Origin of the sequence: Paraburkholderia sp. BL6665CI2N2 (assembly GCF_004366535.1) — a bacterium.
Classification (GTDB): domain Bacteria; phylum Pseudomonadota; class Gammaproteobacteria; order Burkholderiales; family Burkholderiaceae; genus Paraburkholderia.
In genome coordinates, this window is sequence record NZ_SORC01000001.1 from 5108910 (window position 1) to 5165673 (window position 56764).

At 61.7% G+C, this 56764-nt stretch carries 52 protein-coding genes, 1 tRNA gene and 1 pseudogene (2 of these 54 only partly in view); 24 read left to right on the forward strand and 30 right to left on the reverse strand.

The features are described 5' to 3' along the window. From araG to B0G81_RS22855, 6 genes are all read right to left on the reverse strand, one after another. Positions 1–1057, reverse strand: the 5' portion of a protein-coding gene (gene araG / locus B0G81_RS22830; RefSeq protein WP_106285244.1) for an L-arabinose ABC transporter ATP-binding protein AraG. 482 nt of this gene lie to the left of the window's left edge; the window shows 1057 of its 1539 coding nt (coding positions 1–1057); it begins with the start codon at positions 1055–1057; the stop codon falls past the left edge of the window. A gap of 175 nt (positions 1058–1232) precedes the next feature. Beyond that, positions 1233–2231 carry an arabinose ABC transporter substrate-binding protein gene (locus B0G81_RS22835; RefSeq protein WP_106311003.1) on the reverse strand — a complete coding sequence of 333 codons (999 nt, stop codon included), beginning with the start codon at positions 2229–2231 and terminating at the stop codon, positions 1233–1235. A gap of 132 nt (positions 2232–2363) precedes the next feature. Then, the gene (locus B0G81_RS22840; RefSeq protein ID WP_116139093.1) at positions 2364–3140 is read right to left on the reverse strand and encodes an SDR family oxidoreductase; all 777 of its coding nucleotides are present in this window, start codon (positions 3138–3140) and stop codon (positions 2364–2366) included. After that, complete coding sequence (locus B0G81_RS22845) at positions 3137–3817, reverse strand: 2-dehydro-3-deoxy-6-phosphogalactonate aldolase (protein ID WP_116118308.1); 681 nt, start codon at positions 3815–3817, stop codon at positions 3137–3139. The genes B0G81_RS22840 and B0G81_RS22845 overlap by 4 nt, the downstream gene beginning before the upstream one ends. A 36-nt stretch (positions 3818–3853) precedes the next feature. Beyond that, entirely contained in the window at positions 3854–4906 is a 1053-nt protein-coding gene (locus B0G81_RS22850) for a 2-dehydro-3-deoxygalactonokinase (protein WP_134138424.1), read from the reverse strand. Continuing rightward, positions 4903–5889 carry an IclR family transcriptional regulator gene (locus tag B0G81_RS22855; RefSeq protein ID WP_134138425.1) on the reverse strand — a complete coding sequence of 329 codons (987 nt, stop codon included), beginning with the start codon at positions 5887–5889 and terminating at the stop codon, positions 4903–4905. The genes B0G81_RS22850 and B0G81_RS22855 overlap by 4 nt, the downstream gene beginning before the upstream one ends. A 474-nt stretch (positions 5890–6363) precedes the next feature. Between B0G81_RS22855 and B0G81_RS22860 the strand changes: the two genes are divergently transcribed. Then, positions 6364–7503 (forward strand): IS481 family transposase, encoded by a 1140-nt coding sequence (locus tag B0G81_RS22860; RefSeq protein WP_134138426.1) that lies wholly within the window; start codon positions 6364–6366, stop codon positions 7501–7503. A gap of 401 nt (positions 7504–7904) precedes the next feature. Here the strand turns inward: B0G81_RS22860 and B0G81_RS22865 are convergent. Further along, positions 7905–9349: pseudogene (locus tag B0G81_RS22865) on the reverse strand (IS1182 family transposase). A 599-nt stretch (positions 9350–9948) separates the two neighbouring features. Here B0G81_RS22865 and B0G81_RS22870 point away from each other — a divergent pair. Then, positions 9949–10401 (forward strand): hypothetical protein, encoded by a 453-nt coding sequence (locus tag B0G81_RS22870; protein WP_134138427.1) that lies wholly within the window; start codon positions 9949–9951, stop codon positions 10399–10401. 373 nt (positions 10402–10774) lie between these two features. On the opposite strand, the gene B0G81_RS22875 is transcribed toward B0G81_RS22870, so the two are convergent. The 6 genes from B0G81_RS22875 to mpl form a co-directional block, all read right to left on the reverse strand. Next, positions 10775–11914, reverse strand: coding sequence for an IS481 family transposase (locus B0G81_RS22875; protein ID WP_134138426.1), 1140 nt, complete (start codon positions 11912–11914; stop codon positions 10775–10777). Between the two features lie 202 nt (positions 11915–12116). After that, a complete protein-coding gene (gene mtgA / locus B0G81_RS22880; RefSeq protein ID WP_121307153.1) occupies positions 12117–12839 on the reverse strand; it encodes a monofunctional biosynthetic peptidoglycan transglycosylase in 723 nt (240 codons plus the stop codon). A 48-nt stretch (positions 12840–12887) separates the two neighbouring features. Next, positions 12888–13751, reverse strand: coding sequence for a shikimate dehydrogenase (gene aroE / locus B0G81_RS22885; protein ID WP_134138428.1), 864 nt, complete (start codon positions 13749–13751; stop codon positions 12888–12890). After that, entirely contained in the window at positions 13748–15865 is a 2118-nt protein-coding gene (locus B0G81_RS22890; protein ID WP_134138429.1) for an RNB domain-containing ribonuclease, read from the reverse strand. The genes aroE and B0G81_RS22890 overlap by 4 nt, the downstream gene beginning before the upstream one ends. 196 nt (positions 15866–16061) lie before the next feature. After that, a complete protein-coding gene (locus B0G81_RS22895) occupies positions 16062–16664 on the reverse strand; it encodes a YqiA/YcfP family alpha/beta fold hydrolase (protein WP_134138430.1) in 603 nt (200 codons plus the stop codon). Then, positions 16661–18055, reverse strand: coding sequence for a UDP-N-acetylmuramate:L-alanyl-gamma-D-glutamyl-meso-diaminopimelate ligase (gene mpl / locus B0G81_RS22900; RefSeq protein WP_106285204.1), 1395 nt, complete (start codon positions 18053–18055; stop codon positions 16661–16663). Before mpl ends, B0G81_RS22895 begins: the two co-directional genes overlap by 4 nt. A 278-nt stretch (positions 18056–18333) precedes the next feature. Between mpl and B0G81_RS22905 the strand changes: the two genes are divergently transcribed. The 10 genes from B0G81_RS22905 (at position 18334) to B0G81_RS22950 (ending at position 26637) form a co-directional block, all read left to right on the forward strand. Beyond that, the gene (locus tag B0G81_RS22905) at positions 18334–18987 is read left to right on the forward strand and encodes a UDP-N-acetylmuramate--alanine ligase (RefSeq protein ID WP_106285203.1); all 654 of its coding nucleotides are present in this window, start codon (positions 18334–18336) and stop codon (positions 18985–18987) included. A gap of 10 nt (positions 18988–18997) precedes the next feature. Continuing rightward, the gene (locus B0G81_RS22910) at positions 18998–19549 is read left to right on the forward strand and encodes a TlpA disulfide reductase family protein (RefSeq protein WP_166679048.1); all 552 of its coding nucleotides are present in this window, start codon (positions 18998–19000) and stop codon (positions 19547–19549) included. A gap of 193 nt (positions 19550–19742) precedes the next feature. Then, a complete protein-coding gene (gene aroQ / locus B0G81_RS22915; RefSeq protein WP_030100935.1) occupies positions 19743–20198 on the forward strand; it encodes a type II 3-dehydroquinate dehydratase in 456 nt (151 codons plus the stop codon). A gap of 68 nt (positions 20199–20266) precedes the next feature. Beyond that, positions 20267–20734 carry an acetyl-CoA carboxylase biotin carboxyl carrier protein gene (gene accB, locus B0G81_RS22920; protein ID WP_106285201.1) on the forward strand — a complete coding sequence of 156 codons (468 nt, stop codon included), beginning with the start codon at positions 20267–20269 and terminating at the stop codon, positions 20732–20734. Positions 20735–20852: 118 nt separating this feature from the next. Continuing rightward, a complete protein-coding gene (gene accC, locus B0G81_RS22925) occupies positions 20853–22220 on the forward strand; it encodes an acetyl-CoA carboxylase biotin carboxylase subunit (RefSeq protein WP_106285200.1) in 1368 nt (455 codons plus the stop codon). Between the two features lie 3 nt (positions 22221–22223). Continuing rightward, entirely contained in the window at positions 22224–23126 is a 903-nt protein-coding gene (gene prmA, locus B0G81_RS22930; RefSeq protein ID WP_134138432.1) for a 50S ribosomal protein L11 methyltransferase, read from the forward strand. A gap of 48 nt (positions 23127–23174) precedes the next feature. Next, positions 23175–24527 carry a zinc-ribbon and DUF3426 domain-containing protein gene (locus tag B0G81_RS22935; RefSeq protein WP_134138433.1) on the forward strand — a complete coding sequence of 451 codons (1353 nt, stop codon included), beginning with the start codon at positions 23175–23177 and terminating at the stop codon, positions 24525–24527. A gap of 73 nt (positions 24528–24600) precedes the next feature. Beyond that, on the forward strand, positions 24601–25101 hold the full coding sequence (tpx, locus tag B0G81_RS22940; protein ID WP_106285197.1) for a thiol peroxidase: 501 nt from the start codon (positions 24601–24603) through the stop codon (positions 25099–25101). 94 nt (positions 25102–25195) lie between these two features. Next, on the forward strand, positions 25196–26134 hold the full coding sequence (locus B0G81_RS22945; RefSeq protein ID WP_116118319.1) for a carbohydrate kinase family protein: 939 nt from the start codon (positions 25196–25198) through the stop codon (positions 26132–26134). 26 nt (positions 26135–26160) lie between these two features. Beyond that, complete coding sequence (locus tag B0G81_RS22950) at positions 26161–26637, forward strand: glycine zipper 2TM domain-containing protein (protein ID WP_106285195.1); 477 nt, start codon at positions 26161–26163, stop codon at positions 26635–26637. 269 nt (positions 26638–26906) lie between these two features. Here the strand turns inward: B0G81_RS22950 and B0G81_RS22955 are convergent, their stop codons facing one another. The 7 genes from B0G81_RS22955 to ccsA all read right to left on the reverse strand — a co-directional run bounded on the left by B0G81_RS22955 (position 26907) and on the right by ccsA (position 35290). Further along, positions 26907–27509: a histone H1-like DNA-binding protein gene (locus B0G81_RS22955; protein ID WP_134143190.1), complete on the reverse strand. Its 603-nt coding sequence runs from the start codon at positions 27507–27509 to the stop codon at positions 26907–26909. Between the two features lie 30 nt (positions 27510–27539). Further along, positions 27540–27866, reverse strand: a complete 327-nt coding sequence (locus tag B0G81_RS22960) for a hypothetical protein (protein ID WP_116118320.1) — start codon at positions 27864–27866, stop codon at positions 27540–27542. Positions 27867–27952: 86 nt separating this feature from the next. Next, entirely contained in the window at positions 27953–29179 is a 1227-nt protein-coding gene (locus B0G81_RS22965) for a ribonucleotide-diphosphate reductase subunit beta (protein ID WP_134138434.1), read from the reverse strand. 714 nt (positions 29180–29893) lie between these two features. After that, entirely contained in the window at positions 29894–32899 is a 3006-nt protein-coding gene (locus B0G81_RS22970) for a ribonucleoside-diphosphate reductase subunit alpha (RefSeq protein WP_106285190.1), read from the reverse strand. Between the two features lie 541 nt (positions 32900–33440). Further along, positions 33441–34037 (reverse strand): 1,6-anhydro-N-acetylmuramyl-L-alanine amidase AmpD, encoded by a 597-nt coding sequence (gene ampD / locus B0G81_RS22975; protein WP_134138435.1) that lies wholly within the window; start codon positions 34035–34037, stop codon positions 33441–33443. After that, the gene (locus B0G81_RS22980) at positions 34034–34351 is read right to left on the reverse strand and encodes a PP0621 family protein (RefSeq protein WP_116118323.1); all 318 of its coding nucleotides are present in this window, start codon (positions 34349–34351) and stop codon (positions 34034–34036) included. The genes ampD and B0G81_RS22980 overlap by 4 nt, the downstream gene beginning before the upstream one ends. Before the next feature lie 9 nt (positions 34352–34360). After that, positions 34361–35290, reverse strand: a complete 930-nt coding sequence (gene ccsA / locus B0G81_RS22985) for a cytochrome c biogenesis protein CcsA (RefSeq protein WP_116118324.1) — start codon at positions 35288–35290, stop codon at positions 34361–34363. Positions 35291–35371: 81 nt separating this feature from the next. Here ccsA and ffh point away from each other — a divergent pair, with 81 nt between their 5' ends. Both ffh and B0G81_RS22995 read left to right on the forward strand, forming a co-directional pair. Further along, on the forward strand, positions 35372–36739 hold the full coding sequence (gene ffh / locus B0G81_RS22990) for a signal recognition particle protein (RefSeq protein ID WP_012434393.1): 1368 nt from the start codon (positions 35372–35374) through the stop codon (positions 36737–36739). 154 nt (positions 36740–36893) lie between these two features. Continuing rightward, a complete protein-coding gene (locus B0G81_RS22995) occupies positions 36894–37445 on the forward strand; it encodes a hypoxanthine-guanine phosphoribosyltransferase (protein ID WP_012434394.1) in 552 nt (183 codons plus the stop codon). A gap of 126 nt (positions 37446–37571) precedes the next feature. Here the strand turns inward: B0G81_RS22995 and B0G81_RS23000 are convergent, their stop codons facing one another. Continuing rightward, positions 37572–38171, reverse strand: a complete 600-nt coding sequence (locus tag B0G81_RS23000) for a MarC family protein (RefSeq protein WP_106285185.1) — start codon at positions 38169–38171, stop codon at positions 37572–37574. 12 nt (positions 38172–38183) lie between these two features. After that, on the reverse strand, positions 38184–39920 hold the full coding sequence (locus B0G81_RS23005; RefSeq protein WP_134138436.1) for a proline--tRNA ligase: 1737 nt from the start codon (positions 39918–39920) through the stop codon (positions 38184–38186). A 314-nt stretch (positions 39921–40234) separates the two neighbouring features. Here B0G81_RS23005 and B0G81_RS23010 point away from each other — a divergent pair, with 314 nt between their 5' ends. Then, positions 40235–40975, forward strand: coding sequence for an RNA pyrophosphohydrolase (locus B0G81_RS23010; RefSeq protein WP_116118326.1), 741 nt, complete (start codon positions 40235–40237; stop codon positions 40973–40975). Between the two features lie 77 nt (positions 40976–41052). Beyond that, positions 41053–41610, forward strand: coding sequence for a CNP1-like family protein (locus B0G81_RS23015; RefSeq protein WP_134138437.1), 558 nt, complete (start codon positions 41053–41055; stop codon positions 41608–41610). Between the two features lie 105 nt (positions 41611–41715). On the opposite strand, the gene proB is transcribed toward B0G81_RS23015, so the two are convergent. The 4 genes from proB to rplU form a co-directional block, all read right to left on the reverse strand. After that, positions 41716–42834: a glutamate 5-kinase gene (proB, locus tag B0G81_RS23020; RefSeq protein WP_106285181.1), complete on the reverse strand. Its 1119-nt coding sequence runs from the start codon at positions 42832–42834 to the stop codon at positions 41716–41718. Positions 42835–42904: 70 nt separating this feature from the next. Then, the gene (gene cgtA / locus B0G81_RS23025) at positions 42905–44026 is read right to left on the reverse strand and encodes an Obg family GTPase CgtA (RefSeq protein WP_116139045.1); all 1122 of its coding nucleotides are present in this window, start codon (positions 44024–44026) and stop codon (positions 42905–42907) included. 233 nt (positions 44027–44259) lie between these two features. After that, positions 44260–44523, reverse strand: coding sequence for a 50S ribosomal protein L27 (rpmA, locus tag B0G81_RS23030; RefSeq protein WP_007180330.1), 264 nt, complete (start codon positions 44521–44523; stop codon positions 44260–44262). 25 nt (positions 44524–44548) lie between these two features. After that, positions 44549–44860: a 50S ribosomal protein L21 gene (rplU, locus tag B0G81_RS23035; protein ID WP_006051835.1), complete on the reverse strand. Its 312-nt coding sequence runs from the start codon at positions 44858–44860 to the stop codon at positions 44549–44551. A 239-nt stretch (positions 44861–45099) separates the two neighbouring features. Here rplU and B0G81_RS23040 point away from each other — a divergent pair, with 239 nt between their 5' ends. From B0G81_RS23040 to B0G81_RS23050, 3 genes are all read left to right on the forward strand, one after another. Next, positions 45100–46092 carry a polyprenyl synthetase family protein gene (locus B0G81_RS23040; RefSeq protein WP_106285179.1) on the forward strand — a complete coding sequence of 331 codons (993 nt, stop codon included), beginning with the start codon at positions 45100–45102 and terminating at the stop codon, positions 46090–46092. Between the two features lie 48 nt (positions 46093–46140). Then, positions 46141–46217: transfer RNA gene (locus tag B0G81_RS23045), tRNA-Pro, on the forward strand. 121 nt (positions 46218–46338) lie between these two features. Then, positions 46339–48054, forward strand: a complete 1716-nt coding sequence (locus B0G81_RS23050; protein WP_134138438.1) for a tyrosine-type recombinase/integrase — start codon at positions 46339–46341, stop codon at positions 48052–48054. A 25-nt stretch (positions 48055–48079) separates the two neighbouring features. Here B0G81_RS23050 and B0G81_RS23055 read toward each other — a convergent pair whose 3' ends face one another. Then, positions 48080–48892, reverse strand: coding sequence for a hypothetical protein (locus tag B0G81_RS23055; protein ID WP_134138439.1), 813 nt, complete (start codon positions 48890–48892; stop codon positions 48080–48082). A 406-nt stretch (positions 48893–49298) separates the two neighbouring features. Next, the gene (locus tag B0G81_RS23060) at positions 49299–49874 is read right to left on the reverse strand and encodes a recombinase family protein (protein ID WP_134138440.1); all 576 of its coding nucleotides are present in this window, start codon (positions 49872–49874) and stop codon (positions 49299–49301) included. 241 nt (positions 49875–50115) lie between these two features. Between B0G81_RS23060 and B0G81_RS23065 the strand changes: the two genes are divergently transcribed. After that, positions 50116–51009, forward strand: coding sequence for a hypothetical protein (locus B0G81_RS23065; protein ID WP_134138441.1), 894 nt, complete (start codon positions 50116–50118; stop codon positions 51007–51009). Positions 51010–51107: 98 nt separating this feature from the next. Further along, positions 51108–51521, forward strand: coding sequence for a hypothetical protein (locus B0G81_RS23070; protein WP_134138442.1), 414 nt, complete (start codon positions 51108–51110; stop codon positions 51519–51521). 212 nt (positions 51522–51733) lie between these two features. Here the strand turns inward: B0G81_RS23070 and B0G81_RS23075 are convergent, their stop codons facing one another. Beyond that, positions 51734–52948, reverse strand: coding sequence for a hypothetical protein (locus tag B0G81_RS23075; protein WP_166679049.1), 1215 nt, complete (start codon positions 52946–52948; stop codon positions 51734–51736). 22 nt (positions 52949–52970) lie between these two features. Here B0G81_RS23075 and B0G81_RS43775 point away from each other — a divergent pair, with 22 nt between their 5' ends. Further along, on the forward strand, positions 52971–53126 hold the full coding sequence (locus B0G81_RS43775; protein WP_166679050.1) for a hypothetical protein: 156 nt from the start codon (positions 52971–52973) through the stop codon (positions 53124–53126). Between the two features lie 11 nt (positions 53127–53137). Here B0G81_RS43775 and B0G81_RS23080 read toward each other — a convergent pair whose 3' ends face one another. Beyond that, on the reverse strand, positions 53138–53893 hold the full coding sequence (locus B0G81_RS23080) for a hypothetical protein (protein ID WP_134138444.1): 756 nt from the start codon (positions 53891–53893) through the stop codon (positions 53138–53140). A 758-nt stretch (positions 53894–54651) separates the two neighbouring features. On the opposite strand from B0G81_RS23080, the gene B0G81_RS23085 reads away from it, so the two are divergent. Together B0G81_RS23085 and B0G81_RS23090 are read left to right on the forward strand one after the other, a co-directional pair. Next, positions 54652–55950, forward strand: a complete 1299-nt coding sequence (locus B0G81_RS23085; protein WP_116118330.1) for an HlyC/CorC family transporter — start codon at positions 54652–54654, stop codon at positions 55948–55950. Between the two features lie 265 nt (positions 55951–56215). Further along, a protein-coding gene (locus B0G81_RS23090) for an ATPase, T2SS/T4P/T4SS family (protein WP_134138445.1) crosses the window boundary here: on the forward strand, positions 56216–56764 show its start. 747 nt of this gene lie beyond the right edge of the window; only the first 549 of its 1296 coding nucleotides appear in the window; its start codon is at positions 56216–56218; the stop codon falls past the right edge of the window.

Consider the following 56764-nt stretch of genomic DNA (forward strand, 5'->3'; position numbering starts at 1 on the left):
TGATGTTCTCCGACACGGTCGCCATCGCGACAATGCCCTCTTCCTTGCGGTCTTCCGGGCATAGCACGATGCCGTGCCTGATCGCTTCGCCCGCGCTGCGCACCTTGATCGGCTTGCCGTCGAGCATCAACTCGCCGCCCTTCTTGTGATCGGCCCCGTACACCAGATGCATCAGTTCGCTGCGGCCCGCGCCCACCAGGCCGAAGAAGCCGACGATCTCGCCGCGCCGCACTTCGAAGCTAGCCGGTTGCGCGAGCGCGTGGCCTTCGATCGCCTTCGCCGCGAAGCGTACTTCGCCGAGCGGGCGCGCCGAGTAGTTATAGATGTCCGAAATTTCCCGCCCCACCATCTCGCTGACGATGGTGTCGCGCGACACGCCTTCGAGCGTCGGATGCGAAGCGATCTTGCGGCCGTCGCGGAAAATCGTGCAGGCGTCGCACAGTTCGTAGATCTCGTCCATGCGGTGCGAGATGTAGATCATCGCGCGGTTGTCCGCGCGCAGATCGCGCACCAGCTTGAACAGCACTTCCGTCTCACGATGCGACAGCGAACTGGTCGGCTCGTCCAGCGCGATCACGCGCGCGTTGCGCAGCAGCGCCTTGCAGATTTCGACCATCTGCCGTTGCGCGATGGAGAGCTTGCGCAGCTTCGCGTTAGGGTCGAGCGCCACGCCCATCGCTTCGAGGCGTTCGCGCACGAAGCGTTTGGCTTCGCGCTTGTTGACCCAGCCGAGCGAGTTCGGCAGTTGTCCGAGCAGCAGGTTTTCCGCGACCGTCAGGTCAGGCACGTATTGCAGCTCCTGGTGAATCACCGCGATACCCGCCGCGATCGACGACGCCGCACTCGTGAAGCGCACCTCGTTGCCGTCGATCATCACGCGGCCCGAGTCGGGCTGGTATTCACCACCGAGAATCTTCAGCAGGGTCGATTTCCCTGCGCCGTTTTCGCCCATCAGGCCGTGCACCTGGCCGACGTTGACGTCGAAGGACACACCGTCGAGCGCGCGCACGCCTGGAAAGACTTTACCGATATTGTCAAAACGTAGCGTCGCTGACACTTCGCCTCCTGTTGCTTCGTGTGAACCGAGTTCGTCGATGTGCTTGGTGGGCAACATCGCAAAAGCACGGCCTGTCTCTACTGCTGATCTTTTATTGCTGCTGCCGGCGCGCCGATCTTTGGCAAAAGGCGCGCCGGCAGTTTCCTTCATTGCACAGCGTACTGAATCACGGAGCTTAATTCGCCGCGAGGCCCATCTTCTGACGCACATCGGCGACGTTGTCACGCGTGGCCAGCATGCCGGTCGTCAGCGTGAGCGGCGGCGGTGCCTTGCCTTGCGTGATCCAGTCGTACATCAGCGTGGAGGTTTCTTCGCCGTGACGCTTCGGGCTGATGATGACCGTGCCGTAGAAGCCCGTCGGCGACGGCTTCTTGAACTCGTTGAGTGCCGAGTCCGAACCGCCGATGCCGATACCGATCATGTTGTCCGCCTTGAAGCCGCGGCCTTCCGCGGCACGCACGGCGCCGAGCACGGCTTCGTCGTTCAGGCCGTAAGCGACCCAGTGCTTGAAGTTCGGATTCTTCGTCAGCGCGATGTTGGCGGCGTTGAACGCGTTTTCCGTGTCGGTCTTCGCTTGCGGCGCGGCGATGATGTTCGCCTTCGGGAAGCCGGCGGCGATCAGCGCGTCGGTTGCGCCGCTGGTGCGGTCATGCGCGGTCGGCAGCTGTTCGTAGGTCACGTCGATCGCGCCCACGTCCTTCATGTCCCAGCCGCGCTTCTTGATTTCCGCAGCCAGGCCGTCGCCGACCTGCTTGCCGATGTTGTACGCCGAGATGCCCATATGCGGCACCGACGCGATCGGCTTGCCCGCGCCGTCGACCAGGCGATCGTCCACCGTCATCATCTTCAGGCCGTCGGCCTTCGCTTTCGCGACGATGCCCGGTCCGAGCTTGACGTCAGGCGTGCAGATCACGAAGCCTTGGGCCTTTTGCGCCGACAGGTTGTCGATGGCGCTCATCACCTTCTCGCCCGACGGCGCGCCGATCTTCACCAGCGTGAAGCCCTTTTCCTTGGCGGCGATTTCGGCGAACTTCCACTCGTCCTGGAACCACGGTTCTTCCGGCTGCTTCACGAGGAAGCCGATCTTCACCGGATCGGCGGCTTGCGCGACCGGTGCGTTGAAGAGCACACCCGTCGCCGCTGCTGCCAGCGTGAGGAAAATTCTACGTTTCATGATGCGTGTCTCCTGACTAATTGATAACGAGAAGGTATCGGCCGCGTCTTCTTGTACCGGGTGTGACACACGCGGCCAGCGCGTCGTCCGGTGTACTCCATGCGCCCCTGCGCAATCCGAGTCCTGCAAAAATCAGTCGTGATACAGCGCCGAGCGCCCGCCATCCACCGTGATGCAGGTGGCGTTGATGAACGGCGCTTCGTCCGAAGCGAGAAACACCGCCGTCATCGCGACTTCTTCCGGGCGGCCAATGCGTTTCATCGGCTGCAGATCGAGCGTCGCTTGCTGGGCGGCGGCCGGATCGGCTTGTTCGTTCCACCAGTCATGCGTCAATTGCGTTTCGATGTAACCCGGCGCGATCGCGTTGACCCGCACATTGCGCGGCGCATATTCGATGCCGAGCGCGCGCGTCAGTCCAATCACGCCGTGCTTCGCCACCGGGTACGGAAAACAGCCCGGAATGATCTTGAACGAATGTGTCGAGGCGATGTTCACAATGCTGCCCGCGCCGCGTTCCACCATGCCCGGCAAGGCCGCGCGGCAACCATTCCACACGCCGTCGAGATCGACCGCGAAGCAGCGGCGCCAGTCGTCGTCGGTCATGGTGAGCGGGTCGCAGAACACGTTGATGCCGGCGTTGTTCACCAGCACGTCGAGCGCGCCGAATGCGCGTTCGGCTTCGCTCACCGCGTGCTGAACCGACGCGGATTGCGTCACGTCCGTATGCACCGCGAGCACGTGCGCGCCAGTCTGCGACTCGATGTGCTCCGCCGTCTGCTGCGCGGTCTCGATATCCAGTTCGGCCAGCACGACTGCCGCGCCTTCGCGCGCGAACGCATGCGCGATCGCCGCGCCGATGCCGCGGCCGGCGCCGGTGACAAGCGCGACTTTGCCGGCGAGCCGTTTCATTTCTTCGCACCCGCGCGAGCGATGCGCAAACCGTTGATGTACGCCTTCGCGTGCGAAGCCGTCACTGCCGCGCTCTGCCCCGGCTTATACAGCGCCGAGCCGAGGCCGAAGCCGTTCGCACCCGCGCTCAAAAACGGGCCCATGTTGTCGGGCGTGATGCCGCCGACCGGCACCAGCGGCACTTCCGCCGCGATGACCGCGCGCCACGCTTTCACGACCTGGCAGCCGAGTTGTTCGGCGGGGAACATCTTCAGCACGTCCGCGCCGTTCTTCAACGCAAGGAATGCTTCGTTGGGCGTCGCGACGCCCGGCGCGCAGGCCATGCCTTGCGCTTTCGCAGCACCGACGACTTCCGGATCGCTATGCGGCATGACGATCAGTTCGCCGCCCGCCGACTTCACGTCGTTGACGAAACTCGGATGCAGCACCGTTCCCGCACCGACGATCGCATCCGCCGGCAAAACCTTGCGGATCGCTGCGATGCTGTCGAAAGGCTGCGGCGAATTCAGCGGCACTTCGACAATCCGGAAGCCGGCTTCGTAGAGCGCCTGGCCGTGCTCGGCGGCATCGGCGGGCGTCACGCCGCGCATGATCGCGATCAGCGGACACGCCTCGAACGCCGCGATCAAACCCGCGTGCGGCATGTACGGAGCGGGCAGATTGATGTGAGGTTGCATGTCGGTTCCTTGTTTCGTGGGCGGCGGCGCTGATGGTCAGGCGCGCGCCGTCTTGGCGGCCGGTTTGACGAGCCCCGCCTGCGAGGCGACGCGCCACAGGCCGCGCTCGGTGGCGTGCTTGACCAGTTCCGCCTGGGTGCAGCCGAATTGCGCCAGCGCGAGCCGATAACGCTCGCACAGCGCTTCGTTGCCGATCAGGCGCAGGCTCTGCCCGGCGAGCGCGCTTTGCTGTTGCGCAAGCACGGCGTCGAGACCAGCCAGTTCGTGTCCGATCAGTAACCCCGACAGATAGTCCGGTTGCTGTTCGCGCGACAGTTGTCCGGTGAGGCCGAGCGTGCGCGAACTGAACACGGTCGCGAGCACCCCCGCCTGGCCTTTTTCCCGCGCGATGTTCACGCCATGCAGGAACGCGCCGGTGTCCGGAAGATCAGGCGTGAGCATCGTGCGGCCGAGAATCGTGTGTTCGCGCAGTGCCGCGAATACTTCGCCGGTCATGAAGGTGTGGAAACGCTCGATGCGGTCCGCTTGCACCACCGCCCATTTGGCGTGAGTGCCGGGGAGACCGATCAGCGAGCGCTTGCCGCTGTCAACAGTGTTTGTCTGTTCGCCGAGCGCGCCGAAGATCTGCGTTTCTTCGCCGCGCATCACGTTGGGCAGTTCGCCGCGTTGCAGGACGCCCGGCACGATATGCAGCGTCACGCCGCACGCCGCCTGCACGCGGACGATGCCCGCCACCAGCGCATCGGCGCTCGCCGGCGTGTCCACATACGGCGCTTCCAGCCAGCCCTGCGCGCTGCCGACCATGCCTGCCGCGATCACCGGCGCGCCGGGCGCGTGTTCGAGCCAGGCGCCGCAGGCGTCGTCGAAGGCCGCGTCGAAGCCGCCCTGCTCCGCGCTGCGCGGCAGATTCATGATGCCCGCCGTCGATGCGCGCGTCGCCAGCACGTTGCCGGACGCGTCGTACAGATAGGCGCGCAGCGACGTCGTGCCCCAGTCGAGCGCGATCAGCGCGGCGTGCTCGTTGCTCGCGTCGACCGAAACGGCTGCAGCGTGGCCGGCTGCCTGGGTGGGAGAACCCGCTCGCTTCATCGCTTGATCCTGCGGGTTGCCGGCTGCGGAGCGCGCCAGCCCAGTTCTTCCGAAATCGCGCGCGCTTCGCGCTGCACGACCGGAATCAGTTCGTCCATGCGTTCGAGCGACATGTATGGAATCGTGCTCGCCACCGACAGCGCCGCCACCACCGCGCCCGACGCATCGCGCACGGGAGCCGCGACGCAGCGGATCGACGCTTCGTTTTCTTCGAGATCGAAGGTGTAGCCGCCGGCGGCGTAGTTGGTCATGCGCTGCATGAAGGTCTGCGCGTCGGGACGGTTATCCGGCTTGAAACTGACGCCGGCAAGCGCGCGGCGCGAGGCATCAAACAGCGACTGCCAGACGTCCGGCGTGAGGTCGAGCATCATGGCCTTGCCGATCCCCGTCGATGCCAGCGGCATGCGGTGACCGACGCGCGAGCGCATTTCGAGGCCGCGAGTGCCGGGGATTTTGTCGATGTAGAGGACGTCGTCGCCGTCGCGCACGCCGAGGTGGATCGTGTCGAGGGTTTGTTCCGCGAGCGATTCGAGGTGCTGGCGAGCGACCGCGGTGAGCGGCATCTGTTCGAGCGCGATCGTGCCGAGTTCGATTAGCTTCGGGCCGAGCAGGTAGCCGCCTTGGACCTGGCGCAGATAGCGCGCTTGCACGAGACTGCTGACCAGACGATGCGTGGTGCTGCGGGTCGTGCCGAGCGCGGCGCCGAAGGTGCGGAGGTCGCGCACGCCCGCTGCTGCTGCTTCGAGGATCGCCAGGCCGCGCAGGAGGGTTTGCGTGCCGGCTTGCTGCGGGGTGATGTCGAGCAGCGTGCTGGGGAGCGCGATTCCGTCCACCGGGGCCGGGTGGATGCCGGCGTTCGCGCGCGGCGTCTTGGCGGTGGGCGCCGACGGACGTGGCGGCGTGCCGCTAGTCGCGTGGTCGACGGATGGCGATAGATCGGCTTCGGATTCGCTCGCGGCGTGAGTAGGCATCGCTTTGTTCATGGCGATTCGCTTTTCGGTGGTTTTTTTTGCGCTTACAGCGCGGGGCCGGAGAGAGGGCCTTGATTGCTCGCGGTATGGCTGGCGCGGCGGTGATGCCTTTGGGCTTTCGGCATGGTTTGGGCTTTGTCTCCGGTTTCTTCTTGCTGTCGCTTTTTCGGCGCCTGGCGGCGGGAGTTTCTCCGTGCCGTGCGGCGCTTTCTGCTTGTTGGGGTGGATTGTAGGGCGGTTTTTGAGAAAGCTCCAATATGTGAGTGTCGGATTCAGATAATGGGATTTTTTTGCCGTGGGCTGAGTTGTTGGGTTGTGGTGTGCGGGTGTTGGCCTTTCCTTGACGCGTTAGTGGTCTATTAGCGTCGCCCCTGTGCGGGGCAGGCACCTACTTTCTTTGCCGCGGTGTATGGACCGGAGACATGGGTAACAGGTGTGCGGAGACATGGGTAACACTCTGGGCGAGCGAATCGCCTGGAGCCGGTTATGCCCTGGAACCCGAGAGACACCATGAATCTGCGTCTGGAATTCGTTCAGCTGGCCTCGCAGGAAGGCGCCAACCGTCGTGAACTGTGCCGGCGCTTTGGCATCAGCCCGAAGACCGGCTACAAGTGGCTCGATCGCCACGCGCAGGGCGGAGCCACCGCGCTGACGGATCATTCGCGACGGCCCCGGCAGAGTCCGGCACGCACGACAGCGTCGGTCGAGCAGCGCGTGGTCGAACTGCGGCGGGCGCATCCGGCCTGGGGTGGACGCAAGATCAGCCGACGTCTGTGCGATCTGGGTCACACGGACGTGCCCGCTCCCAGCACTGTGACCGATATCCTGCATCGCCACGGGTTGATCGACCCGGCCGCTTCCGATGCCGCCACGGCCTGGCAGCGCTTCGAGCATGCGCAGCCCAACGATCTCTGGCAGATGGATTTCAAGGGCTGGTTCGACCTGCAGGACGGACGGCACTGTTCACCACTGACCATGCTGGACGATCATTCGCGCTACAACGTGACACTCGATGCCTGCATCTGCACCGACACCCGGATCGTCCAGCATCATCTGGAGCGCACGTTCCGCCGCTACGGGCTGCCGCTGCGCATCAACGCGGACAACGGTTCGCCGTGGGGCAGCCCCAGCCAGCCGGGCCAGTTGACCGAACTGGCCATCTGGCTCATCCGGCTGGGCGTGCGACTGTCGCACAGCCGCGTGGCGCATCCGCAGACCAACGGCAAGGAGGAGCGGTTTCACCGCACGCTGAAGGCCGAGGTGATCGCCGGGCGCCATTTCAGGGACCTGCCCAGCGCCCAGCAGGCGTTCGATGAGTGGCGCCCGGTCTACAACCATCAACGCCCGCATCAGGCACTGGACATGGCGACCCCGGGCACGCGCTATCGACCGAGTCCACGCGCCTACCCCGAAATCCTGCCGCCGATCGAGTACGGCGCAAACGACCACGTGCAGTGCGTGAAGTGGAACGGTGAACTACGCTTCAGGAACCGGCGATTCAAGGTATCGAACGCATTGCAGAACCTGCCCGTAGCCATCCGCGAGCGCGTCGATGAAGAGAGCTGCTACGACCTGTTTTTTGCGCATCACCGTTTCGGAACCATCAACCTGAACCAGCAGGAATGAGCGGATCATGTGTTACCCATGTCTCCGCACACCAGTTACCCATGTCTCCGGTCCATACACCGCGGCAAAGAAAGTAGGCAAAGAAAGCCGCTTCACACCGCTAACCCCTAAGCGGGGCCCTCGCGCAGCCGCGGTAGTGGTGCATCTGGAATCTGTGCTCTCGCACATTCGGCTCCAGTGACAAAGCCGTCATACCTCCCGACTCGCGCTGCGCGCTCGCCGGAAGGGTCCGCTTCTGACCCAGGCCGTGTGGAAACTCGACGGAGTTGCAATCCGACGGGGAAACCTGGCCGTCGGCGCGTTTGGCTGTCTTTGGGGGTGTCGCGGCGATGACGAGACGCTGAACGTCTCTAACGCGCTCCAAACAAGTTCAAGGGTCTAGTTTTAGGACCTACGGGTGCTCACGCACCCACCAGCCGCATCGCTTTCATCGTTTTCTTGAACCCCAGGATTCTCAGCACTCGCATGAGATTGTAGGCAAGTACGTTCAAGCTCATCTCGGTCCCCACGTTGGGCAGCCTGCGTGTCAGGAAATGTGTGTAGCCCATCCAGTGCTTGAACGTTCCAAAGACATGTTCGACGGTCCGCCTGCGCACTGTCATCGCCTCTGGCGTTTTGTCGAGTTGACGTTGAACACCTTCCAACACCGACTCGTGCTCCCATCGGGTGATTCGCCGATATGGACTTGGCGTGCATTGTGATTTTATTGGGAATGAGGACAGGCGCTGCTCCAGTAACGGCGCAATTGCATACCGTGTTCCTCCCCGGTGAAACGGTAGATTGCCCGTTCACCGGCTGGACACTGGTATTCGTCGTCCCGCGCAATGTAGATGAAGTCAGCCCTATCAAATCGACCATGGCATTTCGCGCTTGATGTCGTGGGTTTCGGCAGCATTACCGCGATCCCGGCATCCGCACACTCTTTGATCTGAGGCCCGCTGTAGTAGCCACGATCGGCGACTGCCCGCAGTCTGGTCTTGCCCATCGCATCGCGTGCAGCTTTCGCTATGGGGCTGAGTTGCGCCCGGTCGCTGCCAGAGTTTGTGACCTCGTGAGCAACGATGAGGTGGTGTTTGGCGTCTACTGCCACCCGTACGTTGTAGCCGACCATTCCCGAGCCTTTGCCGCTCGTCGCCATGGAGCGCGCGTCGGGATCAGTCATCGAGAGTTGGCCATCAGGCTGCGTCTTGAGTTGCTCCCTGATCTGATCAAGGCTTCGCATCTGCTCGCGCAAGCGTGCGATCTTGTCCTGCAACCGGGTCGTCTTCGCTTCCAGCTCAGCGGGTTGCGTACGATCGGCAGTCTCCAGCGCGTTCAGATACCGCTGGATGCTCTCCTCGATCTGCTTCTGACGCTTGTCGACCTTACCCTCTGTGAAGTTGCGATCGCGGGTGTTGACTGCCTTGAACTTGCTACCGTCGATGGCAACGAGCGCTTGCGAGAACAGCTTCAGTTCGCGGCATAAGACAACGAAGCGGCGACATACGTTGCGGATGCCTGTTCCACTGTCACGACGGAAGTCGGCGATGGTCTTGAAGTCCGGCGCCAGGCGGCCGGTGAGCCACATCAATTCAACATTGCGTTGGCATTCACGTTCCAGCCGACGGCTCGACTGGACCCGGTTCAGGTAACCGTAAATATAGATTTTCAACAGCACGGCTGGATGATAGGACGGGCGACCTGTAGTCGACGGCATCGCGCCATCGAAGCCCAGTGATGCAAGGTCAAGCTCTTCAACGAACGCGTCGATAATCCTGACCGGATTGTCCTCGGCAACGAAGTCATCGAGGCACTTTGGAAGCAGCGTCACCTGCTTGCGATCTTCACCTTCTATGAATCGCTTCATCCGGTCACCCACGCTGAATGAGTTAATCCAGTCTAGGCGATCAGCGTGTTTTCACACAAGCTCGACCCGTAGGTTTCTCTCTGTACTGTGGGGCCATCGGATTCGGCTCGGCGTCGCTGAAGTGCCGGTGTGTGAAAAGTGGTCGCTTGAAATGAAATGTCCAATGGGCATGGAAAGTGGTTGTCCTCACACCTCACGGCTGTTTCTCGGTGAGGAATGCCGCATTTCCTGAGGAATTTGCTTGGCGGGGTCACTCCGAATCGGAAGTAATGCCAGGGAAATTTCGGAAATGAAGGCTGTGCGCGCCTTTTAGCTCGTACAGGTGATCACTCTCGGCGTGACCTGTCTAAACTTGGTCTGCCGTCGCGTTCGCGATGGTTCAGGCTCGACAGCCTGCACGTAGAGTAGAACCCGCGCGTCTGTATCGCAGACGCGCGTTAGCTTTAGCACGCCTTCTTTCCATGGGCGGGCCTTGGCATGGAGACCTACGGGTCTGCCGGTTTTGGTTCTACGCCGGTCTGTCGACCTGTCACTGTGCCCGCTCACCACCTTGCAAGCGCGTGTCGGGCGATCCAGGTAAGTTTCAGGGAGATCGCGCCATGAGTAAATCCGTCAAGAATTCTCGAACCACATCGCGCCCACCCGTTGATGCACTTCAATACGAAAAGCTCGCCTTGTCCGCCTTTGGGCTGCTTGAGCGGCAGCTAAGCCAACTGGACAAGCTGGTGACACTTGCGGCCTCGATAGTCAGGGGTCCGGCGGTGACGCGAGAGGAGAGACATCGCCAGCGGAAATTGCTGGAGTTGCTGCTCGACACCTGCGAGGATTACCAACGCGAAGTCGAGATCGACCGCGAGTTGTACCAGGTGATCGCGCTTGATGCCAAGGGAATTCCGCAGAGCCGCATCACAGCGCGCCACGCAGCGGACCTTCTTGCAAAGGCCACGAAGACAGCGTCAGAAGACTGTGAGCGTATCGGCGCAAAAAGAACGATGCAGAACAGACAACCTCGCTTTAGAACCATTACGCGAGCAACGACAGCAGCGCATTGACAAAGCTCTGCGTCGATATACGTCGCTTCGAAGAAGCTCCGAACTGAAGCGCACCAAATACCGAAAGTCGTTACGGCCCAAAGCCGAGGCGAAGCCGACGGCCCCACAGCGCACAGAGAAACCCACTGGTTAGGATAGAAGCAGACCCTTCCGGCGAGCGCGTAGCGCGAGGCGGGAAGTATGACGGCCTTGTCACTAGCGCCGAATGTGCGAGAACACAGATTCCAGATGCACCACTATTGCGACTGCGCGAGGGGCCCGCTTACAGGCTGGCGGTGTGAAGCGGCTTTCTTTGCCTACTTTCTTTGCCGCGGTGTATGGACCGGAGACATGGGTAACAGGTGTGCGGAGACATGGGTAACACATGATCCGCTCATTCCTGCTGGTTCAGGTTGATGGTTCCGAAACGGTGATGCGCAAAAAACAGGTCGTAGCAGCTCTCTTCATCGACGCGCTCGCGGATGGCTACGGGCAGGTTCTGCAATGCGTTCGATACCTTGAATCGCCGGTTCCTGAAGCGTAGTTCACCGTTCCACTTCACGCACTGCACGTGGTCGTTTGCGCCGTACTCGATCGGCGGCAGGATTTCGGGGTAGGCGCGTGGACTCGGTCGATAGCGCGTGCCCGGGGTCGCCATGTCCAGTGCCTGATGCGGGCGTTGATGGTTGTAGACCGGGCGCCACTCATCGAACGCCTGCTGGGCGCTGGGCAGGTCCCTGAAATGGCGCCCGGCGATCACCTCGGCCTTCAGCGTGCGGTGAAACCGCTCCTCCTTGCCGTTGGTCTGCGGATGCGCCACGCGGCTGTGCGACAGTCGCACGCCCAGCCGGATGAGCCAGATGGCCAGTTCGGTCAACTGGCCCGGCTGGCTGGGGCTGCCCCACGGCGAACCGTTGTCCGCGTTGATGCGCAGCGGCAGCCCGTAGCGGCGGAACGTGCGCTCCAGATGATGCTGGACGATCCGGGTGTCGGTGCAGATGCAGGCATCGAGTGTCACGTTGTAGCGCGAATGATCGTCCAGCATGGTCAGTGGTGAACAGTGCCGTCCGTCCTGCAGGTCGAACCAGCCCTTGAAATCCATCTGCCAGAGATCGTTGGGCTGCGCATGCTCGAAGCGCTGCCAGGCCGTGGCGGCATCGGAAGCGGCCGGGTCGATCAACCCGTGGCGATGCAGGATATCGGTCACAGTGCTGGGAGCGGGCACGTCCGTGTGACCCAGATCGCACAGACGTCGGCTGATCTTGCGTCCACCCCAGGCCGGATGCGCCCGCCGCAGTTCGACCACGCGCTGCTCGACCGACGCTGTCGTGCGTGCCGGACTCTGCCGGGGCCGTCGCGAATGATCCGTCAGCGCGGTGGCTCCGCCCTGCGCGTGGCGATCGAGCCACTTGTAGCCGGTCTTCGGGCTGATGCCAAAGCGCCGGCACAGTTCACGACGGTTGGCGCCTTCCTGCGAGGCCAGCTGAACGAATTCCAGACGCAGATTCATGGTGTCTCTCGGGTTCCAGGGCATAACCGGCTCCAGGCGATTCGCTCGCCCAGAGTGTTACCCATGTCTCCGCACACCTGTTACCCATGTCTCCGGTCCATACACCGCGGCAAAGAAAGTAGGTGCCTGCCCCGCACAGGGGCGACGCTAATAGACCACTAACAATGCAAGGAAAGGCCAACCCCACGAAAACCCCCAACCAAACCACCGACCAGAGCAAAAAACCTCAATCGGGCAACTCAGCCGCCCCCATCCGCCTCGCAATAACCCGCGCCCGCTGCGCCAGATACTGCGACCCCCGATGCTCATCAAAATACTTAGGCTGCGGCAGCATGACCGCCAATCGCGCCGACTGCGCAGCAGTCAACCTACTCGCCGAAGTCTTGTAGTAGTAATGAGCCGCCGCCTCAGCCCCATAAACCCCATTCCCCCACTCAACGGAGTTGAGATAAATCTCAAAGATCCGTTCCTTGTCCATCAAGGTCTCAAGCATCCAGGTAATGATGAGTTCCTGCCCCTTCCGGATATAACTCTTCTCCCGAGACAAGAACAGATTCCGCGCCAACTGCTGAGTAATCGTCGACCCACCGCGCACAATCTTGCCCTTAGCCTTATTCCGCTCCCAGGCCTGCAAAATAGCGTCGGTCTCATAGCCGTTGTTATTAACAAAATTCGCATCCTCGGAAGCAATAATCGCGCGCTTCAGATTCCGCGAAATCTGGTCGTACGACACCCACGTATGCTGCACTGAAAGATCCGGCCGATCCTGCGACAACCGCCACGCGTCCGACCGCATAAACGACGTACTCCGCGGATTGACGTAGTTCCAAACCGCGATCTGCCCGAAGTAAAACGCCTGCGTCGCCAGCCACGCAATCGCCACCACGGCGCCCAGATAGACGATCCATCGCACCGGACCTGGCCGGCTCACGCGCCGCGTTGCTGTCATCGTGCGTCGAGTCCTCGTGTCCATGGCCGCTGCAAAGTAAACGCCGCCTTAGGCGTGCGAAGGCGCCGTCAACAGCGCGCGCAATTCGGCCAGCACCGGTGCGCCGTCAGGCCGCACACCACGCCACACGTAAAACGATTCAGCCGCCTGTTCGACCAGCATGCCGAGCCCATCCGCACCGTGCGCGCCCAGCTTCCGCGCATGTTCCATGAAGACCGTCGGATGCGCGCCGTACATCATGTCGTAGGCAAGCGTGCCGTTGCCGAACGCGCGGTCGTCGCACTCCGGCAGCGACGCGTCCAGACTGCCCGCCGTCGCGTTGACGATCACGTCGTAGGTGCCCGCCTCGATCGCCCGCGCGCTGCCGCCGCTCAATCGGCACGCGGCATCACGCGCGGCTTGCGCGAATTGATCCACCAGCGCCTCGGCCTTTTCCGCCGTGCGATTGACGATGGTCAACGTATGCGGCGTGCGGTCCAGCATCGGCAGCACCACGCCGCGCGCGGCGCCGCCCGCGCCGAGCAACAGAATGCGCGCGCCCTTCAACGACACGCCGAGATTCACCTCGATGTCACGCACGAGGCCGAAGCCGTCCGTGTTGTCGCCGTAAATACCATTCGCGTCGATGCGCAACGTATTCACCGCGCCCGCCGCCGCCGCGCGCGGCGACAACGTGTCCGCAAAGGCATGCGCGTGGAGCTTGAACGGCACGGTCACGTTCAGCCCGCGCCCGCCCGCATCGATGAAGGCCCGCACGTGCGGCACGAACGCATCCACCGGCGCGAGCAGGTGGCCATACTCGACGGGCTCGCCGGTCTGCGCGGCAAAGCGCCCATGAATGAACGGCGACTTGCTGTGGCCGACCGGGTTGCCGATGACCGCATAGCGGTCGCGTGAATCCTGGGTGCTCATCGCCCCGGCTCCGCAATGTGCTGATGGGTAACGGCACCGTCCGCGCCATCGCTGCTTTCGGCATCGTTCTTCACAGCGGCCGCGTCGTTGCCGTCGAGTTCGGCTTCGGCCTGCGCCTCGGCTTCGCCTTCGGCGCTCTCGTCCGGGGCGTCGATGATCTCCTCTTCGCCCTCGTCCGCTTCCTCAGCCTCGCTGCCGCTCGTCACGGTCGGCGCGTCGAGCACGTGCAACAGACGCACGGACGCTTCGACAGTCAACTCATCGATCGACATCACTTCCATCTGCAAACGCGTGCCGCGCGCGTGCACGCCGAGGCCAGGCACATGCAGCAGCAGCGGAATCTCTTCAAGGCGCACCAGATCGCCCTTCACCACCGACGCCACCACCTGCTTCCGGTTCTCCTGCTTCAGCCAGCGCAGACACCAGAAATATTCCATGCGGCGCTGGTGATCGGCATACGCGGTATACGTATCGTCGAAACCTTGCACGACAGCGAATAGATCGGCGTCTTTGGGCTTGAACGGCGCGGCCAGTTTCGCGGTCACGCCGTGCTGCACGCAGGCAATCAACTGCCACTGATTAACCAGGTCGACATAACGACGCAGCGGCGACGTGCTCCAGGCGTACTGCGTGACGCCGAGTCCTTCGTGCGGCGCGGCGTTAGTCTGCATGCGCGTACGCTTCGGACCGGTCGGCGCACCGAATGCGCGTTGCGTGCGATAAATGCCCGGCACGCCGTGGTCATGCAGGAACGCGCCCCACGACGAGTTCGCGAGAATCGCCAGCTCGGCGACGATCGTATCGAGCGGCGACCCACGCCGGCGCGGCGTGATCGTGATGTGCTCGCCTTCCACGTAGAAGTTGAAGTCGGTGTTGCGCTGCACTTCGCGACGCAAACCGTAACCGGCGCGCGCGGCCTGGCGCTTTTCGAACAGCGCCTGCGCGAACGGCCACAGCACGGCGATGTCGTCCTTGTGCGGATAGTCGCCGGTGCCGGCGGCGAGCGCCTCTTCGGTGACCAACTCGTCGAGCGTGTTGTGGCGCAGGTTGTTCTTCACGAACACGCGCTCGGCGCGCGTTTCGCTCGCGACGATTTCCTGCGTCTCGCGATTGACGATCACATACAGCGAGAGCGCCGGACGCAGGCCGCCTTCGGCCAGCGTGAACGCTTCGACGACGCTGTCGGGCAGCATGGTGATCTTGTCGCCAGGCATATACACGGTCGACAGACGCGTGCGAGCGATCGCATCGACCTCGTCGCCACGCTGAATGCCGAGCGCCGGTGCGGCAATATGCACGCCGATCCGCACGCGGCCATCGGCCAGATGCTCGACGGAGAAGGCGTCGTCGATTTCAGTCGTGGTGATGTCGTCGATCGAAAATGCCTGCACGTTTGCTTCGGGCAGATCTTCCGGCAAGCTGCCGACAGAAACGGGCGGAAAGCCCGTGCCGTGTGGGAAAAACTCGGAAAGGAATTTCGCTTCGTGCAACGCGCGCGCCGACGGAATGGCGCCGTTTTCCAGCATCAGACGCGCTTGCGAGATGCCGCGTGCCGCCGCAGCGCCTTCGAGCGCCTTGTACTCGATCGTGTTTTTGTCCGGCCTGGTCAACAGCGTTAGCGCCTTGCTGCCGGTGAAGGCTTCCGGCAGACGGCCGGCTTTCAGCTCGTCTTCATAGCCGGCCTGCACCAGCGCCTGCTGGCGCTTGCGCTCGAGGCCGGCGAGCGCCATTTTCAGTTGTTCCTGTGGCGCGCGCTGATACATGCCGCGGCCCTTGCGGCGGAAGTACACCGGCGAGCCGTGCATGCGCAACACCAGCGCGGCGCGCTCGATCGAGCCGAAACGCTCGCCGAAATACTCGGCGCCGAGGGTCGCGAACGGAAACTCGTCGTCAGGCGCACATTCCCACAGAAAATCCAGATCGATCTCCTGCGCGGCGGCGTCGGCTTGTTGCATCAGCTCGGCCGCGCTCGGCTTTTCGAATTCGATCAGCACGTCTTTCGCGCGCACCTTGGTGCGCCGGCCGCCCGGCAGCTCGACCTGAAAAGCATCGCCCTGGCGCGACAGCACGCTGCCGGCCTTGAAACTGCCCGATTCCTCGAAGAAAACGTTCACTCAATACTCTCGTTCTGACTTGCATCTGCCGGCGCGCCCGATCTGGTTCAGCGATCGGTCACTGCGTGCGCGGCACGGCAACGTGTTCGTGGTAGTGGATCCGCGGCGCGGTACGCGCGCGCCTGCGGCATGAATCATGATGCGCGGCAACTGCCGCGCTGCCGGAACACCCGGCATGACGTGACTGAATGCAACATCAAGCGGCTTCGCGCGGCGCCGGCGGCTCGACGTCTTCCGCGTCGCAAAAGGCCAGCACGTCGTCGACGTATTGCGCGAACTCGCTGATCGCGTGATCGCTCCCTTCGATCAGCGTAGTCCGTGCGCCGGGATAGTGCGCGAGCATTTCGCGGTAGTCGAGCACTTCGTCGCCGGTGGCGGCCATCAAATAATAGCGTTCGGGCCGCGTGATCGAGGCGACGCCGAGCGCGCGCAACTCATCCAGATGATGCGGCTCGACGACGATGCTGCCACCGCCGTGCCACAACGGCTGCTCGCCGAGATAGGCGCTCAGATCGCGCTGCGGCACGACCGCCGGGTTCAGCAGCACCGCCGGCCAACCGTGCTTTTCAGCCAGATACGTGGCGAAATAGCCGCCGAGCGAACTGCCGATCAGGGTGACGACTTTCGGCTGCGCCGCGGCCACCAGCGATTCGGCGAGCGCCACGGTCTCGAACGGCGAAACCGGCAACATCGGACAACACCATTCGTCGCTGCGGCCGAGCTCGACGAGCCGCGCCGCCAGCACGCGCGCCTTGAACGAATTGGGTGACGAGCGGAAACCATGCAGATAAAGGATCACGAAGCGCCTCGCGCGGAAAGGGCGTCGAGCAGTTTCTGATGCACGCCGCCGAAGCCGCCGTTGCTCATCACCAGAATCTGGTCGCCGGGGCGCGCTGCGTGGACTACCGCTTTGACCAGCGCGTCGAGATTGTCGAAAGCCTGCGCCTTGCCACCGAGCGGCGCGAGCGCCTCGCCGAGATTCCAGCCGAGCGCGTCGCGGCCGGTCGGCGCGCCGTAGCCGAACACGAGGTCGGCGTCGGCGAGACTGGCCGGCAATTGCGCCTTCATCACGCCGAGCTTCATGGTGTTCGAGCGCGGTTCCAGCACGGCGAGAATTCGCGTGTTGTCGCGGCCGACGCGGGCGCGCAAGCCGGCTACGGTCGTATCGATCGCGGTCGGGTGATGCGCGAAGTCGTCGTACACGGTCACGCCGTCGACGCTGCCGCGCACTTCCATGCGCCGCTTGACGTTGCGAAAGCTCGCCAGCGACCGTGCCGCCTGCGCCGGCGGCACGCCGACATGGCGTGCAGCGGCGATCGCGGCCAGCGCGTTCATGCGGTTGTGCTCGCCTTGCACCTCCCACTCGACCACGCCGACGCGCTTGCTGTTGTGATACACGGCGAAGCGCTCGTCGACCGGCACGCCGTCTTCCGCCGGCAAGGTTTGCCAGCCGCCCTGCACGCCGAAGCGCTCCACTTCGCTCCAGCAGCCGCGGGTCAGCACGCGCTCGAGCGCGTCTTCACGGCCATTCGTGACCACGCGGCCGATTCCCGGCACGGTGCGGATCAGATGATGGAACTGCGTTTCGATCGCGCCCAGATCCGGAAAGATGTCAGCGTGATCGAATTCGAGGTTGTTCAGCACCGCGGTCTTGGGCCGGTAGTGGACGAACTTGGAGCGCTTGTCGAAGAAGGCCGTGTCGTACTCGTCGGCTTCGATCACGAAGAAGCTGGAGTCGGTCAGCCGTGCCGACACGCCGAAATTCAGCGGCACGCCGCCGATCAGAAAGCCCGGGTTGAGGCCGGCGTCTTCGAGCAGCCAGGTCAGCATCGAGCTGGTGGTCGTCTTGCCGTGCGTGCCGGCCACCGCCAGCACCCATTTGCCGTTCAGGACATGTTCGCCGAGCCATTGCGGGCCGGAGGTGTACGGCAAGCCCCGGTCGAGAATGGCTTCCATCAGCGGGTTGCCGCGCGAGACCACATTGCCGATCACGAACAGGTCCGCGTTCAGGCCGTTCAACTGGTCCGCGTCGTAGCCTTCAATCAGGCCAATGCCTTGCGCCTCGAGCTGGGTGCTCATGGGCGGATAGACGCCAGCGTCGCAACCCGTCACGGTGTGGCCCGCGCCGCGCGCGAGGACCGCGAGACCGCCCATGAACGTGCCGCAGATACCGAGGATGTGGATGTGCATAAGCCTGTCGTGCCGCGCGGGCGTTTTTCCTGGAAGAGCCCCTACTAATCCGGCGCTTCGCGCCGGTCCCCCGAGGGGGCAAGAAAAGCGGGCGAGGCCCGGGGTTTTCCTGAGAGGGATGGGAGCGCAGAAGAGCGGCCGAAACGACCGTCTGCAAAGGACGCTATTGTAACCGACGCCTTTCGATCACCCTATGCGTGCGCGCCCGCGCCGCCGCGCCCCGCGCGCTGTGCGACCCGCCAGGAAAGGCCGTCGCCAATCTCTAGTATGATCGAGGGATGGTTCGCAAATCACACTTCGATCCGCAGCGCGTGCGCGAGGAAATCGCCATCGCGGCTGCCCGCCTGATCGCCGAAGACGGTCTGGACTACGCCACGGCGAAGCGCAAAGCCGCCCGCCAAGTGATCGGCGAGAGCCGTGTTGCCGGCGAATGGCTGCCGGATAACGACCAGATTGAAGAAGAAATCCGCGAGTATCAGTCGCTATTCCAGGGCGACAGCCAGCCCGCGCTGCTGCGGCGGCTGCGCCATATCGCGGTCGACTGGATGGAACGGCTCGCGCCGTTCAATCCTTATTTGACCGGCGCGGTGCTAGGCGGCACCGCCGGCGAGCACTCGGATATCCACCTTCAGGTGTTCTGCGACAACCCCAAAGAAGTCGCGATCTATTTTCTTAACGCCGACATTCAGTACGACGTCTCGGAAACGCGGCATTTCGCCGGCCGCGGCTATGTCGAGACGCTTAGCTTTCTGTGGCGCCCCACGAATGAAGGCCGCGACGCGGAGCCGGTCGGCGTGCACGTGGCGCTCTACGAAACGGACGACCTGCGCGGCGCGGTGCGTGCCGACGCGCGCGGCCGCACGGCGCGCGCGAACCTGCAGGCCGTGCAGACGCTGCTCGACGGCAGCGACGTCGCTCCTTCAACCAACTAGACTGACCAAGATGAATATGAGACGGATTCTGGCGGGCGCGTGTGTCGCCATCGTCGCCGCGGGGGGCGGGGTATTGGCCAACCATTGGCTGAACGGCGGTGCCGGGGAAGTCGCGCACGCCGCGCAACCGGCCTCCCCCCAAAGCGCGGTCGCTCAGCTCTGGACCGCCCCCGTCACGACGGTGGACGGCAAGCCGCAAACGCTAAGTGTGCTCAAAGGGCACCCAATCGTCGTCAACTTCTGGGCGTCGTGGTGTGGGCCTTGCGTCGAAGAAATGCCGTCTTTGTCGCAGCTTCAGCGCGACTACGCGAAAAAAGGCATCCAGTTCGTTGGACTTGGCGTCGATTCAGAGAAAAACGTTCAGGCGTTCCTGCAGAAAGTAAAAGTGGCGTATCCGATCTACATCACCGGCTTCGGCGGTGCCGACCTCGCGCGTGCGTTCGGCAATACTGCGGGCGGGCTGCCGTTTACCGTCGTAATCGACGCAAATGGCAACATTCGCTCGACAAAATTGGGACAAATCGACCCGCAAGCGCTGAAACAAACGCTCGACGCGCTTTAATTTCACATTTTTCTGACGCTCGATTACCCGCGGAAGGCGCGAAATTACGCGCAAATCCCACGGATTTGAGAGAAGATGGGCGCCCGGCGCGGCGGCAAAGCGCCGCCGGCATCGATCCGTACGCGCGCGAAACTAGACAAGTTTCTCTAATCAGCGCTAAAGTGCGCCCAATTCCACGGAAAAAGAAGCGACCATGACGCGACTGCTGGTACTGCACGGACCCAACCTCAACCTTCTCGGCACCCGGGAACCCGAGGTCTACGGTCGCGTGACCTTGCCGCAGATCGATCAGGCGCTGGCGGACCGCGCAGCGGACGCAGGCGTCGAACTCGCGTCGTTCCAGAGCAATCACGAAGGCGCTCTGGTAGACCGCATCCAATCCGCGCGGACTGAAAAAACCGATTTCATACTGATCAATCCCGCCGCGTACACGCATACCAGCGTGGCCATTCGGGACGCACTGGCGGGGGTCGGCATCCCGTTCGTCGAGATTCATCTGTCGAACGTGCATCGTCGCGAACCGTTCCGGCACCACTCGTATTTCTCCGACCAGGCTGAGGGCGTGATTTGCGGTCTCGGCTGGAAGGGATATATGTACGCGCTCGAATTCGCGCTCGACCGGCTGTCCGCCGGCTCGTCGCGCGGCTGATTCCAAACACGTCTAATTTGCGCCGGCTGCGTATGCGCCGGCACTTTTCGCATTAAAGGGGCTGCCTGATGGACTTACGTAAACTGAAAACTCTGATCGACCTCGTCTCGGAGTCCGGTATTTCCGAACTCGAAGTGACCGAGGGCGAAGGCAAGGTCCGCATCGTCAAGAATGCGCCGCCGGTTTACGTGCAGCCGTCCGCCTCATATGCGCCGCAATACGCGCAGCCGGCACCGGCAATCGGCGGCGAAGCGCCGGCTGCCGCAGCCGCGCCGGCTACGCCGGCCGCCGTCGCGCCGCAGGGCCATGTGGTGACCTCGCCGATGGTCGGCACGTTCTACCGTGCGCCGTCGCCGGGTGCCGATCCGTTCGTCCAGGTGGGCGACACGGTCAAGGAAGGCCAGACGATCTGCATTATCGAAGCGATGAAGCTGCTCAACGAAATCGAGTCGGACAAGTCCGGCGTGGTGAAGGAAATCCTCGTCGAAAACGGCCAGGCGGTCGAGTACGGCCAACCGCTGTTCGTGGTCGGCTGACGCGGCGCGCTTTACGCATGCCGCCCGCGCGCCCGTCGTTCCCAGGCGCGCGACCGATCCTCTGAGGCAGCCGGCGTTGTGATCAACCCGGCGCCCATTGATGAGTCGAAAAACCGCTATGTTTGAAAAAATCCTCATTGCCAATCGTGGCGAGATCGCGCTTCGTATCCAGCGCGCCTGCCGCGAACTCGGCGTCAAGACGGTCGTCGTTTATTCAGAAGCCGACAAGGAAGCCAAGTACGTGAAGCTCGCCGACGAGGCCGTCTGTATCGGCCCGGCGCCTTCGAACCTGAGCTATCTGAACATGCCCGCGCTGATCAGCGCGGCGGAAGTCACCGACGCCGAAGCGATTCACCCCGGCTACGGCTTCCTCTCGGAAAACGCCGACTTCGCCGAACGTGTCGAACAGTCCGGCTTCACTTTCATCGGCCCGCGCCCGGAAACCATCCGGATGATGGGCGACAAGGTCACGGCCAAGCAGACCATGATCAAGACCGGCGTGCCGTGCGTGCCGGGTTCGGAAGGCGCGTTGCCGGACGATCCGAAAGAGATCGTGAAGATTGCCCGCCAGGTCGGCTATCCGGTCATCATCAAGGCCGCCGGTGGCGGCGGTGGCCGCGGCATGCGCGTGGTCCACACGGAAGCGGCGCTGGTCAACGCGGTCAACATGACGCGCGAAGAAGCCGGCCGTGCATTCGGTAATCCGCAGGTCTACATGGAGAAATTCCTGGAGAACCCGCGGCACATCGAAATTCAGGTGCTGGCTGACTCGTTCAAGAACGCAGTCTGGCTGGGCGAACGTGATTGCTCGATGCAGCGCCGTCACCAGAAAGTGATCGAAGAGGCGCCGGCGCCGGGTATCGCGCGCCGCCTGATCGACCGTATCGGCGATCGTTGCGCGGACGCCTGCAAGAAGATGGGCTATCTGGGCGCGGGTACGTTCGAGTTCCTGTACGAAAATGGCGAGTTCTACTTCATCGAAATGAACACGCGCGTGCAGGTCGAGCATCCGGTCACGGAGCTGATCACGGGCGTCGATATCGTGCAGGAACAGATCCGCATCGCGGCCGGCGAGAAGCTCGCCTTCCGTCAGCGCGACATCGTGTTCAAGGGTCACGCGATCGAATGCCGGATCAACGCGGAAGATCCGTTCAAGTTCATTCCGTCGCCGGGACGTTTGACGTCGTGGCACATGCCGGGCGGCCCCGGCATCCGCGTCGACTCGCATGCCTACAATGGCTATTTCGTGCCGCCGAACTATGATTCGATGATCGGCAAGCTGATCGCTTACGGCGCCACGCGCGAACAGGCGATCAAGCGCATGCGCATCGCGTTGTCGGAGATGGTGGTGGAAGGCATTCAGACCAACATCCCGCTGCACCGCGAGCTGATGCTGGACGCGAAATTCGTCGAAGGCGGCACGAGCATTCATTACCTCGAAAACCGGTTGGCCGCGAAGCTGCAGGCCGCGCCGGAAGAAGCGTAACCCATGAGCTACCGGGAACTGATCGCCGAGTTGGCACGCGAGCAGGCGGAGGAATTCTCCGACGCGCTGCTCGAGTTGGGCGCGTTGTCCGTATCGGTTGAAGATGCGGACGCCGACACGCCCGACGAGCAGCCGCTGTTCGGCGAACCCGGTCTCACGCCGGATCGCACGGCGTGGCAGCGTTCGCGCGTGATCGCGCTGGTCGCGCCGGAACACGACCCTGCGGTGCTGCTCACTGCCGCCGCCAATGAAATCGGCCTCCCGGCGGCGCCTTCGTTCACCGTGCGTGAAGTCGAAGATCAGGATTGGGTGCGCCTCACGCAGTCGCAGTTCGATCCGATCAAGATCGGCGAACGCATCTGGGTCGTGCCGTCGTGGCACGATGCGCCGGACCCCCAAGCACTGGTGCTGGAGCTGGATCCTGGGCTCGCCTTCGGCACCGGCAGCCATCCCACCACGCGGCTTTGCATGGAATGGCTGGAGCAGTCGGTGCAGCCTGAGCAGTCCGTGCTCGATTACGGTTGCGGCTCCGGCATTCTCGCGATCCTCGCGAAAAAGTGCGGCGCGAATCCGGTGTACGGCATCGACATCGATCCGCAAGCGGTCGAGTCGGCGCGTCACAATAGCGAGCGCAACCGCGCGGAGGTCATCTATGGCCTGCCCGACGAATGCCCCGCCGGCGAGTTCGATATCGTGGTCGCCAATATCCTGTCCAACCCGCTCAAACTGATGGCGTCGATGCTTACTTCGAAGGTCAAGCCGGGTGGCAAGATCGCGCTGTCCGGCATTCTGGCGCGGCAAGCGGACGAGGTCGCGCAGGTCTACTCACGGTGGATCGACATCAGCGTATGGCGCGAACACGAAGGTTGGGTATGCCTGTCGGGAACGCGTCGCGAAAGCCATTAGAATAAGGCGTATTGTCCAACCAACGGCCTTCCGGCTCATCGGCTCAATATGCTCCTGGCGACGCGTTGCCCCTTCTGCGAAACCGTTTTTCGTCTGCAAACGGAACAGCTTGCGCTGCGCCGCGGCCTTGTGCGCTGCGGACATTGCCACGAAGTATTCGACGCATCGAGCAGTCTGTTCGACATTAGCGAAGGCGGTGATTTTTCGACCGCCAAACCGGTCGCCGCGGCTGCGGCGATAGAAGCGCTCTCGGGCGTGCGGCCGAAAAGCCCCGACTTCAGCGCCGAAGCATGGGACCCGTGGACGCCGGCACCCGACGCCGCCATCGACAAGCGTCTGCGCCACAACGCCGGCAATGTGCCGCTCTCGCCGGTCTCGACCGGCGCGGGCGTCGCCGTCACGCCGCGCCGCGCTACGGAGCCCGAACTGCAAGCCGGCGCATCCAACGCGCCACTTCCGCCCGACGATGAACCGGTGCTGGCGGACGCGCCGCTCGACCCGTTCGCGTATCACCTGGACCCGCCCGAGGAAGACACCGAAGCGCCGCGTGTCTGGCACAAGACCGAGCGCGCGCCCGATACGGCGCCGAGTGAACCGCTCGAAGAGCCGGTTCTGGACGAGCCGGCTACCTTGTATGGCATTCCTGACAATGAGCCGCGTTTCGGTTCGGCCGGCCTAGGCGCGGCCGGCCTAGGCGCGGCCGAGGTAGGTCCCGCCGGCTTTGGTCCGACCAGCTCAGGCCCAGCCAGACCCGATGCGTCGATGGCCACAGGCGCAGGCGCGGCGGCCTTTGCCGCTGCCGGCCCCGCCACCGCTACCGGTCCCGTCTCCGCCAGCGGCGAACCCTTCTCCGTGCAGCCGATCGACGACGGCCCCGATCCCTTCCCCGTGGTGCGCGAAACCCGCCCGGCCGAACCGCGGCGCATGGGCTGGATCATCGCCGGCTCGGTGGTGGCGGCGCTGTTGATCGTCGCGCTGCTCGCGCAACTCGCCTGGTGGCAACGCGAAACGGTGATGGTTTATTTCCCGCGCTCGCAGACGGTCTATGCGAAGGCCTGCTTGACGCTCGGCTGCCAGGTTACGCCGCCGCACGACATCGACGGCTTGCAGGTCGAGCCGTCCGATCTGCGGCAGATCGACGGCCCGCACAAGCTCGAACTGAAGATGCCGCTGCGTAACCGTTTCAATATCGCGCTCGCCTATCCGGCCATCGAACTCACGCTGCTCGACGACCAGAACAATGTCGCGGTGCGCCGCGTGCTGTGGCCGCAAGACTACGTCCCGCCCGGCACGCAGATCGCGGCCGGACTGCCCGCGCATACGACCCAGACCATGATCGTGCATCTCGACACGGGCAATGCGGTCGCTTCCAATTTCCGCGTACAGATTTTTTATCCGTAACGCTTTCCCGCGCGCCCGGCACTGACCGGGCGCGTTCACCGTCAATCCTGACGAATTTTCGGAGCACGACAACATGAGTCAAGTTACGCTGGGTGGCAACCCGATCGAAGTAGCCGGCACGTTCCCGTCCGTGGGCCAGGCCGCTCCCGCTTTCTCGCTGGTCGGCAAGGATCTGAAGCCGGTGTCGCTCGCCGACTTCGCCGGCAAGCGCAAAGTGCTGAACATTGTGCCGAGCCTCGACACACCGACCTGCGCCACCTCGACCCGCAAGTTCAACGAAGCCGCCGCCAAGCTGACCAACACGGTCGTGATCGTCGTGTCGGGCGATCTGCCGTTCGCGGCATCGCGCTTCTGCACGACCGAAGGCATCGAGAACGTCGTCACGGCGTCCACGTTCCGCGGCCATGAGTTCGCGCAAGCCTACGGCGTCGACGTGACGAGCGGCCCGCTGGCCGGCCTGACGGCACGCGCCGTGGTGGTGATCGACGAGAACGACAAGGTCGTTCACGCTGAACTGGTCGGCGAAATCAAGAACGAACCGAACTACGACGCAGCCCTCGCCGCGCTGAAGTAACACCTTCGCGCACGAACCCGGCGCCGCGCTTCATGCGCGGCGCTGTCACATCGTCGCGCCCATTCTCTTTATCGTTTTTACAGGAACGCTCGCCTTGGCTACGCTGATTTGCGGCTCGCTCGCCTACGACAACATCATGACCTTCGAAGGCCGGTTCCGGGAGCACATCCTGCCGGAGCAGGTCCACATCCTGAACGTGAGCTTTCTGGTGCCGACCATGCGCCGCGAGTTCGGCGGCTGCGCGGGCAACATCGCGTATTCGCTGCATCTGCTGGGCGGCGACGCGCGCATCATGGGCACGCTCGGCTCGGTCGACGCGCAGCTCTATATGGACCGCTTCGAGCAACTCGGGCTGTCGACGGAGAGTGTGCTGGTGGTGCCGGACACGTACACGGCGCAGGCGATGATCACCACGGACCTGGAAAACAATCAGATCACCGCGTTCCACCCGGGCGCGATGATGCAGTCGCATCTGAATCGCGCTGATCAGGCCAAGGGCATCACGCTCGGCATCGTCGGGCCGGACGGTTACGACGGCATGATCCAGCACGCCGAGCATCTCGCGGCCGCGGGCGTCCCGTACATTTTCGATGTAGGCCAGGGCTTGCCGCTCTTCGACAGCGAGTCGCTGCGGCGCATGATTGAACTCGCCACTTATGTAGCGGTCAATGACTACGAAGCCAAACTGGTGAGCAATAAAACGGGCTGGTCGATCGAGGAGATCGCCGGCAAGGTCGAGGCGCTGATCGTCACGCTCGGCGAGCATGGCGCGCAGATCCATCACGCGGGCGGTATCGAAGAGATTCCGGCGGTGAAGGCACAGCAAGTGCTCGATCCGACAGGTTGCGGCGACGCGTTTCGCGGCGGCTTGCTGTACGGCATCGAGAATAAGCTCGGCTGGGCTACCACCGGGCGGCTGGCGAGCCTGATGGGCGCGCTGAAGATCGAACATCAGGGCCCGCAAAATTACGCGCCCAGCCGGGCCGAGATCAACGAGCGGTTCAAGCAGGCGTTCGGATACGACCTGCCGTAATACCGAGAGCTATTGGAGTTTAGGGAATGAGAATAACGAGTCGCCTGATCGTGGCCGCCTTGATTGCCGGTTCGCTGGCCATGTCGGGGTGTGCGTACAACAGCAGTTCCGCGGACGTGTACACGGCGTCGCAGGCGCAGCGCGAAGAAACGGTCCGCATGGGCACGGTGGATAGCGTGCGCGCCGTGAAGATCAGTTCGAACAATGGTCAGCCAAGCGGTCTCGGCGCGATCGGTGGCGGCGCTCTGGGCGCGGTGGCCGGCAGCAGGATCGGTGGTGGCACCGGCGCGATCGTCACGGGCATTATTGGCGGCCTGGCAGGCGCGGTGGCCGGCAATGCGGTCGAGAACGGCGTCGCGGTGCACGACGGTCTCGAGGTCACCGTCCGGCTCGATAACGGCGACATGCGCGCCATCACGCAAAGCGCCACGGGCGAAATCTTCCGCGCCGGCGAACGCGTACGGTTGCTTTCCAGCGGCGGCGTCACGCGCGTCACGCACTAAGTTTCCCCTCGCGCGCGGCGAGGCTGTCTGCCGCCGCGACGACCTCACACGCATGCCCTCCCCTGTGCATGCGTTTTTTTCGCCTGCACGTTTTTCGCCGGGTGACTTCGCCGATTTCGCCTGGTGATTTCGCCGGGCGAAAAAAATCCCGTCGCCGGAAACCGGCAACGGGACTGACCGAGTAGCGCTCATCACGCTACTCAAGCGCTACTCGATCATCGGACACATCATGCGACGTGTCGAAGTACTTCTACCGCTCAGCGTCCGGATTACGGACGGCTGCCCGTCGGGAACGGCCATGCCGCTGCCGGGTTCAGCGCGGTCTTCACCGTCGCCGCCGGTGCGCTCGAGACAGAAGTCGCTGCGGGTGCGGGAGCCGCCTTCTTGGCGACAGCCTTCTTCGCAGGGGCAGCCTTCTTGGCAGGAGCAGCGGCTTTCTTCGCGGCAGCCTTCTTGGCAGGCGCAGCCTTTTTAGCGGCAGCCTTTTTCGCGGGCGCAGCCTTTTTAGCAGCAGCCTTTTTCGCAGGCGCAGCCTTCTTAGCCGGTGCAGCCTTCTTCGCTGCAGCCTTCTTGGCCGGTGCTGCCTTCTTTGCTGCAACCTTCTTCACTGCGGCTTTCTTAGCCGGTGCAGCCTTCTTCGCAGCAACCTTCTTCACTGCGACTTTCTTGGCTGCAGCCTTCTTGGCCGGAGCAGCTTTCTTCGCTGCAACCTTCTTGGCCGGTGCTGCCTTCTTCGCTGCGACCTTCTTCACTGCCACTTTCTTGGCAGCGACTTTCTTTGCCGGAGCAGCTTTCTTAGCCGGAGCAGCCTTCTTTGCTGCGACCTTCTTGGCTGCGGGTTTCTTTGCGGCGGCTTTTTTTGCAGTTGCCATCATTTTCTCCTTCAGGTTTTCAGATGAGAGTCAGTTCAAACTACACCCTTCGTCAAAACCCGCTTCCCGCGGACGCTTCTCAGGGCGCGCGCTACGAAGCGGGCTATTCATCGGCGTACGCAGGTGCTGCGCGCTTACGCTAATGAATGCGGTAAGGCGCGCCGTGCCAAAAGGCACCGCGCGCCAGATCTGTTCGGCGTTGAAGCTCAACGCCGGCAATTGCTTGATCGAGCCGCCGGCAACGACGCCAGCGGCTTTTTCCGGGGGGAAGTTTGCCCATCCCACTGAAGGGTTCGCAAAGTGCCTGTCATAGTTGTGGGCCGCGAAGGCACGCGGCGCACCGGGCATGCTTTGCATCAGGCGATTCTGCTCCTAGCCAAAATTGCCGCGGCCCAAGCCGACGGCATCCCCATCGATGAATGCATCTGCAGCACGAACCCGGATCACTCCCAGGTCAGCGCGCCGCCAGTCTGATATTCGATCACTCGCGTCTCGAAGAAGTTGCGTTCCTTCTTCAGGTCGATCATCTCGCTCATCCACGGGAACGGGTTTTCCTCGTTCGGGTACAGCGGATCGAGACCGATCTGCTGGCAACGGCGGTTGCAGATGAAGCGCAAATAGCTCTTGAACATCGACGCATTGAGGCCGAGCACCCCGCGCGGCATCGTGTCTTCTGCGTAACGATATTCAAGTTCGACCGCTTGCTGGAAGATCTCGCGGATTTCCGCGCGGAACTCAGCCGTCCAGAGTTGCGGGTTTTCGAGTTTGATCTGGTTGATCAGGTCGATGCCGAAGTTGCAGTGCATCGACTCGTCGCGCAGGATGTACTGGTACTGTTCCGCGGCGCCGGTCATCTTGTTCTGGCGACCCAGCGCCAGGATTTGCGTAAAGCCGACGTAGAAGAACAGGCCTTCCATCACACAGGCGAACACGATCAGCGAGCGCAGCAGCGTCTGGTCTGCCTCGAGCGTGCCGGTCTTGAAGGCCGGATCGGTCAGCACGTGGATGTACGGAATCAGGAATTCGTCTTTCGCGCGGATCGAGGAAACCTCGTGATACGCGTTGAAGATTTCGCCTTCGTCGAGACCCAGCGATTCGACGATGTACTGGTAGGCGTGCGTGTGGATCGCCTCTTCGAACGCCTGGCGCAGCAGGAACTGGCGGCATTCGGGCGCTGTGATGTGGCGGTAGGTGCCCAGCACGATATTGTTGGCGGCGAGGGAATCGGCCGTGACGAAGAAGCCCAGGTTGCGCTTGACGATGCGGCGCTCGTCTTCGGTCAGACCGTTCGGGTCTTTCCAGAGGGCGATGTCGCGCGACATGTTCACTTCTTGCGGCATCCAGTGGTTGGCGCAACCAGCCAGATACTTTTCCCAAGCCCACTTGTATTTGAACGGCACCAACTGATTGACGTCGGTCTGGCCGTTGATGATGCGCTTGTCGGCGACGTTGACCCGCGCTTCCGAAACGGCAGCCGTTCCGGCAACAGCGTGAGCGACGGGAGCGACAGCGATGTCGTTCGCGAAAACGTCTTGAGCCGAGGGAGCATGAGGAGCGGAACGCGTTCCGACTTGCGAACCGACAGCCGATCCCGCAGCGCTACGCAACACATTCTGTTGCGTAGCGCTCGAGGGAGTTACGGCAGTGATCTCGTCATCCCAGTTGAGCATAAATGTCACCATCAATTTAGAACGGTTTGTACCATCTTTTCACGAGCGATAAAAGAGTTCGCTGATGAAAAATCCTGTTTTCGATTCGCGTTGCTACGTTCATACAACACTTTGTTCAACGGAGTGTGTGCATCACCTCATGTGAAGCGTGTTGAACGTGTGTCGTCGAGGTGCTTCGCGAGCTCGAAGAGCAACGTGTCGATGCGACGTTTCGCTGCTCTATCTATCTGTATTGCGGAGCGTGCCTGTAGCGTCTTGCGACTGCTGACTGCTGACTCGCGTTGCTCGTCGCGATGGTCCGCGCTTGCTTCGCGCTTGCCCTGCGAGTGCTTCGCATTTGCCTCGCATTTGCCTCGCGTTTGCCTATTCGTCAGTGCCGGCGAGGTGAAGTTCAATGCCATGTCGAGCGATGCATCGGGCCGGCTGCGTTGATCGACCCATCGATCGAAGCGTTTGCTGCGCGCACTGTGTCGCGCGCTTCGTCTGGTGCTGCCGACTGCTGATTGCCGAGTGACCGCTTCAAGACTTCAGTGACCTGCCCTGCTTCACTGCGCCGCCTCGCTGCGTTGCGATGAACAGCGCGCCTCGGATTCACTCGCCGCGCCGCTCATCGGCTTCACTTCTACTTCACTTGCTTCAGCTTCGCTGCTCGCTGCATGCGGGTCATTACCTACAACCCGTCAGCAAGCAGCGATCCTGCTACCTGCGTGCTTCTTATTGGCAAGCTTCGCACTCGTCGAAGCCAGGATCGCCCGGACGCATCATGCACACCGGACCGTCCGCTTCCGGCGCTGCTTCAACCGCGACTGCTGCCGTGGCCGCTGCAGCCTGAAAGCCACCCGCGGCACCACCAGCCGCGCCATTGTTCGCACCGAAACCACCGGCCGCGCCACCCGCAGCACCGCCCGAACCTTCGCCGCCACCCGAACTCACCGCGTTCAGCGCGCCGTGCGCCACCGTCGATTTCTCGACGTGAGTCGCCGCCATCGTGCGGAGGTAGTAGGTCGTCTTCAGACCACGCACCCAGGCGAGCTTGTAGATCTCGTCGAGCTTCTTGCCCGACGCGCCGCCCATGTAAATGTTCAGCGACTGCGCCTGGTCGATCCACTTCTGCCGACGCGAAGCCGCTTCGACCAGCCACTTCGGATCGACCTCGAACGCGGTGGCGTAGATCGCACGCAGGTCGGCCGGGATGCGGTCGATGCGCGAGAGCGTGCCGTCGAAGTACTTCAGGTCGGCGACCATCACTTCGTCCCACAGGCCGCGCGCCTTCAGGTCGCGCACCAGGTAGTCGTTGACCACCGTGAATTCGCCCGACAGATTCGACTTCACATACAGGTTCTGGAAGGTCGGTTCGATGCAAGCCGACACGCCGATGATGTTCGAGATCGTCGCCGTCGGCGCGATCGCGACGCAGTTCGAGTTGCGCATGCCGTAGGTGGCGATGCGCGAACGCAGTTCGGTCCAGTCCATCGACTCGCTCGAATCGACTTCGACATAACCGCCGCGCGCTTGCTCCAGCAGCTTCACCGAGTCTTGCGGCAGGATGCCGCGATCCCACAGCGAGCCACGGTAGCTCGAGTAGCGGCCGCGTTCCTGCGCCAGCTCCGTCGACGCGTAGTAAGCGTAGTAGCAAACCGCTTCCATCGACGTGTCGGCGAACTTGACCGCTTCTTCCGACGCGTACGGCGTGCGCAGCAGGTGCAGGCAGTCCTGGAAGCCCATGATGCCCATGCCGACCGGACGGTGCTTCAGGTTCGAGTTACGCGCCTTGGCGACCGCGTAATAGTTGATGTCGATCACGTTGTCGAGCATGCGCATCGCCACGCTGACGGTGCGCTTCAGCTTGTCGTGGTCGAGCACGAGCGTGCCGTCGGCCTGTTCCTTCAGGTGAGCGACGAGGTTCACGGAGCCCAGGTTGCAGACGGCGATTTCGGCGTCGCTGGTGTTCAGCGTGATTTCCGTGCACAGGTTCGACGAGTGGACGACGCCGACGTGTTGTTGCGGCGAGCGCACATTGCACGGATCCTTGAACGTGATCCACGGGTGGCCGGTTTCGAACAGCATGCCCAGCATCTTGCGCCACAGTTGCGCCGCCGGGATCTTCTTGAACAGCTTGATCTCGCCCCGCGCGACCTTGTCTTCGTAAGCCGTGTAAGCCGTTTCGAATTCCGCGCCGAACTTGTCGTGCAGATCCGGGCAGGTGGACGGCGAGAACAGCGTCCAGTCGCCGCCTTCCATCACGCGCTTCATGAACAGATCGGGAATCCAGTTCGCCGTGTTCATGTCGTGCGTGCGACGACGGTCGTCGCCGGTGTTCTTACGCAGTTCGAGGAATTCCTCGATGTCCAGGTGCCACGTTTCCAGGTACGCGCACACCGCGCCCTTGCGCTTGCCGCCCTGGTTCACGGCAACTGCCGTGTCGTTGACCACCTTCAGGAACGGCACGACGCCTTGCGACTTGCCATTGGTGCCCTTGATGTGCGAGCCCAAAGCACGCACGCGCGTCCAGTCGTTGCCCAGACCGCCGGCGAACTTCGACAGCAGCGCGTTTTCCTTCAGCGCTTCGTAGATGCCGTCGAGGTCGTCGTCGACGGTGGTCAGGTAGCACGACGACAGTTGCGAACGGCGCGTGCCCGAGTTGAACAGCGTAGGCGTGGACGACATGAAGTCGAAGCTCGACAGCACGTTGTAAAATTCGATCGCGCGCGCTTCGCGGTCGATCTCGTTCAGCGACAGACCCATCGCGACACGCATAAAGAATGCCTGCGGCATTTCGATGCGCACACCGTCGTGATGCAGGAAGTAGCGGTCGTACAGCGTTTGCAAACCGAGGTAGCCGAATTGCAGATCGCGGTTGTTGTCGAGCGCGGCGCCGAGGCGCTTCAGGTCGAACTGCAGCAGCTTGTCGTCGAGCAGCTCGGCTTGCACGCCGCGCTTGATGAACTGCGGGAAGTATTCGGCGTAACGCTCGCCCATTTCCGTTTGCGTGACTTCCTCTTCGAGGATCTCGCGGCGGATCGTGTGCAGCAGGATGCGCGCGGTGACCTGGCTATAAGCCGGATCTTTTTCGATCATGGTGCGGGCAGCCAGGATCGCCGAGTCGTAGACCTGGCTCATCGGCACGCCGTCGTACAGATTCTTGACCGTTTCCGCGATGATCGGATCGGCGCTCACGGCGTCGCCCAGGTTCGAGCAAGCCAGCTCGATGATGCCGCGCAGCGCAGCCATGTCCAGCGGACGCGTGACGCCGTTGTCGGTCACGTTCAGACCCGGCGTGTTCGCCACGATCTGATCGTCATGGCCGCGAGCCTGCGTGCGCTTCTCGCGATACAGCACGTACGCACGCGCGACGTTGTGCTCGCCGCCGCGCATCAGCGCGAGTTCGACCTGATCCTGAATGTCTTCGATATGGAACGTGCCGCCGTTCGGACGGCTGCGCACGAGCGCGCGCACCACGTTCTGCGTGAGCTGCTCGACCAGTTCGCGCACACGCGCCGACGCGGCGCCTTGACCACCGTTCACGGCCAGAAATGCCTTCGTCACGGCGATGGCGATTTTCGACGGTTCGAACGACACGACGCTGCCGTTGCGGCGGATCACCTTGTAGTCGGCGAAGGTCGCTTGCGGCGCGAGCGCCTGTGCGCCTTGTGCCTGGCCGAAGGCCTGGCCAGTCGGTGAGCCCTCGTACCGGGTCGTCACGTTGTCGGTGGTTTGCATGTGCAAAGCTCCTGGTCCTGGAAATGTTGCGGGAAGATCCGCGGATTAAAACGAACGCTGCGCCGCCGCGTGCGCAAGCGATGAGGTGCAGGAAAAGGACCGGCTGAGCCGGCTGGCGGGATGCGAGTGCGATGAAGCCTGGTTCGAATTGATAACGGTCTTCATCGTGTATGTCGCGATCACTTGCCAAGCCCCTTTCCTGAATGCTTCTGGATGCCGCCGGTGGTCTCTCCGGCCACGCCACAGGAATATTTTTTCGCTGCCTGAAATGCTTGCGGCGCCGTGCTCGGAGAGCGGACGCCGCTGACTTATTCACCCAGTTGTGCACCCGGTTATTCACATGGTTATGCACAGAACACCACAAGATGTAGTGCACAACTGGATTTGTGGCACCAAGTATAGTGGAGATTCGAGACAGGTCAAATCGAAATATTTACTTTCGATGTCTTGACTTTTGCTTAGCGCGGCGCGAAGCCGACTCCCCGGAGAACAAGGCAGCGCCTCGCTCTCCTCGCATCACGCGAAGTCGCGCGAAGGGTCGTTACCGCGTTTTGGAAAACTTGAGATAGGGGAAATACTGAGCGTCGAGCGCGGTATCGCGCTGCAGACGCGACCATTCGAAATGCGGCCCAGGATCGGTCTTGCGACCGGGGGCGATGTCCGAGTGACCGGCAAGCGCTTCGACCGGATAGCGAGCCTTGAGCGCGCTCACCAACGCACCGAGCGTGCGGTACTGAGCCGCTTCGAAAGGCGCGGTGTCGCTGCCCTCCAACTCGATGCCGATCGAGAAATCATTGCAGCGCTCGCGGCCGAAAAAATTCGACGGCCCGGCGTGCCACGCGCGTTCGTTGCACGACACGAACTGTTCGAGCGCGCCGTCGCGATGAATCACGAAATGCGCCGACACCCGCACGCCGCGCAAATGCGAGTCGTAGTAGGGATGGGTGTCGCAATCGAGCGTGTTGAGGAACAGTTCAGCGATCGCGGTGCCGCCGAATTCGTTGGGAGGCAGGCTGATGTTGTGAACAACGATCAACGTCGGCACGGCCCCTGCGGGCCGCGCTTCGAAATTCGGCGATGGCAGTTTGCGCGCGGCGGCGACCCAACCGTCGGCGTCGACGGCGAACTCGACGCTCATCGAGCGTCGCGGCCCGTGGGTCGCGCGCCGTGACGCTGCGCGTGCGCGGCGCTGCAGAACGGCTGCCCCGCCACCACCACGGAATCGCTCTTCGGCGCGTGCACGCCGCATTCGACACAACGGATCATCGGCTCGGGGAGTTGCGCCGGCGCGGACGCGGTTGAACCCGCGCCGCCGTTCGGACCTTTGGCACCCGCAGCGCCATTCGCGCCGGAGCCGGTGCGTTGCGACGCCTGCGCGTCATGACGGCGCAGCGCCTTCACCAGCCACTGGCCGACGATGAACAACAGGATCAGCAGAAAAATTTGTCGCATGGGACACGCTCACACTACAGCACGGTGCAACAGCACCTCGAATACAAACCGGCTGCCGACGTACGCCAGCAACAGCGCGACGAACGACGCCAGCACCCAGCGCAGTGCCGCACGGCCGCGCCAGCCGGAAACCTTGCGCGCCGTCAGCAGCGCGCCGAACATCACCCAGGAAAGAATCGCGAACACGGTCTTGTGATCGAGCCGCAACGCGCGGTCGACCAGTTGCTCGCTGAACAGAATGCCCGACACCAGCGTCAACGTCAGCAGGACGAAACCCGCGCCGATCAAACGGAACAGCAGCTTCTCCAGCGTGAGGAGCGGCGGCAGCGTATCGAGCCAGCTCGACAGCCAGCCGTTGCCCGCCGCAGCCGCGTGACGCTGCGCGACGCCGCCGCGCATGGCATGCAGCCGCCGCTCGACGAGCAGCATCAGAATGGCGTGCAGCGCCGCAATCGCGAACAAACCGTAGGCGATGTTGGCGATCAGGAAGTGCAGCTTGAACATCGGCGCGGCGGAATACGGCAGCACGCGCACGCCGCCGAACGCGAGCGGCAACAATGAAGCGACACAGGCGAGCGGCAGGACTAGCAGGCGCAGACCGTCGAGCGGAAAGAAAAAGCTCTCTATCCAATAGATGCCGGCGCCCAGCCAGAACATGGCCGACAGCGCGAACGCGAAGCCGAACACCATGGCGTTCTGCGGGAAGATGGTGGTATGCAGCAGCACCCCGTGGGCGAGCAGCGCCACGAACAACAGCGCGCGGCCCGAGCTGCTCATGCCCGAAGCAGCCGACGGAGCCGACACGGACGCCGGCGCGGCGGGCACCGGCGGCACGCTTTCGAGCATGGGATGCAACGCGGCGTGCCGGTGCGAGCGCCAGCCGGCCACGGCTAAACCGCCGTAGAGGAGCGCAGTGAGGGCATACAGTACAATATCCATATTCGAAGTTTACACTAGGCCCCTGCTCCGCGACGTCTCCTGCATCGCGCCCCGCTCCGGCCGCACTGTTCATCGCTCCCCATGCTCGACAATCTGACTCAACGGATGGCGCGCGTCGTCAAGACGCTGCGCGGCGAAGCCCGGCTCACCGAGGCGAACACCCAGGAAATGCTGCGCGAGGTGCGTCTCGCGCTGCTCGAGGCCGACGTGGCGCTGCCCGTCGTGCGCGAGTTCATCGCCAAGGTGAAGGAAAAGGCGCTCGGCGAAGAAGTCATTAGCAGTCTCTCGCCGGGCCAGGCGCTGGTGGGCGTGGTGCAGCGCGAGCTGACCGCGATCATCGGCGGCGACTACGAAGGCAAGGCGGTCGAGCTCAACCTCGCCGTCACGCCGCCGGCCGTCATCCTGATGGCGGGTCTGCAGGGCGCGGGTAAGACGACCACCGTGGGTAAGCTCGCCAAGTTGCTGCGCGAGAAGTACAAAAAGAAAGTACTGACCGTCTCGTGCGACGTTTACCGCCCTGCCGCTATCGCGCAGTTGAAGACGGTGACCGAGCAGGTCGGCGCGGATTTCTTCCCGTCCGAACCGGATCAGAAACCGGTCGACATCGCGCGCGCCGCGGTGGATTGGGCCAAGCGCCACTATCACGACGTGCTGCTGGTCGACACGGCCGGCCGTCTCGGCATCGACGAAGCGATGATGCAGGAAATCACCGCGCTTCATAACACGCTGAAGCCGGCGGAAACGCTGTTCGTGGTCGACGCGATGCTCGGTCAGGACGCGGTCAACACCGCCAAGGCCTTTAGCGACGCGCTGCCGCTCACCGGCGTGGTCCTGACCAAGCTCGACGGCGACTCGCGCGGCGGCGCCGCGCTCTCCGTGCGTCACGTCACCGGCAAGCCGATCAAGTTCGTCGGCGTCGCGGAAAAGCTCGACGGCCTCGAAGTCTTCTACCCGGATCGCATGGCGAACCGGATTCTCGGCATGGGCGACATTCTCGCCCTCGTCGAAGAAGCGCAACGCGGCGTGGACGTGCAGGCCGCGCAGAAGCTCGCCGACAAGGTCAAGAAGGGCGGCGACTTCGATCTGAACGACTTCCGCGCACAGCTCACGCAAATGAAGGGCATGGGCGGCCTGTCGTCGCTGATGGACAAGCTGCCCGCGCAGTTCCAGCAGGCCGCCGCCGGCGCCAATATGGGCCAGGCCGAGAAACAGATGCGCCGCATGGAAGGCATCATCAATTCCATGACACCGCAGGAGCGCGCCAAGCCCGATCTCATCAAGGCCACGCGCAAGCGCCGCATCGCCGCGGGCGCGGGCGTGCAGGTGCAGGAAGTCAACCGCATGCTGAATCAGTACGACCAGATGCGTACCATGATGAAAAAGCTCAAGGGCGGCAATCTGCAAAAGATGATGCGCGGCATGAAGGGTATGTTGCCCGGCATGCGCTAAGCTTTAGCAAGACGGCGACGCGCGTTCCGCGCATGAACCACGGAACGCGCCCCTGACTCCGCTGGGCCGACTCCCGCTTTGTGCGGGTTTATTCTGTACCGCGCGCCGCCGTCCTCACTCACACTATGTATACAGTCACCGCCCGCCAGACGTCATGAACCGCGAAGAAGCTCTCCACATTTTTAGCCACTCCGAAGAAATCGTTTCGGCCGACGACGTCAACGCGTCGATCAGCGGCATGGCGGCCGCCATCCGCAACGAGATGAGCGAGGACTTCCCGCTCGTACTGTCGGTCATGGGCGGCGCGGCGGTGTTCACCGGCATGCTGCTGCCACACCTCGATTTCCCGCTCGAGTTCGACTACATCCACCTCACCCGCTACCGCAATACCACCAAGGGCGGCAACGAGATGCAGTGGCGCGTGGCGCCGGCGGAGTCGGTGAAGGATCGCGTCGTGCTGGTGCTCGACGACATTCTGGACGAAGGCGAGACGATGGCCGCGATTCGCGACCGCATTCTCGCGATGGGCGCGAAGCGCTTCCTGAGCGCGGTGCTGTGCGAGAAGATCATTCCGAAGGCCAAGCCGCTGCGTCCGGATTATTGCGGCTTCGAAGTGCCGGACCGCTACGTGTTCGGCTGCGGCATGGATGCGAAGGGCTATTGGCGCAACCTGCCGACGATTCGCGCGCTGACCGAAGGGGCTTGAGATCTCTTTGAGGGGCCCGCTTTCGGGCGATTGAATCGGTATCGGTATGGAAAAAAAAGCGGCCCGCGGGCCGCTTTTTTGTTGGCTGTGTGACGCCGCCGCGCCAAACATTGGCCCGCTCCGGCATCACAGTTGATGCACGAACGACCGGATACCGCCGAGCATCATCTCCACCGAAATCGCCACCAGCACGAGACCCATCAGCCGCTCGAAGGCCATCATGGCGCGCTCGCCGAGCCACGCCTGAATGCGCTCCGCCAGCATCAGCACGATCGCGCAGACCACCATCGTGACGGTCAGCGCGCCGATCCACTCGAACATCTTGCCGGGCGCCTGCGACGTCAGCAGCATCACCGTGGCGAGTGCCGACGGCCCCGCCAGCGCGGGAATGGCGAGCGGCACGATCAGCGGCTCTCCGCCGCGCGTGTCGCCGCCGAACGGACCGTCCGGATGCGGAAACACCATTCTGAGCGCGATAAGAAACAGCACGATCCCGCCGCCGATACGCAACGACTGGTCGGTCAGACTCATCATGCGCAGAAAGCGGTCGCCGACCACCATGAAGATCAGCAGAATAGCGAAGGCGATCGCCACCTCGCGCAGAATGACGACCGTGCGCCGCTTCGGCGCCACCCCGCGCAGACAGCTGATGAAGAGCGGAATGTTGCCGAGCGGATCGGTGATCAGAATCAGCAGGACGGTCGCGGACAGGAAGGTGTACTCCACCGTCCGCTCCGCTTAGCGCGCCAACGCGGCGCGAACTTTCCCGATCACCGTTTGCGCGGCGTCTTCGACCGGCAGAAGTGTCGCTTCAGCGTCGCGGCGGCCCTGGTATTCGAGCTTGCCTTCCTTGAGGCCACGGTCGCCGATCACCAGACGATGCGGCACGCCGATCAGCTCCCAGTCGGCGAACATCACGCCCGGGCGCTCGCCGCGGTCGTCGAGGATCACGTCGATGCCGGCTTCGACCAGCGCCGCGTACAGCTTGTCGGCCTCCGTGCGCACCGCTTCGCTGCGGTCGTAACCCATCGGGCACAGCACAACTTCGAACGGCGCAATCGATTCCGGCCAGATGATGCCCTTGTCGTCGAAATTCTGCTCGATCGCGGCGCCCAGGATACGGGTGACGCCAATGCCGTAGCAGCCCATTTCCATCGGACGCGGCTTGCCGGTTTCGTCGAGGCAGGTCGCGTTCATCGCCTCGGAATACTTGGTGCCGAGTTGGAACACGTGACCCACTTCGATACCGCGGCAGATGTCGATCACACCCTTGCCGTCCGGCGACGGATCGCCCTTCTTGACGTTGCGAATGTCGGCGACGACCGGTTCCGGCAGATCGCGGCCCCAGTTCACGCCGGTGGTGTGGTAATCCACCTCGTTCGAGCCGACCACGAAGTCGTTCATGTTCGCGACCGTGCGATCCGCGACGACCTTGATCGGCTTCTTCGTGTTGATCGGGCCGAGATAACCCGGCGGCGTACCGAAGGTTTCGATAATTTCAGCTTCAGTCGCCATGCGGAAGTCGGCCAGCCCCGGCAGCTTGCTCGCCTTGATCTCGTTCAGATCGTGATCGCCGCGCAGCATCAACAACCAGATGGTCGGCTCGGCGCCTTCATTTTCAGTGGCGAGGATGATCGACTTGATCGTGCGCTCGAGCGGAATGTTGAGCAGCTCGGCCACCGCCTCGCACTTCGCCTTGCCCGGCGTGGGCGTCTTCTTCATCTCTTCGGCGGGCGCCGCGCGTTCCGCGTAGAGCGGCAATGCTTCGGCCGCTTCGACGTTCGCCGCGAAATCGGAGGTCGGGCAATAGGCGATCGCGTCTTCACCGGTCTCGGCGATCACGTGGAATTCGTGCGAGCCGCTGCCGCCAATCGAACCGTTGTCCGCCGCCACCGCGCGGAAGTCCAGACCGAGGCGCGTGAAAATGCGCACGTACGCGTCGTACATCTTGCGATACGACTCGCGCAGACCGTCCATGTCCTTGTCGAACGAGTACGCGTCTTTCATGATGAATTCGCGGCCGCGCATCACACCGAAACGCGGACGGATCTCGTCGCGGAACTTGGTCTGGATCTGGTAGAAGTTCACCGGCAACTGGCGATAGCTCTTGATCTGATTGCGCGCGATGTCCGTCACCACTTCTTCGTGGGTCGGTCCGATCACGAAATCGGACTGCTTGCGATCCTTGAAGCGCAGCAGTTCGGGACCGTACTTCTCCCAGCGGCCCGATTCCTGCCACAACTCGGCCGGCTGCACCGCCGGCATCAGTAATTCAATACCGCCTGCCCGGTTCATTTCTTCGCGCACGATGGCTTCCACCTTGCGGATCGAGCGCAGGCCGACCGGCAGGTAGTTATAGATACCGCCGGCGACGCGCCGGATCATGCCGGCGCGCACCATGAGCTTGTGGCTGACGATCTCTGCGTCGGCGGGAGCTTCTTTGAGGGTACCGATAAAGAAACGGGAAGCTTTCATTCAGATTATCCAAAAGCGGCGGCTCCGGAGGGACCGCCCGAAAGGTGAAAACGGTGGGGAAATCGACACAGATCCGGCTCTGAGCCGGCATGGCTCACCTGACAATACACTGACATCGGTACAACGCGGTCCGACCGCGGCGCCGACGCCGCCGCGCAAAGCCTTTGCACAAGGGATAAGGCACGGAAAGACTGACAGGCTACCGCAAACGCGGGCCTTTGGCGGCGAATCGTTCCAATCTGGTGCGAATCGGTGCGTCAGACCCGTTATCTGTTTATAATCAAAGCAATTTTAAAGGATTCGAAGGTGGTTGTATGCTGGATCGTGAAGGCTTTCGCCCGAACGTCGGCATCATCCTCTTGAACGCGCACAACGAGGTGTTTTGGGGCAAACGGCTCCGTGAACATTCCTGGCAGTTTCCGCAAGGGGGCATCAAGTACGGAGAGACCCCCGTGCAAGCGATGTATCGGGAGTTACACGAAGAAACCGGGCTGCTTCCTGAGCACGTCAAGGTGATTGGTCGCACGCGCGACTGGTTGCGTTACGAGGTGCCTGACAAGTTCATCAAGCGCGAAGTACGCGGTCATTACCGCGGCCAGAAACAAATCTGGTTTTTGCTCCGGATGGTTGGACGCGACTGCGACATCTGCTTGCGCGCCACCGACCACCCTGAGTTCGATGCGTGGCGTTGGAACGAGTACTGGGTGCCGCTCGACTGTGTGATCGAGTTCAAGCGGGATGTATATCAGTTGGCGCTGACGGAGCTATCCCGTTTCATGCGCCGGGCTGCGCCGCGTGCGGAAAAACCTGGCGGGCACCATGGGCCGCGTTATCCCCGGATAGCGTCGTCAATGGAGAGTCCGCCGGATTCCACGGTAATGACGGTGACTTCTGTGACCACCGTCAGCATCGAAACATCGGTTCACGTTACGATCGCGTCCGATTGCGGTCCGGGGTCCGGGTCAACGGCAGAAGTAGACGCCGCGCCGGAACACGAAGACGAATCGGCAGGCGAAACGGCCGGCTCGCTGTTCCGCCCGGGCGTGCGCAATTAACAACTCTGTGCGGCTGTCCACGCCGCCTCTCTCTGGCGCGGCTCGACGAGCCGCGCCAGTGTTTCGAGGAAACCATATTGAAAGCACTTGCTCTCGTCGTGGCGTGCGTCGCCACCGGCGCCCTGCTGGCTGGTTGTTCGAGCGCCGGCAAACCTACCAATAAAGACGACAGCGCGTTTGTCTATCTGCTGGACCGCCAGGGCAACTGGGTTGAGAACAAGGTGGACGCTCTGCCGCCGCTGCCGCAGGATTCGAATCTGCTGCCTTTCGAAGTCTCCGGCAATACGCCGCTGCAGTTCGCGGTCGACCGGAATTCGCTGACCGTGGGTACGGACGGCGTGGTTCGCCTTACCGTCGTCGTGGCAAGCCCGAGCGGCGCTCGTAACGTAATCTACGAAGGGATTCGCTGCGACACGTACGAATGGCGCCAGTATGCGGGCCTGAATTCTGATCACGACGGCTGGGACACGACGGTCGCCAACAACTTCACGCGTATCGAGAATGGCGCGTTGAACGCTTATCAGGCGGCGTTGTACCAGGACTATCTATGCGCGAACAAGATGCCCATGGGGAATGCGGCCTCGATTCTGGAGAACATCCGCTATAAGCGCACGGCGAGTTCGTCGATTCACTGAGCTAGGGATCCATGCAGCTTGGGCGTGAAAAAAGCCGTTCCAGCGAAAGCTGGAACGGCTTTTTGATTGCCGTATCCGTGTCCCGCGCTTGCGACTATCTGTGACCTAGACGAGCACCAGGTTGTCGCGGTGGATCAGCTCCGGCTCGAGCATATAGCCAAGCACCGATTCAATCTCGCCACTCGGGCGCCGCTGAATCAGCTTGGTTTCCGCGCTGCTGTAGTTCGTCAGGCCGCGCGCCACTTCGCGTCCAGTTGCGCTCAGACAGGCGATCACTTCACCGCGCGCAAAGGCACCCTGAACGCCGACGATGCCAATAGGCAGCAGGCTCTTGCCGCCGTCAGTGAGTTTTTCGACCGCGCCGTCGTCGATCACCACATGGCCGCGCACCTGCAGATGATCCGCCATCCATTGCTTGCGCGCCGCCATGCGCGCCGTGCGCGCGATCAACTGCGTGCCGATCGCCTCACCCGAGGCCAACCGCGACAGCACATCCGCTTCACGCCCGCTTGCGATCACCGTATTGGCGCCGCTGTGCGCCGCGCGCTTGGCGGCGAGAATCTTGGTCAGCATGCCGCCGCGACCGAGACTCGAACCCGCGCCGCCCGCCATGGCTTCGAGGTCCGGCGCTCCAGCATCGGCCTGCTGGACCAGCGTGGCAGTCGGATCCTTGCGCGGATCGGCGGTGAAAAGTCCTTGCTGATCGGTGAGGATGACGAGTGCGTCACCTTCGATCAGGTTTGCGACGAGCGCCCCCAGCGTGTCGTTGTCGCCGAATTTGATTTCATCGGTGACGACCGTGTCGTTCTCGTTGATGATCGGCACGACGCCCAGGCGCAGAAGCGTGAGCAACGTGGAGCGCGCATTCAGATAGCGTTCGCGATCGGCCAGATCGGCGTGCGTGAGCAGAATCTGCGCGGTCTGGATGGAATGCTCGGCAAAGCGGCTTTCGTACACCTGCGCGAGACCCATCTGGCCGACCGCCGCAGCCGCTTGCAGTTCGTCGATCTCGCGTGGCCGTTTGGTCCAGCCGAGCCGTTGCATTCCTTCGGCAATGGCACCCGAGCTGACCAGCACCACTTCCTTGCCTTGCGCGCGGAGGGCGGCAATCTGCGCGGCCCACCGGCCGATAGCAGCATGATCGAGGCCGCGCCCGTCATTCGTGACGAGGCTCGAACCGACTTTTACTACCAATCGCCGTGAATCTGCGATGACGGAACGCATTGTGCGCGGTCTCCCAAGATGTCGCGTGATGCATACCGGCAACCCGCCCGGGCGCCGGCGCTCGAGCTTTTTATGCTTGCGGGTCGGTGCCGGCGTCGTCCGCGGCGGCCGGCGCTTCCGGCTTCTCGCGGAAACGCACGTCAGCAGCGAGATCTTCGGCTTCCGCTGCGCGCTGTGCGTCCGAGTGCGCGGCGATGTGGTCGAACACCGCGTAGCAAAGGTTTTCGCAGCCCTGGCCTGTCAGCGCCGAGATTTCGAACACCGGGCCATCCCAACCGAAGCCTTCGATGAACGCCGAAACACGAGCTTGGCGCTCGTCTTCGGGCACCATGTCAAGCTTGTTCAGCACCAGCCAGCGCGGCTTTTCATACAGCAGCTCGTCGTACTTGCGCAGCTCGTTGACGATCGCCTTGGCTTCCGCGACCGGATCGACCGCGTCGTCGAACGGTGCGAGGTCGACGATATGCAGCAACAAGCCCGTGCGCTGCAAGTGACGCAGGAACTGGTGGCCGAGGCCCGCGCCTTCCGCCGCGCCTTCGATCAAGCCAGGAATGTCGGCGATCACGAAGCTGCGGCTCGGCCCGACACGCACCACGCCGAGATTCGGCGCGAGTGTCGTGAACGGGTAATCGGCGATCTTCGGCTTGGCGTTCGACACGGACGCGATGAAGGTCGACTTGCCGGCGTTCGGCATGCCGAGCAGACCGACGTCCGCCAGCACCTTCAGTTCGAGGCGCACCATGCGGCGCTCGCCCGGCTTGCCGTCCGTTTTCTGACGCGGTGCGCGGTTCGTGCTGGATTTGAAATGCAGGTTACCGAGACCGCCCGCGCCGCCCTGAGCGATCTGCACGCTCTGGTTGTGCTCGGTCAGATCGGCGATCAGCTCGCCGGTCTCCATGTCGGTGATCGTGGTGCCGACCGGCATGCGCAGCGTGATGTCGTCGCCGCCTTTGCCGTAGCAGTCCGCGCCGCGGCCGTTTTCGCCGTTGCGCGCCAGGTGTTTCTTCGCGTAGCGGTAGTCGATCAGCGTGTTGATGTTGCGGTCCGCGACCGCGATCACGCTGCCGCCGCGGCCGCCGTCGCCGCCATCCGGGCCGCCGAACGGAACGAACTTCTCGCGGCGCATCGACGCGCTGCCATCCCCTCCGTCGCCGGCGATGACTTCAATCCTCGCTTCGTCAATGAACTTCATGCGTAACTCCGTCCCGTGGTGTGCTGCCAGATGGTGCTGCTAGATTTATTGCTACTGGATGCTGCTATTTTGCCGCGCCCGCCGCGAGTCGATCAATCGACCTAGCGGCATAGGACATAGCGGCACGAAGGGCGTTCCCGCCCATTCATCCGGCGAAAACCTGCCGGAATAAAAAAAGCCCCGCTAACTTCGCGGGGCCTTTTTCCGGTCCTGAAGCCCGTGCCTGAGTAAGCTCAGACTGCTGCCGGGACGACGTTGACCATGTGCTTCTTCGCTGCGCCCTTCGTCGAGAAATTGACGTGGCCGTCCGTCAGCGCGAACAAGGTGTGATCCTTGCCGATGCCAACGTTTTCGCCCGGGTGCATGCGCGTGCCACGTTGACGAACGATGATGCCGCCAGCGTTGATAGCCTGACCGCCGTAAACCTTCACGCCGAGGCGCTTCGATTCGGAGTCGCGGCCGTTGCGGGATGATCCGCCTGCCTTTTTGTGTGCCATTTGATTTGCTCCTTAACCGGTGCGCTTACGCGTTGATCGCGTCGATGCGCAGTTCGGTATAGTTCTGGCGGTGGCCGCCATGCTTCTGGTAGTGCTTCCGGCGACGCATCTTGAAGATGGTCACTTTCTTGTGACGACCTTGCGACACGACGGTAGCCTTGACGGAAGCCCCACTGACCAGCGGCGCACCGAACTTAATCGATTCGCCTTCGCCCACTGCGAGAACCTGGTCGAGCGTGATTTCAGCGTCAATGTCTGCCGGTATCTGTTCTACTTTAAGTTTTTCGCCGACGGCAACTTTATACTGCTTGCCACCGGTTTTTATGACCGCGTACATTGAGAACCTCACTCTGTGTTCATTTTTTCCACGCACCGCGCGCGGAAACCCGTGATTATACATAGAGTTAGCTGCTCGGTCAAAACTCATTGAGGAGCGCCGCGCGCAGCGCCCGGCGCCTTGCAGCACAGGCCCGGCGCGCGGTTCTGCCGCCGCCCGGAACGCGCCGCGCCGCAGCCTGCGACCCGGAACTGTCGCGATTCGCCTTATAATTCGCGGCACTACCCAATTCAGCCATCATGTCGTCGACTGCCACCCCCTCCTCCAACGCCGCCAGCCTGCTCGCTCCGATCGCCGAAGACATGCAGCAGGTCAATCGCGTCATACGGCACCGTCTTGCATCCGACGTGATGCTGATCAACCAGATTTCCGAGTACATCATCAGCGCGGGCGGCAAGCGGCTGCGGCCGGCCTTGCTGCTGCTGGTGGCCGGCGCGTTGGGCGAAACCACAGGGCATCGGCACGAACTGGCGGCGGTCGTCGAATTCATTCATACGGCCACGCTGCTGCACGACGACGTGGTCGACGAATCCGACCTGCGGCGCGGCCGCCAGACTGCCAACGCGCTGTTCGGCAACGCCGCGAGCGTACTGGTGGGCGATTTCCTGTACTCGCGCTCGTTCCAGATGATGGTCGGCGTGGGCAAGATGCGCGTGATGGAGATTCTGTCGGAGGCGACCAACATCATCTCCGAAGGCGAGGTGCTGCAGTTGCTGAACATGCACGACGCCGACGTGGACGAAGCCCGCTACATGCAGGTGATCCGCTACAAGACCGCCAAGCTGTTCGAAGCAGCCGCCCAATTGGGCGCGGTGCTGGCCGGATCGGACGCGAAAACGGAAGCCGCCGCTGCCGAATTCGGCCGGCGCATCGGCACTGCGTTCCAGATCATGGACGACTGGCTCGACTACACGGGCACAGCTGAGTCGATGGGCAAGAACGCCGGCGACGACCTTCGCGAAGGCAAACCCACTCTGCCGCTGATCTATCTGATCGAACGCGGCACTCCGGAGCAGTCGGCGCTCGCGCGGGAAGTGATCGAGCAAGGCGGCACGGAACGTTTCGACACTATTTTCGAGGCGATCACGCGCTCCGGCGCACTGGACCACACGCTTGAATGCGCGAAAAAAGAAGCTCAGGCCGCAGCTGCAGCAATTTCTTCGTTTCCGGATTCCATTTTTAAAGAGAGCCTGCTAGAATTATGTTCTTACTCGACGGCAAGACAGTCTTGAACGAGACTGAAACGCCGGCTTAGTCTGAATCGAGTCTGCAGTACACATCGGGGTGTAGCTTAGCCTGGTAGAGCGCTACGTTCGGGACGTAGAGGCCGGAGGTTCGAATCCTCTCACCCCGACCAGAATTTGAGGCCCGGAAAGTCAAGCCAGTAAAGGGAGTAGCCCTTCTGGTAAGGTTTTCCGGGCTTTGTCGTTTCCGGAGCCGTCAATTCAACATGTCAATTCGCGTGTCAAAATACGCGGATGAACGACATGACGGCGCTGCCCCCTGGACTTGAACCGCACCCTAAGAGCGGTATCTATCAACTCCGCATCGGCATCCCCAAACACCTGCAACACCTGTTCCCTCGCACGAAGGGCGGCAAGCTGGCGACTGATGCTTTTCGCGCAAGCCTGAAGACGGCGAACCGAGCCGAAGCCATCACCATTGCACACCGGCTGATAGCCGAACACCGGGCCAAGTTTCAGGCGCTGGAGGACAGTACGCGCCGTGCTCCATTCGTCCCGCTGACGGCAGAGTTAGAAGCAACCATCGCTCGAGCCATTGAAAACCTACATCTCGATCTGGATGAACAGTCTCGCACCGATCCTGGAATGGTGGCTGTCCTCAGGGGCGACCTTGCCGCAGCGAATCCGTCCGTATGGGCACAGGTGGGTGATTTTCTGACCGGGGAACAGGTCGCGGACGTACAGAACTACGACTTTGCACAGCTTCAGGCTTGGAAAGCAGCCGCCGCGCAAGGGGACTTCTCACATGCCCGCGAGTTGGCCGAATTCGTTTGTGCCCCGTGGTCGATTCGTGTGAATTGGGACACACCCGAGGGACGTTTGGCCCTCCAGCGGCTAACGCGAACTACGGTCAGGGTCCACGAAGCTCTTTATCAGCGAAGCCTTGGGGAACCTGTAGACACACCGGATGCGCCTATCGACCCGGACAGTGTCCTGCCGACCAAGGAACCAGCACAGGAGCCTCAGGACAAGCCCAAGACCCTTTGGGACATGGTGCCGTCCTGGAGGCAGTGGAACGGGTATGCCGAGACAGACAACCCCGTAAAACGGGCAGAGAAGGCACTGGTGCTATTCGAGGAAGCGTGCGGCAAGGCGGTCCCCTTGAGCGATCTGACGCGGACGACCGGAGCGGCCTTCGTCAAGTTCCTGCTAGACGGCAAGGCACGGGGCTTCGGAGCCAAGACCGCTCACAATCACTACACCGCTGTAAATGCCTTGGTGAACACAGCGGTAAAGGATGGCATCCTCGACCGCAACCAGTTCACGGTTTCGTTCGATAAGACCAAGGGCGCGAAGAAGCGCGAAGGATGGACCGATGACGAGCTAGCGATACTGTTCGGGTCGCCCTTATTCTCCGAACACATGGAGCAGGTGCGGAATTGGGACAATGTAACGCCTGAAGATGGCCGCGCCGCCCTGCTGCTGCTTCTACATACCGGAGCACGCATCGGCGAGATTGCGCAGCTACGCCGCGAGGACTTCCAGACCCGGCACGGCGTCAAGACCGTTCGCATGACCGATGAGGCCGGGACCGTCAAGACCGACGAATCTGAGCGTATCGTCGCACTGGCTTCTCACCTGCTGGCGGACCCCTGGTTCTCTGCGTGGCATGAGAGGGTGGCGGGTGGTACGGGAGGCGCATTCCCGTCGCTGAGTGGCCGAGCGACCGCACCTGGTGACACATTGGGCAGATGGTTCCTGGAGCTTCGGCGCTCCCTGGGGTTGCCGACTGGCCGCCTCGACGGATCGCACAAGTTCCGCCATTGGATACGCGGAGCGCTGGCCGATAAAGGAATCGGTACCGAGACGGCTGACTCAATCACGGGCCATGCGGCTCAGGGTTCTAGTGGTCGCGTGAACTACACCAAGGCAGCAAGCCCCCGGACCATGCGAGAGGCCTTGGACCGTCTTGAATGGCCCAAGATCATGGCAACACGGGGCCGCCCCTGAGGGCCGTAGCGGATACCACTGAGGCTTAGAATTCAAGCTCTTCCGGGTCATCCCACTGCACGCCAAGGTAGCCGCATATTTGTCCGACCATGTTGGGGCTGTAAATCTCCAAGGCCCTCCACGTTATCTCAGCGTTTCGTCCAAGCTCACTGCCGAATTTCTTGGTCAATCGTTCCGCCAGTTTCTGAGCCTCACGCTCAACCCAATCATCGGAACCTACCTCGTCATCCTTATGGTTGCCTTTCCAAATATTCCAAGCGTCTTTCCACCGCAGCGTTGACGCGTAATCCTCACCGTGCTTCTCGACGATATGTTTATGGACCTTTCGCATATCGCTAATGCGGGATTTCGCTACGGTCGTCGCCTTGTGAATATCGTTGATTGACAACGCGGTGCCGATGGTCAGCCGCCACGCTGCATGGGTTTTCTCTTCTGGCTTCATGGGTAGCTTGTCGCGGCTGTTGGTCTCTGCCGCATGAGCTATGGCATGGTCCAGCGTCCCCCCGAACACGCTTACCGGCACCTCGTCATTGAACCCAGCCACTTCATAAGCCGCAGCGCGATGGTGCCCGTCAATGCAGGTCCACCCGTTACCAGTCCAAAACACGGTTAGCGGCTCTAAGGTGTCTCCGCCCGTCACAACGCGTTTCAACGTTGCTACATGCCTTTCGCTATCCCATTCCTTCGGCAACCGATGCTGAAACAGCTCCGGCATGAACAGAATCTGTTGCAGGGGTAGCTTGGCGGGTTTCTCGGGGGCTGGTATCGGCTGAGCGGCAATACTCGCTTCGACCTGCTGTTTGATCGCGTAAAAGCTGTCTTCTGAGTTGTCAGTCATAAAATGGGGACAGGCATTAGCCTATCCTAATAGGAGAGGTAGAAGCAGGGACCGCAATCCTATCCTTTTTTGACCTCCAAGCATAAGAGACCCTGAGGTGCCCCGCGATCCCTCGAAGCCCCGTGGGATAGGGCTGGGAGGCTCAGGAGGCCATGCCGACCGCCAAGCAGGGGGAGCGACAAAACAGCCCATCACAGGACATCTCACAGGCTCCCTGCCGATCCCCTGCAATCGCAAGGGTGCCAAGGTGATCCCACGGGAGTCCACCGGAGGTCTCCAAGACCCGTGGAGTAGCCCAAGGGCAGGGGCAGGATGACTGCGGCAGTTCATCCGCCTCTCGAAAAGAGGCATTGCCAAACTGCGATTAGTATTTCTACTTGAGAATAACTCTCATCTCCAGCCTATCTCATGCGGCGATCTTGGCTCGAAGGATCGTGGCTCGGCTGGTGCTGTAATCCCGTGCCAACTGGCTGACCGATACACCCCGCTCAAGTGACTCCCGAATCCGCTGCTGTTCCCCTGGGGAGAGTGAAGCCTTCCTGCCCAGCTTCGTTCCCTCGGCCTTCGCTCGAGCCAAACCAGCCTGTGTGCGCTCGATGATCAGATCACGCTCGAATTCCGCCATGCTGCTCAGGACGCCCATGATCAGCTTACCAGCCGAACTGGTGAGATCCGCGCCGCCCAATTGCAGGCAGTGAACGCGAACCACCATCCCAGCCAGCTTCTCGACGGTAGAGCGCACATCAAGGGCAGACCGGCCCAGCCGATCCAGCTTGGTGACGATCAACACATCGCCCTTTTCCAGCCTGTCCACCAGCTTGGCGAACATCGGACGCTTGAACGCCTCCGTGCTACCACTGACCGTTTCCTCAACGATCCGCTGCGGTTCCACCGCGAAGCCTGCATTGCGAATCTCTTCAAGCTGATTGCTCGTAGTGAGTTCGAGCTTGCTGACGCGGGCATATGCGAAGGTGCGGCTCATGGAGACCTCAGGGTGTGCGAAAAGGGTGACCGAATTATGACCCCTGTTCGAAATAGGTTCAAGCTATTCTTCGCACACCGCTTGGCTAGCTGTTCGCAAATGACCGTTTTCGCACACTTTGGCTGGCGGGCAAGATGCCCGGCCCCCCCTTGACGCATGAAAAAACTATCGGCATCGTGGGCCTACCCAGCTTCAGGGGTGCCAAAGGATTCCTCGGTGCTATCGCCGTTTCGACTCATTGATGGATTTTTACTATAACGTTGCCAAGTCTGTCCGTTTGACTCGACTCGGCGCACTCGCAATTAACGGGACTGTTATGACCACGCAGTTGAACCGGTTAGCCGGGGACTACGTTGCCAGCTTCGAGTTTGTTCATCCCAAAGACATCATCGAAGCTATAAGAGAGCAAAAAACTCCGCGCCCGGCGACCATGTGGACACTGGGCAACGAAATCCGCCCATCTGATTTGTACTGCTATCTCGGCGCTCGCTTTGGGCAACCTAATGGCCTCCAAAATTTCCTTCGCAACGACGACTCGGATAATCTAGTCCATTGGGAATGGCATCTCAAAACCTCAATTGGCTACATTACGATAGCGGGACTTAATTTCCGAACGGATGTGTGGATAACCGGCGACAAACTGCCGGACACAGAGAAAACGGAGTTCATACGACAGGTAAAATCCGACTTCTCCCGCTACGGAAAAGAAATGGCGCACATTCGCAAGGAGCATCTGGAGCCTTGGATCGAATTCGTAAATCCGTATCAACGTCTCAGAAGAGCGGTAAAGCAGCTTATCGAAGAACTGGACAAACTCAACCTCAATCCAGCATCTGACGCCCTGCCCAGCCTACTCGAAAGCGAGGACCTAAGCGCCGGGGGGGATCAGTGGAGAGACAGGGCCGCCGACTACTCTAAAGCTATCGGCCTGAGCTTTGGCATTCGAGCAATGGTTCCGGTGATGGCTGAGTCATTTGTCAATTTACTTTTTTCATCCTTGCGATGCGATCCATTCGAGAAGACAGACAGCTTTTCGATGGAATTTTTCGCCTCCCGATGCACGTTCGAATTCGATCACTCCCGTACTACTGCAAAGGTTTCAAAGGACCTATCGAAGCTGGCCATCCTGCAGTAGCAAATTATCTTAAACTTGTTGAGTCAAGAAATGACCTACTTCACGGGAATATAGACATAGAAAAACTCAAGTTCAATGAATTATATTTTTATGGAAAGGTGCCTGTATTCAATCAATACTCGACAATGTGGGAACGCACGCTGGGCGTCGCTCATCGAGCAGTCGGACTTGAGGAAGTTCACAACGAGCTCGCCGTAGTTGATGCTTTCGTTGAATACCTTTGCAATCTGCTTGAAGACAAAATAGCCGAAGAAATGAGGCGATTCAGCAATAGGTTCGATCTTGGCATGCGAAAGGATAACGGGCGACTTGGCATTCTCTTCTCAGAAAGGCTTGTGGACTTTGGCATTCCAAAGGATCAGCCAAACGACGGTGGAAAAACTTTACACATGACAGCGGTGATAGATGGTGCTGCGCAGGGGGACTTCGGAACTAATGCCGCAGCGGAAGACCGTGGTGCGGAGCCGAAGCGAGGCGGTGGTGAAGAGCCGTTAGCAGATCAGAATACTTGACATACCTCGGGCAGGCTGGAACAGCGGACCATCCCCATTCTGGCGAACGGTCACTGTTCTGGCTCAACGAGTGCGAAGAGAGTGGCTGTTAGCGCCCGACGTCAAGCCAGCCTGTACCCCGATCTGACGGTTGTGATCTCACTCGTCGTTATCGAGCGCCCCCTTGGCCAACCATCTGGGTGCGGCAAACCTCACTTGAACTTTCACGGTCACTAGTCGACTGTGACACGAAGTGAACTGAGCAATGAGGTAGTCCAAGTGTAAGCGTCACTCCTTAGCGAGAGTGAGGGAACCCCGCTACGTACGAGCACCCCCCCGCGAGCGGTGCCAATAAAAAAAAGCTCTTCATCCAATATGACTTGGGATGTGACCGGTTTGTCGTCCGGGCCGGATACTGTTGGCAGAACCAACTGCGTGCGCAGGTACCAAACGTTACCCTTCTTTTGCGTTGTAATAATCTTTACCGATCCCCCAGTAAACAGCGACATTTGAAAACGCGACATAAGCGCATCTATGAGCAAAAACCCGGCAAGGTCGCCACGAGAAGTCGCAGCAAGTCCATCAAGTATGTTCTGTTCTACGTCGACATTTCGGTGCTTTTTGCTTGCAGGGGCTTTCGCTGATGATGCGCCGGATGCTGACATATCAGCACCCTTCTTATCATCCGAGGATAGTAGTTGTTTTAATGCGGCGACTGACTTCGAGATTTCAGCGGTTTGGGGAGGAGTAGCATTGAGTGCGCCGGAAAACTGTTTCTGAACGTCACTAATATAGGCTTGGTCTACTCCCATTACGAAAAGGTAAGGATGAAATTGAAAATGATCGGTGCCAAGTTGATTGGTAAATACTGATGGTGCCAGTTGCGCATTGACCGTCTCTGAGCTTTTCCAAAGGACACCCTTCTTTTTAGCCATCACCGGAAGCTTTTCTCCTACGGTATCAAGCATCTTGCGGGCGCTATCTCCGAGCATCGCGACACCCATGTCCAGCTGCGATGCAGCCCCTCCGCTCCATGTTGCGGACGCGGGGACTGAGACAAAAAAGTATCCGGAGTCAAAACTTGTATATGATGCCGGAAGGGCGTTAATGTCTTGGGCCGTGATAGGAATTCTCAGAACGTCCAAAAATAGTTTGGTGTCGCCGACTCGCCGCTCAATGGACGACAACCGCAAACTCAAGTCAGAAATCTTCGCTTCGAGTTTCGAACTCGTGGAATTGAGTTCGTTCTTGTATTGGATTTCTTTTAGCTGGTCAGATTCTTTCCAAAACCACCCGGTGACTGCTCCGGCCAAAGTCACTGAAGTAACTACCACGCCCGCGAGGACGACTAGTGGGTTGTTGTCTATCGTCTTCTTGAGCTTGCTCGGCGAAGCCGCCCCTTCCGTCTCATCGTCGTTGATGTTCTTCCTCCGCCTATTCATGGTCATCTCCCGCGTCCGTGAAGGTCGTATGGACAAAGAAAACTATAGTAGTAAGTTCACCGGGTTCTCCGACCTCCTTTACATCCTCAATGTGCGCGGCGACACACACATGACCCGCGACGGCGATATGGCGGTGCGATTCTCTCTATTGACGCGCGTGTCGCAACTCACCACTGTGGGTTAAACGCGGCGAGCTTAGCCGTTCCCGCCTAATCGCTCGTCCGCGAAGAAGTAGTGCAGTGCGGGAGGCTCGAGTGGCGGCGCGTCGAATCGTATGGGATCAGACAATGAACCCCCGATGCCACTCTCACTCAAGAATGCCTGCAGCCCACGCGCAAGGCAATCGGTAATGTCGCCGACAAATTGGCCAAGCTCCTGCAACATCTGCTCAAGGCCCTTGAAGGGATCATCGGCATTCACATGGCTCATCGCAGGTAGCGCCGCCGTCATGTCTGCCCAATGGAAGTACGTGTCCCCATAGCGTCTGCCGGTGTAGATGTAGGCATCGCTACAAATCGTGTCGCCTAAGTATGGGATCCACTGGCCTGCATTCATGTAGTGGAACCCACCTTTGTTCCGGATCCAGCCCAGCCACTCAAGCCTCTCATGCTGCACCAGAACGGCATCCCACTTGTCGCTCAGGCCATCTACCTTTCCGAAATAGTCAGTGCGAAGCACGTCGGCAATAGACTTCTTCGTCAAGGCATCTTCGTGGAGCGCCTCATACACCTTTGCAGCCAGTAATCGTATAAGGAACATGGTGACGCTCACTGCCGCGTCTTCTTGCGGCCCCGGGTTACCTGGGGACCGGCGGCTTACGTGCACCCATTTCTGTAAGAGAAGAAGCTCGTTGAATACGTGGCCAACCAAGGCGAAGACGTATCGCTGATGGGGATCAAGCGCCCGTAGCGCAGTCTCAGATAGCTCAAGACGTCGGACTTCGGCCTGCATCGTGCCTCCGCTTTGATGGCTGGATTTTCTACGCTCTAGAGTCTACTTGGGCCGCGCTGTCCAAGGTACCCCCCATGCCCGTTTTAGACTGACTTCAAAAACTACGTTAAAGCTCGACCGCTGTTGTTGTTCAAGCTTCGTGAGAGGAGACCGCGCCCATGATTTTCAGAGGGGTGAAGGGTTTTGTAAGGTAGTACCCCCTAGGGGCCGGGAGGCCTCCAGCAAACAGGGGTGGCTTCAGCCAAAGCGCCGGGATGGGTAGGGGCCCGGGGTGTCTTGGGGAGTTTGGTCCTGCCCTGTTATTACTCGGATCTCATCGACCCGCTATGAGACAGGGGGCCTCTCGCCAATACGTGGGGGTGGGGGCGGTGCCGGGAGCGTCCGCGATTAGGAAGCCGAGGTAATCCCGGAGAAAACCAGCGCCGCCCGTGGTAAGCTGGGGACCTTATACCTTGTCAACTCGACGCGCGTTTGACGTTGACCGGTTGCCCGGAAAGCCTTATTCCGTGGTCGGTACACAGGGGTTCGAATCCTCTCACCCCGACCAGATTCGCCTTGTTAGTTCAAGGCTCAAAAAACCGCCCAGCTAGCTCGGCGGTTTTTTGTTTTTGTTGGGTCACGCGCGGCGTGTTCAGCGTGTTATTTCCCTCACGCACCCCGCACCGCCATCATCGCCCTGTCTTTTGCCGCCAGTACGAACAGTGCGCGCAAGCCCCTCTGCTATATTCTCTTCATCCTTTCCCTATCCTTCACGACGCGTGGAACAACTTCCCTTATGGGCGCAGATTGGCGCCGTCTTTCTGCTGCTTATCTGCTCGAGCTTCTTTTCGATTTCCGAAACGGCGATGATGGCGATCAATCGCCATCGCCTGAAACATCTGGCCAATCAGAACGCGCTCGGCGCAAAGACCACTCAAGGTCTCCTCGCGCAGACGGATCAGCTTTTGAGCGTGGTGCTGATCGGCAACAATCTGTTCAACACCATCATTCCGGTGCTCACCACCTCGATCGCCCTGCACACGTTCGGCCGGAACAACCTCGTGCTGTCGATCGCGACCGGTATCGTCGCGTTTCTGATCATCGTGTTCGCGGAAATCACGCCGAAGATCGTCGGCGCGACGTTCCCTGAAAAAGTCGCGCTGCCGGCCAGCCTGCTGATCGCGCCGATGATGCGCGTCGCCAAACCGCTAGTCTGGTTCGTCAATCTTTTTGCGAACGGCATTCTGCGCGTGCTGCATATCAATACAAAGGGCGCGCACGACCAGCGCCTGTCGACCGAAGAGCTGCGCACCATCGTGCTCGAGTCCGGCAGCTTCATGCCGACCAAGCACCGCAGCATTCTGCTGAACCTGTTCGACCTGGAAAACATCTCCGTCGACGATGTGATGATCCCGCGCCGCCGCATCGAGGCGCTGGATTTCGACGCGCCGTTCGAGCACATCCTGCATCAACTGGAAACCTGTTACCACAACAAACTGATCGTCTATCAAGGCGACATTGATCGCGTGCTCGGTGTGCTGCACGTACGCAAGACACTGGCGGCGCTGCACAACCAGGAACTCGAGCGCGAGACGCTGCGCGAACTGCTGGCCGAGCCGTACTTCGTGCCGAGCGGGACGCCCGTGTTCCAGCAATTGCAATTCTTCCAGGAGAGCCGCCACCGCACAGCGCTGGTCGTCAACGAATACGGCGAGTTGCAGGGCCTCGTCACACCGGAAGACATCATCGAGGAACTGATTGGCGAGTTCACTACCTCGATTCCGCGCGGCGCCAACTCGCGCGGCGGCTGGAACGAGAACGGCGAATGCATCGTGGCCGGCAGCATGCCGCTGCGCGAGTTGAACCGCTGGCTGCATCTCACGCTGCCTACCGACGGGCCGAAAACGCTCAATGGTCTAATCCTCGAAATTCTCGAAGACATTCCCGACGGCGACGTGTGCGTGCAGATCGGCGAAGTCAAACTCGAAGTGATGCGCAGCGACGATCAGGCGATTCGTACGGTCAAGCTGTTCAGACCGCCGACGCGTGTGAAGGCCGGCAAGGTATTGCGCGGCTAGGTTAGTCGACGTAACTGCGCGCCTTCGCGATGCGGCGCGCGACCGTTTGGCACGACTAGCAACAGCGCGACATGGCCAGGCACCACAGCCAGGCACGGCAGGCAGCGGCAAACACGCGCCGAGCACAGCACAGCGGCCAAACCTGCAGCAGCATCGCACACCAACGCAACGCGCGCCATTAGCCGAATGGCCGAATAGCGGCGCCCGCCACCTTGCCGGAAGATGAAGCCGTCGTGTTCTACAGGCGGTTCATCACCGGTCTCTCATGCAAGCCTCTTTCCAGCCCACGGCGGCATCGCCGCGCGCCATCGCAAACGTCCACGAAAGCGCCGTCAAAGCGAAACTGAGACCATTCGCGCCCGACGTCGGCGCAACAAATCCCACGGATACCGACAACGCTCCCGCCGTGCGTCTTTTGACCGACACATTGCAGGAAGCAACTCGCCGAAACGCGTCGGACCTTCATATCGAGCCAGCGGAACACGGCTGGCGCGTGCGCTTGCGAATCGACGGCGTGCTGCACGAAATCCCGCCGCCGCCGGCGCATCTGCGCGACGCATTCATCACTCGGGTGAAGGTGCTGGCGCGCATGGATATCGCAGAGCGTCGCGTGCCGCAAGACGGCCGGCTGCGCATTTCCACTTCGCCCGGACGCGTTGAAGACTACCGCGTCAACTCGCTGCCCACGCTATTCGGAGAAAAGCTCGTGCTGCGCAGGCTCGACGCGCTGCCCGCCGATCTTTCACTCGACTCGCTCGGCCTCGATCCGCATCAACGCGAAACCGTGGATGCCGCGATTCGCGCGCCGCACGGC

Excerpts from the sequence above, each read along its gene's own strand:
- B0G81_RS22835 (WP_106311003.1), bottom strand. The coding sequence starts at position 2,231 with ATGAAACGTAGAATTTTCCTCACGCTGGCAGCAGCGGCGACGGGTGTG.
- B0G81_RS22840 (WP_116139093.1), bottom strand. The coding sequence starts at position 3,140 with ATGAAACGGCTCGCCGGCAAAGTCGCGCTTGTCACCGGCGCCGGCCGC.
- B0G81_RS22845 (WP_116118308.1), bottom strand. The coding sequence starts at position 3,817 with ATGCAACCTCACATCAATCTGCCCGCTCCGTACATGCCGCACGCGGGT.
- B0G81_RS22850 (WP_134138424.1), bottom strand. The coding sequence starts at position 4,906 with ATGAAGCGAGCGGGTTCTCCCACCCAGGCAGCCGGCCACGCTGCAGCC.
- B0G81_RS22855 (WP_134138425.1), bottom strand. The coding sequence starts at position 5,889 with ATGAACAAAGCGATGCCTACTCACGCCGCGAGCGAATCCGAAGCCGAT.
- B0G81_RS22860 (WP_134138426.1), top strand. The coding sequence starts at position 6,364 with ATGCCCTGGAACCCGAGAGACACCATGAATCTGCGTCTGGAATTCGTT.
- B0G81_RS22870 (WP_134138427.1), top strand. The coding sequence starts at position 9,949 with ATGAGTAAATCCGTCAAGAATTCTCGAACCACATCGCGCCCACCCGTT.
- B0G81_RS22875 (WP_134138426.1), bottom strand. The coding sequence starts at position 11,914 with ATGCCCTGGAACCCGAGAGACACCATGAATCTGCGTCTGGAATTCGTT.
- mtgA (WP_121307153.1), bottom strand. The coding sequence starts at position 12,839 with ATGACAGCAACGCGGCGCGTGAGCCGGCCAGGTCCGGTGCGATGGATC.
- aroE (WP_134138428.1), bottom strand. The coding sequence starts at position 13,751 with ATGAGCACCCAGGATTCACGCGACCGCTATGCGGTCATCGGCAACCCG.
- mpl (WP_106285204.1), bottom strand. The coding sequence starts at position 18,055 with ATGCACATCCACATCCTCGGTATCTGCGGCACGTTCATGGGCGGTCTC.
- B0G81_RS22905 (WP_106285203.1), top strand. The coding sequence starts at position 18,334 with ATGGTTCGCAAATCACACTTCGATCCGCAGCGCGTGCGCGAGGAAATC.
- B0G81_RS22910 (WP_166679048.1), top strand. The coding sequence starts at position 18,998 with ATGAATATGAGACGGATTCTGGCGGGCGCGTGTGTCGCCATCGTCGCC.
- aroQ (WP_030100935.1), top strand. The coding sequence starts at position 19,743 with ATGACGCGACTGCTGGTACTGCACGGACCCAACCTCAACCTTCTCGGC.
- accB (WP_106285201.1), top strand. The coding sequence starts at position 20,267 with ATGGACTTACGTAAACTGAAAACTCTGATCGACCTCGTCTCGGAGTCC.
- accC (WP_106285200.1), top strand. The coding sequence starts at position 20,853 with ATGTTTGAAAAAATCCTCATTGCCAATCGTGGCGAGATCGCGCTTCGT.
- prmA (WP_134138432.1), top strand. The coding sequence starts at position 22,224 with ATGAGCTACCGGGAACTGATCGCCGAGTTGGCACGCGAGCAGGCGGAG.
- B0G81_RS22935 (WP_134138433.1), top strand. The coding sequence starts at position 23,175 with ATGCTCCTGGCGACGCGTTGCCCCTTCTGCGAAACCGTTTTTCGTCTG.
- tpx (WP_106285197.1), top strand. The coding sequence starts at position 24,601 with ATGAGTCAAGTTACGCTGGGTGGCAACCCGATCGAAGTAGCCGGCACG.
- B0G81_RS22950 (WP_106285195.1), top strand. The coding sequence starts at position 26,161 with ATGAGAATAACGAGTCGCCTGATCGTGGCCGCCTTGATTGCCGGTTCG.
- B0G81_RS22955 (WP_134143190.1), bottom strand. The coding sequence starts at position 27,509 with ATGGCAACTGCAAAAAAAGCCGCCGCAAAGAAACCCGCAGCCAAGAAG.
- B0G81_RS22960 (WP_116118320.1), bottom strand. The coding sequence starts at position 27,866 with ATGCAAAGCATGCCCGGTGCGCCGCGTGCCTTCGCGGCCCACAACTAT.
- B0G81_RS22965 (WP_134138434.1), bottom strand. The coding sequence starts at position 29,179 with ATGCTCAACTGGGATGACGAGATCACTGCCGTAACTCCCTCGAGCGCT.
- B0G81_RS22970 (WP_106285190.1), bottom strand. The coding sequence starts at position 32,899 with ATGCAAACCACCGACAACGTGACGACCCGGTACGAGGGCTCACCGACT.
- ampD (WP_134138435.1), bottom strand. The coding sequence starts at position 34,037 with ATGAGCGTCGAGTTCGCCGTCGACGCCGACGGTTGGGTCGCCGCCGCG.
- B0G81_RS22980 (WP_116118323.1), bottom strand. The coding sequence starts at position 34,351 with ATGCGACAAATTTTTCTGCTGATCCTGTTGTTCATCGTCGGCCAGTGG.
- ccsA (WP_116118324.1), bottom strand. The coding sequence starts at position 35,290 with ATGGATATTGTACTGTATGCCCTCACTGCGCTCCTCTACGGCGGTTTA.
- ffh (WP_012434393.1), top strand. The coding sequence starts at position 35,372 with ATGCTCGACAATCTGACTCAACGGATGGCGCGCGTCGTCAAGACGCTG.
- B0G81_RS22995 (WP_012434394.1), top strand. The coding sequence starts at position 36,894 with ATGAACCGCGAAGAAGCTCTCCACATTTTTAGCCACTCCGAAGAAATC.
- B0G81_RS23005 (WP_134138436.1), bottom strand. The coding sequence starts at position 39,920 with ATGAAAGCTTCCCGTTTCTTTATCGGTACCCTCAAAGAAGCTCCCGCC.
- B0G81_RS23010 (WP_116118326.1), top strand. The coding sequence starts at position 40,235 with ATGCTGGATCGTGAAGGCTTTCGCCCGAACGTCGGCATCATCCTCTTG.
- proB (WP_106285181.1), bottom strand. The coding sequence starts at position 42,834 with ATGCGTTCCGTCATCGCAGATTCACGGCGATTGGTAGTAAAAGTCGGT.
- cgtA (WP_116139045.1), bottom strand. The coding sequence starts at position 44,026 with ATGAAGTTCATTGACGAAGCGAGGATTGAAGTCATCGCCGGCGACGGA.
- rpmA (WP_007180330.1), bottom strand. The coding sequence starts at position 44,523 with ATGGCACACAAAAAGGCAGGCGGATCATCCCGCAACGGCCGCGACTCC.
- rplU (WP_006051835.1), bottom strand. The coding sequence starts at position 44,860 with ATGTACGCGGTCATAAAAACCGGTGGCAAGCAGTATAAAGTTGCCGTC.
- B0G81_RS23040 (WP_106285179.1), top strand. The coding sequence starts at position 45,100 with ATGTCGTCGACTGCCACCCCCTCCTCCAACGCCGCCAGCCTGCTCGCT.
- B0G81_RS23050 (WP_134138438.1), top strand. The coding sequence starts at position 46,339 with ATGAACGACATGACGGCGCTGCCCCCTGGACTTGAACCGCACCCTAAG.
- B0G81_RS23055 (WP_134138439.1), bottom strand. The coding sequence starts at position 48,892 with ATGACTGACAACTCAGAAGACAGCTTTTACGCGATCAAACAGCAGGTC.
- B0G81_RS23060 (WP_134138440.1), bottom strand. The coding sequence starts at position 49,874 with ATGAGCCGCACCTTCGCATATGCCCGCGTCAGCAAGCTCGAACTCACT.
- B0G81_RS23065 (WP_134138441.1), top strand. The coding sequence starts at position 50,116 with ATGGATTTTTACTATAACGTTGCCAAGTCTGTCCGTTTGACTCGACTC.
- B0G81_RS23075 (WP_166679049.1), bottom strand. The coding sequence starts at position 52,948 with ATGACCATGAATAGGCGGAGGAAGAACATCAACGACGATGAGACGGAA.
- B0G81_RS43775 (WP_166679050.1), top strand. The coding sequence starts at position 52,971 with ATGGACAAAGAAAACTATAGTAGTAAGTTCACCGGGTTCTCCGACCTC.
- B0G81_RS23080 (WP_134138444.1), bottom strand. The coding sequence starts at position 53,893 with ATGCAGGCCGAAGTCCGACGTCTTGAGCTATCTGAGACTGCGCTACGG.